Consider the following 55,623-nt stretch of genomic DNA (forward strand, 5'->3'; position numbering starts at 1 on the left):
GGTGCTGACGACGTCGCAGGAGTGGTGGCCGGCCGACTTCGGCCACTACGGGCCGCTCGTGATCCGGATGGTGTGGCATTCCGCCGGGACGTACCGCATCGACGACGGTCGCGGTGGCGCGGGCGCCGGCATGCAGCGTTTCGCGCCGCTGAACAGCTGGCCGGACAATCGCAACCTCGAGAAGGCGCGCCGGCTGCTCTGGCCGGTGAAGAAGAAGTACGGCCGCAAGATTTCCTGGGCCGACCTGATGATCTTCGCGGGCAACCGCGCCCTGGAGACGATGGGCTTCACGACCTTCGGCTTCGCCGGCGGCCGGGCGGACGTCTGGGAGCCCGACGAGGACGTCTACTGGGGTCCCGAGCACGCCTGGCTCGGCGACGAACGCCACGGCGGCGTCCGGAATCTGGAGAACCCTCTGGCCGCCGCCCAGATGGGCCTCATCTACGTCAACCCGGAGGGACCGAAAACCGTCCCGGACCCGCTCACCGCGGCCCGGGACATCCGCGAGACGTTCCGGCGCATGGGGATGAACGACGAGGAGACCGTCGCGCTGATCGCGGGCGGCCACACGTTCGGCAAGACCCACGGCGCGGCCGACCCGGACGCCCACCTCGGCCCCGAACCCGAGGGCGCCCCCCTCGAGGAGCAGGGCCTGGGCTGGAAGAGCAGCTACGGCACCGGAAAGGGCGCGGACACCATCTCCAGCGGGCTCGAGGGTACGTGGACACCCACCCCGACGAAATGGGACAACAGCTTCCTCGAAACCCTGTTCGGCTACGAGTGGGACCTGGAACTGAGCCCCGCCGGCCTGTGGCAGTGGATCCCGAGGGACGGCGGCGGGGCCGGCACCGTGCCGGACGCCCACGACCCGTCGACGACACACGCCCCGACGATTCTGACGACGGACCTCGCGCTGCGGTCGGACCCGGTCTACGAGCCGATCGCGCGGCGCTTCCTGGAGAACCCGGACCGGCTCGCGGATGCGTTCGCCCGGGTCTGGTTCAAGCTGACCCACCTCGACATGGGCCCGATCCAGCGCTACCTCGGACCACTGGTCCCCCGGGAGACGCTGCGCTGGCAGGACCCGGTCCCCGCCGTGGACCACGAACTCGTCGGGGCGGCGGACATCGCCGCGCTCAAGAGCCGGATCCTCGCCTCCGGGCTGTCGGTCTCCCAGCTCGTCTCGACCGCGTGGGCGTCGGCCTCGACGTTCCGCGTCAGCGACAAGCGGGGCGGGGCGAACGGCGCGCGCATCCGCCTCGAGCCGCAGCGGGGCTGGGAGGTCAACGCCCCCGACACGCTGGCACAGGTGCTGCGCACCCTGGAGGGGGTCCAGGAGTCCTTCAACAGCTCCCAGACCTCCCAGGCCGGGGACAAGAGGATCTCGCTGGCCGACCTCATCGTGCTCGGCGGAGCCGCCGCCGTCGAGCAGGCCGCCAAGACCGCCGGCCACGACATCCAGGTCCCCTTCGCTCCGGGACGCACGGACGCGACGCAGGAGTGGACCGATGCGGAGTCCTTCGCCCCGCTCGAACCGACCGCGGACGGGTTCCGCAACTACCGCGGCAAGGGCGGCCGGCTGCCGTCGGAGCACCTGCTGGTCGACCGCGCGAACCTGCTGAACCTGAGCGCGCCCGAGATGACCGTCCTCGTGGGTGGCCTGCGGGTACTGGGCGCCAACCACCGGCAGTCGCCGCTGGGCGTCCTCACCTCGGCGCCCGGGTCGCTCACCAACGACTTCTTCGTGAATCTGCTCGACACGGGCACGGAGTGGAAGCCGACGTCCGCGGCCGCGGAAACCTTCGAGGGACGTGACCGCGCCACCGGCGAGGTCAAGTGGACCGGCAGCCGCGTCGACCTCGTCTTCAGCTCGAACTCCGAACTGCGTGCCGTCGCGGAGGTCTACGCGAGCGACGACGCACGGGAGAAGTTCGTGCAGGACTTCGTCGCCGCGTGGAACAAGGTCATGAACCTCGATCGGTACGACCTCGCTTGATTCCTCCATCGGGGCCCGGATGCCGGGAGAGGGTGGTGACCGGTCGGCCGGTGTCGATCGGCGACGATCGGTCGGGTCTGCCGCCGGCCCCGGCGCGACGCGGTGCTGCCCGGCTCCTCCCAACGAGGGCATATCGGGGGCGAACGGTAGCTTGTGGTGGACGAACGGCATGAGCCGACCCGAGCCGATGCTCGCCCTTGTCGGTGTGATCCATCCGGCGTAGCGTGTTCTTCGACCACCAGTTCATCCCCCCTTTTTTTTCGGTGTGATTCATCTGGCGTAGCGCGCTCCGTGACTCCCCATTGCAGCCGGGCGTCGGGCGACGCAGAAAATAAAATTTCCAGGTCGGTCAGGACAATATTTTCGCCGATCGGAGGTGTTCGACCAGCTGCGACGTGCGGCCGTCAGTGCGGCCGATGCGAAGTGGACACAGAAATTCGGGATGAGGAGAGTGAAGTCCCGATGACGACTGCGCAGGAGCGATCCGATCTGCTGGACAGGATCGGGTTGAACATACAGAACAAAGCAACGCTGGGCCAAGTGCTGGGAATCGGGAGCATCGGGCAGGCCACCGAGAGGCCGGACGGCCGCATGCAGGCCACCATTCGCATCCACCCGGATGAGCTGACCTGGGATCCCTCTATTCTGGTCATGCCCCATGGAGGCGATATCGAGCTCGAGCTCATCAATGACGACCTGAACACGCACTGCGCGCTCCTGCCGAGCAACGGCGACCGGAAGTTCATCTGGTTGGTGAACCATTCGCGAGGACGGGCGACCCTCAACCTCGACGGGCCGGGCTACTACTGGTTCAGCTCGCCCACGGGCAATGACGAGGGCCGGGGGCTGACCGGGGCCATCGTCGTCCTGGGGGACGCTCCGCCGGAAGCCCGCCTCGACCGCCCCGACCAGCCTCGGCCGTAGAGAGGAGGAGGCAATGACTGTCGCATACGTGGACGCGGGTGAGGCCGTCGACCAGGGGACCCTGAACTACAAGACCCCAGGGGGAGAGGTCGCGCCGCCGGTGGTGGCCGGCGTCGACTACGAACGCATACTCAACGCCCGCGAGGAGCCCCAGAACTGGCTCACCTACTACGGCGCCTACAACGGGCAGCGGTACAGCCCGCTGGACCAGATCAACACGGAGAACGTCAAGCGCATCGGCCCCGCATGGGTCTTCCAGGCCGGCACGACCGGCCTGATCGCGGGCGCGTCGACCTACTCGTTCGAGGCCGCCCCGATCGTCGTCGACGGGGTCATGTTCCTCTCCGGCTGGGACGGCTGGGTCTGGGCCCTCAACGCGAAGACGGGTGCGGAGATCTGGCGGTACAAGCACGCGGTCCCCTTCGACGTGTCCCTGTGCTGCGGGAACGTGAACCGTGGGGTCGCCGTGGCTCAGGGGAAGGTCTTCTTCGTCACGGCGAACGCTCGTCTGATCGCTCTCGACGCCACCAACGGCAAGCGGGTCTGGGACAAGACCTACGGAGACGTCCGGGCCGGGGAGAGCGCCACGCTCGCCCCGCTGATCGTGAAGAACATGGTCATCGTCGGGAGCTCCGGCGGCGAGTTCGGCGTACGCGGCCACCTCGACGCGTTCGCCCTCGACACCGGCGAGCACCAGTGGCGCTGCTACACGGTGCCGAAGCCCGGGGAGCCCGGTGCGGAGACCTGGCCCGCCGACGGCGAGGCCTGGGCACGGGGTGGAGCGAACCCCTGGGTCACCGGCGCCTTCGACCCGGAGACGAACCTGCTGTACGTCGGCACCGGCAACCCGGCGCCCGACTTCGACGGAGCTGTCCGCGAGGGCGACAACCTCTTCACCGACAGCGTCATCGCCGTCGACGTGGACAGCGGTCAGATCCGCTGGCACTACCAGTGCACCCCGCACGACGTGTGGGACTACGACAGCATCGGCGAGTGCATCCTGTTCGAGCAGGACGGGCGCAAACTGCTCGGGCACTTCGACAAGAACGGCTACTTCTTCGTCCTCGACCGCACGAACGGTGAGAGGGTCCAGATCACCCCCTTCGTGGACCGCATCACCTGGGGGGCGATCACGAGGGACGGCCAGGTGACGGCCAAGGTATACCCGGACGCGGAGGGAGTACCGGTCCACTTCTACCCGGGCCCGGCCGGCGCCAAGGAATGGACCCACGCGGCCTACAGCCCGAAGACCGGGCTCTTCTACGTCCCGGTCCAGGACACCGGTGCCACGGCCACCCGGCGGCGCCGGGAGTTCAAGGAGAGCATTCCGTACTGGGGCGCGGGCGTTCAGGTGGACATCGAGGACATGGCGGGGTCCGTCAGCGCGTTCGACGCGAGCGGCGAGGAGAAGTGGCGCCGGCGCAACGAACTCCCGATGTGCGCCTCGGTGCTGGCCACCGGCGGCGACCTGGTGTTCGCCGGTAAACCCTCCGGGGAGTTCGTCGCGCTCGACGCCCGCACCGGGGAGACCCTGTGGCAGTTCCAGTGCGGAAGCGGCCACCACAGCAGCCCGACCACCTACATGGTCGACGGCAGGCAGTACATCGCCGTGCCGGTCGGTTGGGGCGGATGGGCCGAGGGGTTCCTCCCCGGCATGCTCGGCGCGGGGCACGGAAGCGCCCTGTTCGCCTTCGCCCTCCCGGAACCGTCGTAGCGCGTGAGCGGAGCCTGCCGCAATGCGGACAGTGAGGAGGTGAATCCATGGAGTCCCAGCTCGCTGTGTGGGAGACCCCCGAATTCGACGAGATCGGAGTCGCGGCCGAGGTGACCATGTACGTCGCTCGGTTGGAGGACGAGTGACACGGGGCGGCGCCGGACCTGGTCCGGCGCCGCCCGAGGGCTCGGCCCGGCCGCGGACGGCCGGGCCGACGACGGACCCGGATCTTCGATGAACGATGAACGGAGTACCGACGTGTTGCTACGGGTGCTGGGCTCGGCGGCGGGGGGCGGCTCCCCTCAATGGAACTGCGGCTGCCCGGTGTGCGCCGCGGTCCGCTCCGGGGCGGGCCCCGCGCGCACCCAGTCGTCGGTCGCGGTCAGCGCCGACCGCCGCCGGTGGTTCCTCGTCAACGCCTCGCCCGACGTCCGCACCCAGATCGAGGCCTTCCCCGGCCTGCACCCGCACGACGACCGGACGACGCCGCTGGAGGCGGTGCTGCTCACCGACGCCGAGCTGGACCACACGCTGGGCCTGCTCCTGCTGCGCGAGGCCCGCGCCCTGCGGCTGTACGCCACACCGGCGGTGCGCGAGACCCTGTGTGTCGGCTCGGGGATCCTGCGCACGCTCGAGCGCTACTGCCCGGTCGAGTGGCGGGCGGTGAGCCCCGGCGCGGACCTCGCCCTGGCGGACGGACTGTCCTGCCGGGCGTTCGACGTGCCCACCGTCAAACGCGACCGGTTCGGAGCCGGGGTGGACCACGGCCGCGTCGTGGGCTACCGGCTGACCGACGAGCGCAGCGGGGGGACGCTGGTGTACCTGCCGGGGGTGCAATCGCTGACGCCGGCGCTGCGCGTGGAGATCAAGGGCTGCGCATGCCTGTTGATCGACGGGACCTGCTGGCGCGACGACGAGCTCGTACGGCTCGGCCTGGCGGGCAGGACGTCCCGGGAGATGGGCCACCTGCCCATCGACGGCCCGGACGGCAGCCTGGCGCAGCTCCCGTCGCTGGGCGTGGGGCGGACGGTCTTCGTGCACATGAACAACACCAACCCGGTCCTCCTGGAGGACGCGCCCGAGCGGCGTATTTTGAAGGAGAACGGCATGGCAGTGGCCATGGACGGCCTCGAGGTCCAGGTGTAGAGCCGTGACGACGACAACCACGGGAACCGGTACCGACGCCTTCGTCGAGACGTTGCGGGCCCACTCGCGGCGGTACCACGACCAGCATCCGTTCCACGTCCGGATGAACGCCGGCCGACTGAGCCGCCGGCAGATCCGGGGCTGGGTGGCCAACCGCTTCTACTACCAGGAGAACATCCCCCGCAAGGACGCCGCGATCCTCTCCAACTGCCCCGACCTCGAGGTCCGCCGCCGCTGGATCCGACGGATCGTCGAGCACGACGGCACCGCCGCCGACGAGGGCGGCATCGAGGCGTGGCTGCGCCTCGGCGAGGCCGCCGGGCTGACCCGTGAGGAGGTCCGGGACCACCGGCACCTGGTACCCGGGGTGCGGTTCGCCGTCGACGCCTACGTGAACTTCGCCCGGACCCGCCCGTGGGTGGAGGCGGTGGCATCCTCGCTCACCGAGCTGTTCGCGCCCGACCTGATGGCGGCGCGGCTGGCCGCGTTCGAGCGGTGGTACCCGTGGATCGACCCCGAAGGCCTCGCCTACTTCCGCGCCCGCCTGGAGCAGGCCCCCCGTGACTGCGAGCACGCCCTCGAGGTGGTCACCGCGCACTGCCTCTCCGCCGAGTCCCAGGCTCGCGCCGTCGACGCGCTGTCGTTCAAGTGCGACGTCCTGTGGAGCCTGATGGACGCCATCGACCAGGCCTACCCGGAGTGACCGTCATGGACCCGACCCGTACCGGAACGACCCGGACCGGAACGACCCGGACCGGAACCGGCACCCGACCCGGCGTCGGGGTGTCCGGCTCGGACCGGCCCCGGTTGGCGCGCCATGTCCGACTGACCTTCTGCCGGACCAGGCAGCGCCAGACCCTGCAGCTCCCCGAGACGGTGGTGGTCCTGAACGGCAGCGGCGCGGACATCCTCGAGCTGTGCGACGGGCGGCACACCGTGGCCGAGATCGTGGCCGAGCTGGGCGCGCGCTACCAAACCGTCCCCGACGACGAGGTGCGGCAGTTCCTGACCCGGCTCGTCGCCCGGCGCTACGTGGAGATCGCCGATGGATAGCCCGTTCGGATTGCTCGCCGAGCTCACCTACCGCTGCCCGCTGGCCTGCCCGTACTGCTCCAACCCGCTGAACATGGCCGGCTACCAGGACGAGCTGGCCACCGACGAGTGGCGGCGGGTGCTGGCCGAGGCCGGTGACCTGGGGGTTCTGCAGTGCCACCTGTCCGGCGGGGAACCGCTGCTGCGGCGCGACCTGGTGGAGATCGTGGCGGACGCCCACGACCTGGGCCTCTACACCAACCTCATCACCAGCGCCCTCGGGCTCTCGCGTCCGAGGGCCGAGCAGCTGCGGGCCGCCGGCCTCGACCACGTGCAGATCAGCATCCAGTCCGACGAGCCGGCCGTGTCCGACCGGATCGCCGGGACCCCGTCCTTCCGACGCAAGATCGAGGCGATGGGCGTGGTCAAGGAGCTGGGCTGGCCGCTCACCGTGAACGTGGTGCTGCACCGGCTCAACATCGACCGCGTCGCCGACGTGCTCGAGCTGGCCGAGGAGGTCGGCGCCGACCGGGTGGAGCTGGCCAACACCCAGTACTACGGCTGGGCCTGGCGGAACCGTGACGCGCTGCTGCCGAGCCGGGCCCAGCTCGAGGCAGCCGAGGTCGCCGTGCGGGCCGCCCGCGAGCGGTTGCGGGACCGCATGGACATCATCTACGTCATTCCCGACTACTACAGCCGCTACCCGAAGCCCTGCATGGGCGGCTGGGCCTCCCGGCAGCTGACCGTGACGCCGAACGGCGACGTCCTGCCCTGCCCCGCCGCCCACTCCCTGCCGTTGCCGCGGGCCAGCGTGCGGGAGGACTCGCTGGAGCGGATCTGGACCGAGTCCCCGGTGATGAACGCGTTCCGGGGGACGGACTGGATGCCGGAGCCCTGCCGGAGCTGCCCCCGGCGGGAGCTGGACTTCGGCGGGTGCCGCTGTCAGGCGTTCCTGCTCACGGGGGACGCCGCCCGCACCGACCCGGTCTGTCACCTGTCGCCCGACCACGACCTGGTCACCCGGGCGGTCGAGGCCGCCAACGCCGACTCGCGGGCCGACGACCTTCCGCTGATCCCCCGCATACACCGGGCTAACCGCCGAACATCAACGGCAGCGCCACAGCGGCGATGATCAAGGTGATCCCGCTCAGCAGGTCCGAGCGGATCCGGATGAGGCGCGCCGCGGCCCGCCCGAGCCGCAGCCCGACCAGCGACATCACCGCCGTGATGGCGCCGAAGACGGCGGCCGAGAACCACGGCGAGAGCCCGAGGAGCCCCAGGCTCGCCCCGGCGAACAGGTTGTCCAGGCTCAGTGTCAACGGGATGCCGAACAGCGCCCACGGTTGGTCCAGCTCCTCCGGCTCAGGGTTCCGCAGGGCCGAGATGACGAGGTAGAGACCGTACCCGCCGAGCGCGGCCGCGCCCATCAGATCGGCGACGCCCCCGACGGCCTCCCCGATCCGGCGACCGACCAACAGCCCGACCAGGGGCATGATCGCGTCCCACAGCCCGAAGGTCAGCGCGACCTGCACCGCGCGCTTCAGACCGAAGGGGACGGTGCCGAGCGCGATCGACACCCGGAAATTGTCGAGACTGAGCACGAAACCCAGGACCAGAATTTCCCCGATCATGGCGACGTCGCTGCCCGAGAACGCCCGACGTCGACAGGAACGACTCTGCCTCGGCTAGCATTCGCCATGCTGGAAATGATATCTCAGACGGTCCGCGGAATGAACCCGGTAATCCAATTTCCGGCAGTTTCTCGACACTGCTCGCCCGACGGTGGTCCGCAGGCTTGTCAAGGCGCCTGACGAGTGCATTCTCGATGTTCCGTCCGCTGCAGCGCGGGGCTCACCACCCCACGAGGGGCCTGCTCCCGGAAACACTCCCACATCGACGGAAATCCGCCGGAGCCAGAAGTCACCCGCGGACGAGAGCCTGCGATTAACCATCTGAGGCACCGGCGCCGAGAAAAGCCCGTCCGGCGTACGAATCGACGGACGGTCGGCAAGCGGATCGAGCCTGTGCTGCGGCAGATGAAGATGAGCCTGTTCCCGGCATTCTTCACCTTGATTCCGTCGGCACTTACCGAGTAAGCCGTCCGCGCCCCCTCTTCGATTGTCGGCCCGCGGGCGTCGTCTCCTGGAGTCCCACTCGATGAGGGATGGGCCACTGTGCGCGATTCACCGGTGCTCGCCGGCCGGCTCGGGCTGCCGAACGACGAGTTCCTCCTGCCCTGGAGGTCTGTCTCAGCGCAATGGCCCGGCGGGCCGAGATCGAACGACAAGACTCAGCGGGAAGGGGACTTCGACCATGAACTGACGACCTCCGTCGTCGGCGTGGCTCCCTGGCCAGTGCCCTCCATGAGTTCTCCGTCTCCTCGGCTGCCGGAAGGGGCTGCCGACAAGGGGTGGAGGCGTCGTTGTCCGGCGTGCGACGCCGCAGCCGTTCCGCCACGACCTCTGCGTCGTCCCGCACCGAGACGGCCAGGAGGCTGAAGGGAGCCGTGGGCCGCAGTTCGACGCACACCACGGGCCTGCCGGGCCGCACCGCCACGAAGTCCTGCCCACCGGGGTGGCTCCGCGTGCCGACGCACAGCACGCCGGGAATCCAGACGCCGTGCAGGACCACTCCGCGCAGGGCCCGCCACCAGCTGGGCTCCACCGTCACCCGGCGTACGGCCGTCAGCGGCACGCGCACACCTCCGCGGCGCGCGGCGGCCTTCTCCCACCACGGCAGGCGCATCACGAGGTCGTCGCCCTGCACCAGGATCCGTGCCATGTCCCCTCTTTTCCATGCTCGCTCCGGCCGGGGTGGCGGCACGGGGGACGACACCGGCCGCGCCCGCCGTCGTCTCTCGCGGACGGCCCGCCTGATCCACTGCCGCGTCATGAGGCCTGCCGCAGACGACAGAGAGAGGCACCGGTCCTCACGGCACTACGCGTCGGGGGCACGAAGGCCGACTGCGTCATGCCGCCGGAGCGGCTCGACGCAGTGCTACCGCTGGGGGATGCCGAGTTCGCGGCCGCGGTAGAAGCCTTCCCGTTCCTCGGCTACGTACGGTGCCATGGCGGCACGCCGTTGCGCCTCCGCCTCGGAGGACCGCCACGCGTCGCAGGTCTCCCGGGAGTCCCAGAACGACACCCCGGTGATCTCCTGTCCGTCCTCGGACCAGTAGGCGTAGGCGCGGCGGAGCCCCTGCGGGGCGGGTTCCGGCCGCCACTCCTTCTCGAAGTCCTCCAGGGTGCCCGGCCGAATGCGCCGCGTCGTCACCCAGACGAAGTGCTCTTCCATCGCAGCCTCCTCCGCAACGCCGGTCGGCTCACCGAACTCCCTTCGACCACCGTAGGCCCGCGGCACGATCTCTGCCGCCTGGGACGTCGGCGCCGCCGTTCCCGGCTCGCAAGCCTGGTTGCCTGGACCGTTTCCTGTTACGGGGCCGACGGCAGACCATGGAAAGGGAAAAGGCAGTGCAGTCGGGGGCGGGAGTCGTCGGCGGTGAGGGCGATGAAGGGTTCGATCCGGCTCGGAAGTGTCCGGGGCCTGGCGCTGCGGGCGCACTGGAGCGTGCCGTTGCTCATGCTGCTCCTCGCGTACGGCCTGGCGGCCCGGACGCTGCCCGGTTACGTGCCGGGCCTGGCACCGGTGGTGTATGCGGTCGCCGGAGTGGCCGGAGCCTTGCTGCTGCTGGCGAGTCTGGTGGTGCACGAAGCCGCGCACGCGCTGACGGCTCGCAGGGCGGGGATCCCCGTACAGGACATGACACTGTGGGCGCTGGGCGGGGTCACTCGGATGGACCAGCCGACGACACCGCGGACGGCTTTCCTGGTCGCCGCCAGCGGGCCGCTCGCCAGCCTGCTGCTCGGCGGCGTCGGTATCGGCGCGGCGGCCGCGGTCGCGGCGACGCTGGGCTGGCGGATCCCGGTCGCCGTACTGGGCTGGCTCGGTGGCACGAACCTGTTGCTGGGCGTCTTCAACCTGCTGCCCGCCGCGCCCCTGGACGGAGGCCGGCTGACGCAGGCCCTGCTGTGGTGGCGTACGGGGGATCGCGAGCGGGCTCAGCGGGCGGCAGGACGCGGTGGCCAGGTCGTCGGCATGGCGCTCGCCATCCTGGGCTGGCTGGCGTTCGCCCGGGGACTGACGGCGGGATTGTGGCTGATCGTCGTCGGCCTGTTCGTGGCGGGCGCCGCGGCGGCCGAACGCCGGTGGGCCGAGCTGGTCACAGCCCTGCGGGGCGTACGGGTCGGGCAGGCGATGACCACTCCGGTGGTCACCGGCCCCGACTGGCTGACCGTGGACCGCTTCCTCTCCGAGGTGACCGCGCAGGCGGGGCACTCGGTGCTGCCGCTGCTCGACTTCGAGGGCCACCCCAGTGGCGTCGTACAACTGCGCCGACTGGCCGGCCTGCCGTTCGAGAAGCGGGCGTCGCTGCGGGTGCGCGACCTCGCGACCCCGCTGTCCCGATGCACGCTCGCCGCACCGGACGAGCTGCTGAACTCCGTCCTGGAGCGCCTCGGCACCACCGGGATCCTCCTGCCGATCCTCGTGATGGACGGCGGTCGGCTGAGCGGAATCATCACCGCACACGACATCGACCGGTTCCGCCGGAACTCGCGGCTTCCGTCGGCGCCCCCGCCGCCCCCCGGACCGCCGTGAGGACGTTCGGCTTCCGTGTCCGGAGCGATCGGGTGCCCTCGCGAGCCCCGGGTGCGGCAGACCTCCCGGGCCGTCGGAAGCGGGACATGATGGAAGTGGAGTACAGACGTGTTCCGTGAGGAGGAGTACGACATGGCCGGGTCAGGCTCTGGCGGCACCGAGGGCACGGGGGACGGCAAGTCGCGGTTCGACGACATCTACGACCGGCCGGATCCGCGCGCGTACTTCGGGCGGCTGGCCCCGCTGGAGTACGAGATCCCGCACCACGCCCAGCCGGTCTTCCGGCAGGTCGCCGCCGAACGGGCCGCGCTCGACGACGGCCGGCCGCACAGGCCGGCGGTGCTGGACGTGTGCTGCTCGTACGGGATCAACGCCGCGCTGCTCAACCACGACGTGACGCTGGCGGAGATGTACGAGCGCTACACCTCCCCCGCTTGCCGGACGTTGTCGACGGCGGAGCTGGCGGCACGGGACAAGGAGTTCTACGCCGAGCGGCGCCGACCGGACGCCGTGCCGGTCTTCGGCCTGGACGTCTCGGCACCCGCCGTGCACTACGCGCTCGAGGTGGGGCTCCTGGACGCCGCCTTCACCGACGACCTCGAACAGGGCTCGCCCGGCCCCGGGCTGGACCGCGCGCTCGCCGAGGTCGGCCTCATCACGCTGACCGGCGGCGGGAGCTACGTCACCGCCCGAACGTTCACGGCGCTGCTGGACGGTGCCCGGAGGCCGGTGTGGGTCAGCGCGTTCGTGCTGCGGACGGTGTCGTACCAACCGATCGTCCGGGCCTTGGCCGCACACGGTCTGAGCACCACCGTCGATGCCTCCCGCACCTACCCGCAGCGCCTCTTCACCGACGAGCAGGAACGGCGGTACGCGATCGCGGCGGTACGGGCGCTGGGCGGCGATCCCGCGGGGCGGGAGGAAGCCGGCCGCTTCCACACCCTGCACTACGAGTCCCGGCCCGACACACCATGACGGCCGAGCGGGAAGCCCCGCGCGAGCCGCCGGCGCCGCCCACGGGGTGAGGCGGCCGAAGAACGGGACCGGAGCCGCCCCGGAACAGGGTGCTCTCGCAGGTCAGCGACCTGGGGCGGCAGACGAGTCGGGCTGTACGCCGGGTTCTGTTCCGGCGGGTCCTCGCGGGCCCGCCGGTGACGGCCATCCATCTAGGGCCGGCGTTGCCGCCGGCCTCGTGCGGTCTACCCGCGGACTCGGGCGGGCAGCCCTCGAACGTCCGCGCAGAGCGCTTTTGACGGCGCTCCTCTTGACCTTGCTCCGGGTGGGGTTTACCTAGCCGCCTGAGTCACCTCAGGCGCTGGTGGTCTCTTACACCACCGTTTCACCCTTACCCGGCGCCTGAGCGCCGGGCGGTCTGCTTTCTGTGGCACTGTCCCGCGGGTCACCCCGGGTGGCCGTTAGCCACCACCCTGCCCTGTGGAGCCCGGACGTTCCTCGGGAAGCCCCGCAAGGGACTCCACGCGGCCGCCCGCCCGGCTCGTCTGCCGTGCCGACCATGGTACCGGGCGCGGGCGGGGCCCCGGTGCCGCGGCCGTCGCCAGGACCGAGCCGGTGAGGATCAGGGCGAAGGCGGCCAGGACCGTCGCGGTCAGGGGCTCGCCCAGGAGGAGCACCCCGGCCGTCACGGCGACCGCCGGGTTGACGTACGTGATGACGGTCGCCCGGGTCGGCCCCACCTCCTTGATCAGCTCCAGGAAGGCGACGAAGGCGATCGCCGTGCAGACGGCGCCCAGGCCCGCGAGGGCGGTCAGGGCCCCGGCCGAGGGCAGCTCGGCCGGCCGTGTGAGCACGGCGGCCGGGGCGTAGACGAGCGCCGCCAGGGTCAGGCAGACCGCGGTGAGCTGGAGGGACGGGACCTGCTTCAGATGGCGGGCGGCGATCAGCGGGGCGATGGCGTAGCCCAGCACCGTCACCAGCACCTCGGCGAGCGAACGGGCGTCGCCGCCGGTCAGGTGCGGGACGGTGAGGAAGCCGACGCCCACCAGGCCGAGCCCCAGGCCGGTGAGACGGCGTGCGCCCAGGCGCTCCGTGTCGCCGAAGAACCTGGCGAGCGCCACGCCCACGATGGGGACGCCCGCGATCAACAGGCCGGCGGTGGAGCTGGAGAGGTGGCGTTCCGCGGAGGTCAGGGTGTACCAGGGACCGATGATCTCGATGACCGCGAAGGCCAGCAGAGGGCGCCAGTGGGCGCGGACGGTCCCGGTGAGGCCTCCCTGCCGCAGGGCGAAGGGCAGCAGGAGCAGGGCGCCGAGGGCGCAGCGGGTGAAGACGACCCCGGACGGGGACACCTCCTCCACCGCCACCTTGATCATCAGGTAGGGGATGCCCCAGACCACTCCCATCAGGGAGAACAGGAACCAGCCGCGTGCAGTCATGCGGCGAGTCTCGGCCTGGTCAGCGCCCCGGGTCTTGAACGCTGTTGCGGTACGCCGCCGGGGTGACCCCGAGGACGCGGCGGAACCACCGGGTCAGGTGTGCCTGGTCCGCGAAGCCCACGAGTCCGGCCACTTCGGCGGGGCGCAGCCCGGCCTCCAGCAGGCCGCGGGCCCTGGTGACCCGGTACTGGGCGAGCCAGGCGTAGGGCGGTATCCCCATCGTCGTGCGGAAGGCGCGCAGCAGTTGGTACCGGGACAGGCCGAGGTCGGTGGCGAGGGCCGCGAGGGAGGGCGGGGCGAGCAGTTCCTCGGCGAGACGGTCGCGGACGGCCAGGGCGATGCGCCCGGCACCGGGGACCGCGCCGGTGTCCGCACGGGCGGTGGAGTGGCGGTGTGCGAGTGCGGTGAGCAGCCAGGGCAGCCTCGACTCCGCCTCCAGGGGGTCGGGGCAGGCGCTGACCTCGGTGTGCGCGCGGCGCAGGGCGCCGGCCAGTTCGGGGTCGTGGAGGACCGGCTCGCGGAAGTGCGGGAGGCCGGTGCCGCGGGTCCCGTCGGTGAGCAGGGCGGGGACGGCGTACAGGGCGCGGTAGGCGTAGCCCTCGGGGGCGGCGGGGCCGCCGGTGTGCATCTCGCCGGGTTCGAGGACGACGAGGGAGCCGGGTCCGGAGACGATGCGCCCACCGCGGTACGCGATGGCCTCCAGGCCGCCGGTGGTCACGCCGACCGTGAACTCGTCGTGGGCGTGCGGGGCGTACTCGTGCCGGTCGAAACGGGCGGTGAGCAGGTCGACGGAGGGCCCGCAGCCCCCGAGCCGCACCCTGGTCCAGCTGGCCTGCTCCCGTACGTTCGCCACCCCGCACCCCCGCCCACAGGGGATCAGAGGAAGTCTGCGGTGTCCAGGTCGAAGGTGAAGGGGGCGGGGAGGGACAGTGGCTTGTCCAGGGGGCGGATGCACTCCACTTTTCTACTTTTCCACCAACGCGAATATGGAATATGTACTTTGAGGCAACAGCCTCACCCGGGGAACGAGTCGCGGCCCTGATCGCGCTTCAAGCGGGTCTCACCCCACGCCTGGCGCACCTTCATCGCCCACCCCGGCTGAGTCGGCCACCACCGCAGCGCGCACCCCCGACCGGCGGCCCTCTTGACCCCCTCTCCTCCTTCACCCCTTCGTGCCCAGTCGGCCACAGCCGGCTCGACACGACCCCCAGGTGTGCGAAAATTGCACACATGGAGAGCGTGCAGAGCTGGGCAGAGATCGGCGGCCGTATCGCCCAGACCCGGGAGTCAGCCGGGTTGAGCCAAGGCGAGCTGGCCTCACGCATAGGGGTCGACCGCACTGCGGTGGTACGCATGGAACAGGGCGAGCGCAAGGTGTCCGCGCTCGAGCTCTTCCGGATCGCCGAAACCCTGGACGCACCACCCGCACACTTCCTCACTCAGCCACCCGCAGCACTCGTCTCCCGCCGTAAGACGCTCGACTCCCCTGCCGACGCGGCCGCGCGTGACAGCTACCGGCTGGACATCCGGCTGGAGGAACACGCACGCAACGCGGAGTGGCTGGTGAGACAGGGTTTCCTCACCCCACCCCACCTGGACGATCTGATCGGCTGCACCGAGGCCGATCCGACCACGCTGGCACGTGAAGCACGACGAGTGGCCGGCCTTCCTCGAGGGCCACTGGGGCCGATGGCCTCAGTGGCCGAACGCTTCGGTCTGTATCTGACCGTCGCCCCGGAACCCGCCGAGGGCGCTTCGCTCCTGCTGGACGCCTACGGGGCCAGCGTGATCAGCGGCCACTCAGCCCCTGGTCGCCGGCGCTGGACTGCCGCCCACGAGCTCGGGCACCATCTGCTGCGGGACGAATACCACAGCGATGCGGGGGTCTCCGCGAGCCTGGACGAGCGGGAACAGGCCATCGACGACTTCGCCGGGGAGTTCCTGCTTCCCGAGGACGAATTCGACTCCGCCTGGAAGCAAGCAGTCAGCCGGGGCATGTCCCCCCGGGAAGCCCTGATCGGTATCGCCGCCGACTACAGGATCTCCTGGTCGTCCACGGTGTCGAGGGCACGGCGGCTCGGGCTGGTGGACACGGGCGCTGCTCGCCGCCTCAAGGCCGATACGCCGGTACGCGGCGATTTCCTGGCAGTCCGTGGTGCCGAGCCCGTACCGGATCTCGAAACGGGCGCTACCGGAACGGCTTGGCGACAGGCGGTCCTGGCCGCCTGGAAGGCCGGGGCGGTGTCGGCGGCACGCACGGTCGAGTTGCTGTACGGCGCCCTGCAGGAAAGCGAGCTGCCGGAGCAGGACCTGGAGGACGTCGGGCCATGAGCATCCAAGGGGAGGGAACGAGTTCTGCCGGACAGCTCCTCGTATGGGACACGTCGCCGCTGCATCACGCGATCAAAGCCGGACGCGTGGACACCCTGTCGGACCTCGCCGCCGAATGCCGGGGATTACCCCGCCGCAATGTCACCACGGCCGCGGTCATCGAGGAACTGCGCCACTACGACCTGGACATCTCGGGCCTGGGCTGGCTCGAAGTCCAGCACGTGGACGGTCTCGCCGAGCTCACCGCGCTGGTGCGGTGGATGGAACGCGTCTCCGGGCAGAAGTCCAACCACGGTGAGGCAACCGTGCTCGCCTGGGCCGACGTGCACGGCGCGGTCGCGGTGGTCGACGACCTGGACGCGCGCAAGGCGGCGCGTGCCGGGGGCCTCACCGTGTGGGGTGTGCTCCGGGTGATCGCGGAGGGGGTGCGGGACGGCCGCGCAACGGAATACGTGGCGTCCACCCTGGTCGACGCGCTGCTCGCGTCGGGTGCACGCTACCCGTGCGGACACGGAGGTTTCCTCGAGTGGGCGAGGAAGAACGGACTGCTGTGAGCCCCTTCCACCGGTTCATCCCGGTACCACCGCACCGGAGCGCGTGCTGTCGTACGCCAGCCTGTCCCACGGCTCCGGTCCGCTGGACGGCGTCCTCGCCCGGGCCGCCGACTCCGGCTGGGGCCACCTGGAACTCCCCGCCCGCCACACCCTCGACCAGGCCCCGGAGGCGGCGGACGCCCTCGCGGCGACGACCGCCCGGCTGCTGCAACGCAGCACGCTGGTCAACGGGGAGATTCTGACCGCGTCGCGCGTTGCGATCGGCGCGGCGCGCACCGTCCGGGCGAACGCGGTCCGCTCCCGCCTCACCGCCCACGGCCTGACCGGCATCACCGTGGACACCGCCAACCGCCTCCAGGGCCGCGAGTTCGACGTCACCCTCGCCCGGCACCCGCTGTCCGGCCGCCAGGACGCCTCCGCCTTCCACCCGGAGACGGGCCGCCTGTGCGTCCTGCTCCCCCGGCACCGCTTCGCCTGCATCGTGGTGGTGCCGCGGTGACGTCCTGAAGCGACCTGTTCTTGACACCCTTCTCGACAACGATGACCTGATTCAGCTTCGCCACTCGGTCCCCCTTCGAACAGACAGGGAACATAACCCAACTGCCTTGATCCGTCCCCTCATTCATCGCTCCAGGGCGCCGGATCCCGTACGAACACAAGTAGTCGGGAACAACACTGGACAGCAGAAGGTCGGAACTCACATCCTCGGGGGCAGGCACCGCACGACACAGCCGCACGCCGTTCCCCACACCGGAAGGTGGCGCTCGTGAAGTTCAGCTACGCCATGCTCCCCGACTACCCCCTGACCGAGTCCCTGGAGTCCATCCAGCTCGCCGACGAACTCGGCTTCCATGCCTGTTACGCCGCCGACGAGACCTGGCACAAGGACCTGTGGCTCCTCTTCGCCGCGGCGGCCGGCCGCACCAGCCGGATCCGCCTCGGTCCGAGCGTCTCCCCTGTGACGCTGCGCGAGCCCACGCTGATCGCCCAGGCCCTGGCCACGCTCGACGAACTGTCCGACGGCCGCGCCGAAGGCGTCCTGTCCAGCGGCAACTTCGGCCTGCTGGCGCAGTACCGCATCGACTGGACCCGCATCAGGCCGCTGTCCCGGGTCAAGGAAGCGCTGCAGGTGATGCGCACGTTCCTCGACGAGGGCGCCATCACGCACGACGGCGAGTTCTACTCGTACGACGGCCTGTTCACGTTCGCCCGGCCCGTGCAGAGCCGACTGCCGTTGAAGCTCGGCGCGATGCGGGGGCCGAAGTCCTTCGAGGCGGCCGGCGAGTTGTCGGACGGCTGCCACCATGCCCTGAGCTACACCCGCGAGGCCTACGACTACGCCGTGCGGCACATCCGGACAGGCGCGGAGCGCGCCGGCAAGGACTGGCGTTCGCTGGACATCGGGGCCTGGGTGGTCTTCGCGACCGGCCCCGACTCGGCGGTCGCCAAGGAGGCGGCGCGCAGCATGGTCGGCATCTACGCGTCCTCCATGCCCGAAGAGCAGCTGCGCCGCAACGGTGTGGACCCGGCGGAGCTGAAGCCGGTCATCGACGCGATCGGCGCCGGCGACCTGGCCCGCGGCATCGAACTGACCACCCCGGAGATCGCCGAACGTCTCTCCGTCGCGGGCACGCCGGAGGAATGCCTGGAGAAGATCGGGCGGGACATCGCCCCCAGCGGCGTGAACCACATGGTCTGCGCGATCACCGACCGCGCCCTGGTCAAGGCGTTCACGGGCCGCGACCTCACGGAGGCGGCCGACGTGAACACTCAGCTCCGCCTCATCCACGAGCGGATCATGCCGGCGTTCGCCTGACGCGACGCCGGGCGAGCCGCCCTGCACGCACCCGCGTCGCCTCCGGCCGCCACGATAAACCTCGAGGCGTTCTGGTTGAACCTGCTTGCCGTCGCCTCCACTTAGAGGACCTAACGAAATAGAACATTTGCGCTAATCTGGAGATGTCGGTGCGGATCCGCTCCGACCGGGAGGTGTGTGCTGTCCCGCCCCAAGCCCTGGGAGATCGACGACGACCTGTGGGCCCTGATCGAGCCGCTGCTGCCAGTGGTCGAGCGCCGGCCCGACCATCCGGGCCGCAAGCGACTGGACGACCGCAAGGCCCTGCAGGGCATCCTGTTCGTGCCGGCCACCGACATCCAGTGGGAGTGGCTGCCGCAGGAACTGGGCTTCGGCTCGGGCATGACCTGCTGGCGTCGGCTGCGGGACTGGAACCAGGCCGGCGTCCGGCAGCAGTTGCAGGCCATCCTGCTGGCCAGGTTGCGCGGCGCGAACCAGCTGGACTTCTCCCGCGCCGCCATCGACGCTCCCCCTGGCTTCGCCGGGGGCGCCCCCACCCACGTGCGTGCCCTGCGGGGCGGCCCACAACCGGCCCGAGCCCGACCGCGCCCGGTCGGGCTCGAAGCACCACCTGATCACCGACGCGCGCGGCACTCCGCTCGCGGTCTCGCTCACCGGCGGCAATCGCAACGACGTCACCCAGCTCATGCCGCTGCTCCGGGCGATTCCCGCGGTCCGCGGCCACCGCGGGCGTCCCCGGTTCCGGCCTCGCCGGCTGTACGCCGACCGCGGCTACGACCACGACCGCTACCGCAGCATGGTCCGCACCCTGGGCATCACCCCGGTCATCGCCCGCCGGGGGCAATCCCACGGCTCGGGCCTGGGCGTCCACCGGTGGGTGGTCGAACGCGGCCTGTCGTGGCTGCACGGTTTCCGGCATCTGAGGATCCGTTGGGAGCGCCGGGACGACATCCACGACGGCTTCCTGCAGTTGGCGGTCTGCCTCATCCTGTACCGGCGCGTCCGAGCACTCTGTTAGGACCTCTTAGCCACGGAGACATCGTCAGTACGCGTATTACTGCGGTGCGCGTACGACCGGATGCGGGCGACCCGGCCCCGGTCCCGCCCTCACGGTGGAGGTGCGGAGCGGGCGGCGGTCCGTCACCGCACTCGGGGCGCCAAGGCTCCGATCACCCGCTCGACGTCGCCCCGCCAGGCGAACAGCGCCACCTGCGCGGGAGCAGGGTCACCGGGCGATGACGACGCGGGTGCCGCCGAAGTTCGCAACGATCTCCAGCTTGCCGCCGAGCGCCGCGACGTATGCCGCCATGGTGCCGACCTCCGTCGAGACCGCCTTACCGCGTTCGATGGCGGACACCCGCTCCTGCCGGACATGCATGCGCGCCGCAACCTCGCTCTGGGTGAGACCGAGTTCCTGGCGCACCTCGGCCAGCCGGTGGGCGCGCGCCTGCGCGACCAGCTTTTGGGCGCCCTTCCTGATCTCGTCGAGATCGTCCTCGTCGAAGATCTCGTCCCTCACCTCGTCCCAGGAGTGGAACGTGTCCATTGCTCACTCTCCTTCGCGCCGTTGTTCCAGGTAAGCCAGCCACTGCGTGGAGCGCGCCTCGGCCAGAGGAATCGACCGGCGGTACCACTCCGACCATTGGCCGGCCTTGTCGCCGGCCACCAGCAGAACGGCGCTGCGTTCCGGGTCGAAGATGAACAGGATCCGGATCTCACTGCTTCCGTTCGAGCCGGGGCGCAGTTCCTTGAGGTTGTGCAGAATCGATCCCTTGACGCGGTCGACCAGCGGCCTTCCCAGATCGGGCCCCTCATCGACCAACGCTTGGACGGCCTGTCCCACCAATCGCGCAGTGGCTCGATCAGCCTTCCTCAGTTCGTGCAGCCAATCACGTACCTCCCCGGCCATCTCAAGATGCCAAGCCATGCCACCACACCAACGCGTAGTACCTACCCATACTAGTACGCTGGCATACTGCTCGCGGCTCTGCGGGTGAATACGGGGTTGTACTTCGAAAGGGTGGCTTCGGCTCTCAGGGCCGGGCTACCGGTCGCCTGGCTCCCGTCCCACGTCCGGTGATCGCCACCGGCTCATGCTGCGACGGACCGCCGCGGGTGCCCAGTGGCCGGCTACGACGTTCCCCTCGCCAGTGCGTTCAACACGCGTTCGACGTCGTCACGCCACGCACGCAACTCCCCCTGCGTGGGGGCCAGCTCGCACCCGTGGTAGTGGCAGGCCCGGCTGAGGCCGGCCCAGGTCGCCGACCATCGGCGGGCCGTGTCGGGGGCGGCGTAGGACTCCAGGCACAGGGCCTGGGCGTGCGGCGGGCAGCGGGACAGCTGCGGTTTGCGGGTGTGCCAGTAGCTGCGCAGGGCCTCTTCGAGGGCGTGGCGCAGCAGAAGGGCGACGGCGCGCGGCCAGACGCCGGTGGTGGAGGCGGTGGCCGTGCCGAGCAACCGGTCCGCGCCCGCGAGCAGTTCCTCGGAGGTCGAGGTGGACAGTGGCGGAGGCGAGAAGGGCGCGGGGAGCCGGGGCGGGCGCGCGGACGGGACGGGTGTGGCCGGGCGGATCGTGGTCACAGGGATCGCACCGCCTTCGCGAAGTCCGCGGTGCGGCGGATGATCTCCTCCGCGTCGTCGACGGGCACGGCTTCGTGGGCGCCCTTGTTGCACCACCGGATGTGGTCGGTGGCCTGCTGGCCGTAGGCCCGGTTGAGGTCGGTCATGGTCTCGCCCACCCGGTCGGTCTCTCCGTAGAGGGCGAGGGAGGCCAGTTCGGTGAGCTTGTGGGCCTTGGCGATGCGCTGCTCGATCTCGGCGTGCGGCAGGCCCGTGCCGAGGAGCCGGCGCCGGGCCGGTTCGAGGAGGGCTGCCTCCAGGGCGGTGCGGCACAGGCCGGGCAGGACCCGGGCGACGACGTCGCCGGGCAGGTCGCGGGTCCTGGCGAGTGCCTTCGCGTCGTGCAGGGCCTGCTTGACGGGGTCGTCGACGGAGCGGACGCGTACGGCGGAGCGCTCACGGCGGTCGACGGTGAGGACGGTGGCGGGCAGCCGCAGGTACTTCAGGGCCTGCGGCAGGCGGGTGTCGTGGGTGAAGACGACGACCTGGCGGCCTCGTGCGGTCTACCCGCGGACTCGGGCGGGCAGCCCTCGAACGTCCGCGCAGGAGCACCGGGGCGCACTCTCTTGACCTTGCTCCGCGTGCGGTCGGTCCCGTGGAAGTTTCACGTCGAGCCGGTGTCCTCCAGGCGACCGGGTCCCGCTTTCACGGCTCGGTCACGGCAGGGGCGGCGGGATGCTGTTGGGCGGGAATGAGGACCGTCGGTACGGGCGCCCGCTCGGCAACCCGGAGCAGCTCCGCCGCCGACCGCCCGCGCCGCCGGTCCGACACCACAACCCCACCCGTCCACTTGCCCGTTGCCGTCCGGTACCGATATTGCAGTTCACCCACACGAGGGCAGTGGCGATCTCTTATGGCCGCGTAGGCGGGATGGCAGTGGGTGTTCCATGTCAGGTCCTCCGCGTAGGTGGCGCAGGCCGCCGGAAACAACTATGGCCGCCCCAGAATCCTGAAGGGCGGCCATAGGGGTTGCTGCGCCGGGCGCAGCCTTGTTTTGATGCTGAGCCCAGCCCATGACGCCTTCCTGTACACGCGCAACTACGGAATGCTACGAAGCTGCTCCTGGCTGGTGGTCGCCGGTCAGAGGAAGTCGGCCGTGTCCAGGTCGAAGTCGAGCGGGTCTGGGAGGGGCAGCGGCTTGCCCAAGGGGCGGGTGCACTGCTCGCGGTATTCGTCGCCTTCCGGGGTGCTGAACAGGGTGATCGAGGAGGCTTCGCGGTCGAGGAGGAGGTAGAGAGGGATGCCACCGCGGGCGTAGCAGCGACGCTTGGCTTCTCGGTCGGCCTTCGGCTTGGAGGAGGTCACCTCAAGGACCAGGGCGACTCCGTCACAGGGCATCCAGGAATCAGCTCCCCGGTAGAGCCGAAGCTCCCTCGGGGCAAAAGTGCCGTCCGGGATCACGCGGTCCTTCGGGCAGCCACCACCGCTCCGCAGCTTCAGCCCCTTGTTCCCGGAGAACTGCATCCTGGTCCGGGAACGCTCCAGCACCTGCTCCACGATCAGTCCGATGCAGTCCTCGTGATCCCCGTCCGGCGGCGGCGTCACAACGATCTCCCCCTCGATCAGCTCGGCCCGGAAGCCTTCTGGCGTGTCCAGGGCGAGGAAGCCCTCCAGCAGGACCTCTTCCCGCGTGAGCGGTTCATGGGCCATGGCAGTCATGTCACGTCCCTCCTTCGGTCGCTCGCCAGACTGGGACATCGGCTGATCACCTGTCCATGAGGTCGGGAACCGTTCCCTCGATCGTGGCACAGGAACGCGGCCCACATCAGACGCCACAGGCGTTCGCTTGACCCTGTCGCGGCGTCAACGTTTCTACTGGGGCCATGCGGATCGGAGAACTCGCCACGGCCGTCGGTGTCACCACGCGGACCGTGCGGCACTACCACCATCTGGGGCTGCTCCCGGAGCCGGAGCGGCGGGCCAACGGGTACCGGGACTACACGCTGCGGCACGCCGTCGTGCTGGCGCGGATCAGGCGGCTGACCGAGCTGGGGCTCGGGCTGGCCGAGGTGCGGGACGTGCTCGCGGACGACGCCGGGAAGGACCTCGTCGAGGTGCTGACCGAACTGGACGAGGACCTGGCCCGGCAGGAGGCCGCGGTCCGGGACCGCCGGGCGCGGCTGCGGGCCCTGCTGGAGACGGAGGGAGGGCTGACCGCCGAGGGGCCGGTCTCCCCCGAACTGGCCACGCTCTTCCGGGAGATGCCGGACGTGTCCGGCTCGCCCATGGCAGCCAAGGACCGGGAGATGCTCGCGCTGATCGAGACGACGGCGGACCCGGAGGAACGGGCGCGGTTCATGGAACTGTTCAGCGGTGTGATGGGGACTCCGGGCGGGATGGAGCGGGCGCTCGACGCGTACGCGCTGCTCGACGCGCTCGTCGACGCCGCCCCGGACGATCCCCGGGTGGACGAGGCCGCCCACGCCCTCGCCGCGTGCCTGCCGGCCGGACTGCTGCCGGACGACGTCGCCGTCGACCAGGACGACAGCTTCCTGCGGGCCTTCTACGCCGACTTCGCCCCCGCACAGGCGGAGGCGATCCGCCGGACCATGCGGATCGCCATGGAGGGCGGACGGTCATGAGAGCCGTCAGGGGCCCCGGGGTTCTCGTCCGGCACGAGCTGCGGCTGATGATCAGCCTGGTGCTGTGGCTGGCGCGGCGGACGCACGGCGTCGGGGGCGGGACGGCCTTCGGGTACGCGCGGGGGCACGGCGCGGTGATGTTCGGGTTCGCGTTCGTGTGCGTGGTCGAGACGGTGGTGATGTCCGTGCTGCTGCTCGACTGGCCGACGGTCCACGCGGTGGTGCTGTTCCTGGATGTGTACACGGTCGTCATCGTCGTGGCGCTGCACGCCGCCAACGTCGTACGCCCTCATGTGCTGGACCCGGACTCCGGGACGCTGCGGATTCGCCGCGCCATCCACGTCGACCTGCGGATACCGCTGGAGCGGATCGCCTCCGTCCGGCGTGAGCTGCGGATGAGCCACGAGCGGGCCGACGGTGAGCTGGACGTCGAGGTCGGCTCGCAGACCACGGTCACGCTGGAACTCACGGAGCCGGTCACCCAGGTCACGTTCTTCGGGCGGTCCCGGGAGGTGCGCGTCGTACGGTTCCACGCCGACGAGCCCGACGCCCTGGTCCGGGCGCTGGCGACGGGGCGGTGGGCCCCTCAGGCGTAGGGCCGGGGCACCGTACGCTGTCGGCTGAGTTCTACCGTGAGGAGCAACGCGTGCTTGTCCTGCTGCCGCCGTCCGAAGGCAAGGCCGCTTCCGGCCGCGGCGCCCCGCTGAAGCCGGAGTCCCTGTCGCTGCCGGGGCTGGCCGAGGCCCGGGAGGCCGTCCTCGCCGAACTGGTGGACCTGTGCGCCGGTGACGAGGACAAGGCGCGTGAGGTGCTGGGGCTGAGCGAGGGGCTGCGGGGCGAGGTCGCGAAGAACGTGGAGCTGCGCACCGCCGGGGCCCGGCCCGCCGGGGAGATCTACACCGGGGTGCTCTACGACGCTCTGGACCTGGCCTCGCTCGACCCGGCCGCCAAACGCAGGGCCGCCCGTTCGCTGTTGGTGTTCTCGGGGCTGTGGGGCGCGGTCCGGGTCACCGACCGGATTCCGTCCTACCGCTGCTCGATGGGCGTACGGCTGCCGGGGCTCGGGGCGCTGGGTGCGTACTGGCGTGCGCCGATGGCCTCGGTGCTGCCGGCGGCAGCCGGCGGCGGTCTGGTGCTGGACCTGCGGTCGGCCGCGTACGCGGCGGCGTGGAAGCCGAAGGGCGAGGTGGCCGCGCGTACGGCGACGGTACGGGTGCTGCACGCGCCGACCCGGAAGGTGGTCAGCCACTTCAACAAGGCGACCAAGGGACGGATCGTCCGCAGCCTGCTGACGGCCGGGACCGCGCCCGAGGACCCCGCCTCCCTGGTGGAGGCGTTGCGGGATCTCGGGTACGTGGTGGAGGCACAGGCGCCGGAGCGGGCGGGGGCGCCCTGGGCGCTGGATGTGCTGGTGGAGGAGATCCACTGACGACATCGATCATGTTGCACACAGCGCAACGCCCTTTGCGCAGGGTGCTTCAGTAGGGGCAGGATGACGCTCATGAGTTCGCCCCTGCCCTCGCCGGCCCCCTCCGCCTCCGTGCTGGATCTCGCGCCCGTCGTGCCCGTCGTCGTGGTGGAGGACGCCGCCGACGCCGTACCGCTGGCGCGGGCGCTGGTCGCCGGTGGGCTGCCCGCGATCGAGGTGACCCTGCGGACGCCCGCCGCCCTGGACGCCGTCCGCGCGATCGCCGCCGGGGTGCCGGACGCGGTGGTCGGGGCCGGCACGGTGATCACGCCGGAGCAGGTGGACGAGGTCGTCGCGGCCGGGGCCCGGTTCCTGGTCAGTCCGGGCTGGACGGACGTACTGCTGGAGTCGATGCTGGCGTCCGGGGTGCCGTTCCTGCCGGGAGTGTCGACGGTCTCGGAGGTCGTGGCGCTGCTGGAGCGCGGGGTGCGGGAGATGAAGTTCTTCCCGGCGCAGGCCGCGGGCGGCACGGCGTATCTGAAGGCGATCGCCGGGCCGCTCCCCCAGGCCCGCTTCTGTCCGACCGGCGGGATCGGCCCGGACTCCGCGCCGGACTATCTCGCGCTGCCCAACGTCGGCTGCGTGGGCGGTAGTTGGATGCTCCCGTCGGACGCCGTGGCGGCTCGCGACTGGGCCCGGATCGAACGGCTGGCCCGCGCGGCGGCGGAGCTCAGCGCAGGTGGGACGTCTCGTTGAACAGCCGGACGCTGGCGTTGCCGTCGGCGTAGTACGCCACCGCCGACAGCGAGGCCGCCGACAGTTCCATCCGGAACAGGGCCTCGGGCGGGGCGCCCAGGGCGAGGCGTACGAAGGTCTTGATCGGGGTCACATGGGTGACGAGCAGGACCGTGCGGCCCGCGTACGCGGCGGTCAGCCGGTCCCGGGCGGCCGCGACCCGGTTCGCGGTGGCCGCGAAGCTCTCCCCGCCGCCGGTGGGTTCGGCGTCCGGGGAGGACAGCCAGGCGTTCAGGTCGTCGGGGTGGCGTTCGCGCACCTCGGCGAAGGTGAGGCCCTCCCACGCGCCGAAGTCGGTCTCGCGCAGCCCGTCGTCGACGGTGACGTCGAGGCCCAGGCGGGCGGCGATGACGCCGGCGGTCTCGCGGGTGCGGGCCAGGGGCGAGGCGACGATCGCCTGGACGGTGCCGCGCCGGGCGAGGTGGGCGGCGGTCCTCTCGGCCTGCTCCCTGCCGATGTCGGAGAGGGAGGGGTCGCTGCCGCCGCTGCCGGAGAACCGTTTCTGGGGGGTCAGCGGGGTCTCGCCGTGCCGGAGGAGCACGAAGGTGGCCGGCGGGCCCATGTCGGCGGGCGCCCAGCCCGATGAGGGGGTGGACGAGGGGGTGGCGGCCGACGCCGGACCTCGGGCGGCGGCCGTCTCGGTGCCGGGGGCTGCCACGGCCTGCGCGGCCCGGACGTCGGCGGCGGCCGCGTCCGCGCCCCCGGACGGGCCGGGCCGCTCGGACGGCCCCGACGGCTCCAGCAGCTCCGGCGTCACGGGCCGTGTGCCCGGTGTGTCCAGTGCGGCGCGCGAGTCCGAAGCACTCCACGCCTCACCCCGCACCCCCGCGTCCATCGCCTCGTTGGCCAGGCGGTCCGCGTGCTTGTTCTGCTCGCGCGGGATCCACTCGTAGGTGACCCGGCCGGGCGGGAAGACCCGCACCGCCTCGGCCGCCAGCGGCTTGATGCCGGGGTGCTTGATCTTCCAGCGGCCCGACATCTGCTCGACGACGAGCTTGGAGTCCATCCGGACGTGGACCGTGGCCTCCGGGTCCAGCTCACGGGCGGCCCGCAGGCCGGCCAGCAGGCCCGAGTACTCGGCGACGTTGTTCGTGACGACGCCGAGGTACTCGGCCGCCTCCCGCAGCGTCTCCCCCGTCGCCGCGTCACTCACCACGGCCCCGTAGCCCGCGGGTCCGGGGTTGCCCCGTGACCCACCGTCGGCCTCGACGATGAACTCCCGCACCGGAGACAACCCCCTACAGCCCCGAATCGGCGGTGCGGACCAGGATGCGGCGGCAGTTCTCGCAGCGCACCACGGTGTCGGGCGCGGCCTGGCGGATCTCGTTCAGCTCGGTGATGGCGAGCTCCTGGCGGCAGCCCTGGCAGCTGCGCGCGTACAGCTTCGCCGCGCCGATGCCGCCGTGCTGCTCGCGCAGCTTCTCGTACAGCTTGAGCAGGTCCGCGGGGACGGCTCCGGCGACGACCGCGCGCTCCTTGGTGGCCGTGGCGGCCTCGCCGTCGATCTCCGCGCAGGCCGCGTCCCGGCGGCCGGTCACGTCGTCGATCCGCGACTGGACGGAGGCGACCCGCTCGGCCAGCTCGGCGACCCGCTCCTGCGCCGACTCGCGGCGCTCCATGACCTCCAGGACGATGTCCTCGAGGTCTCCCTGGCGCTTGGCGAGTGAGACGATCTCGCGCTGGAGGTTCTCCAGGTCCTTGGGCGAGGAGACGGCGCCGGAGTCGAGGCGCTGCTGGTCGCGGGCGGCGCGCTGGCGCACCTGGTCCACGTCCTGTTCGGCCTTGGTCTGCTCGCGGGCGCAGTCGCTCTCCTCGGTCTGCGCGGCCACGTGCAGGTCGCGCAGCTGGGCGAGGTCCCGGGTCAGCGACTCGATCTCGGCGTGCTCGGGGAGCGACTTCCGCTTGTGCGCGAGTTGCTGGAGGCGGACGTCGAGGTCCTGGACGTCGAGGAGTCGGATCTGGTCGGCGGACGCGGCGTTCAGTTGGGGGCTCCAGATGTATCGGAGTGGGAAGGGGCGCGCGAAGCGCTCCCCGGAGGGGTGGTGGTGGGCGACGGGTGGACGAAGGACGCCGCGTGGGCGGTCCAGGGGTCGGTGACCGTGGCGGAGACGTGGACCCGAAGGCCCCATCCGTGGCGGTCGGAGATCTCGTCGAGCTGGGCTGCGGCCAGCTCGCACCAGGGCCACTCGGTGGCCCAGTGCGCCGCGTCGAGCAGCGCGAGGGGACGGTGGGCGGCATGGTCCGCCGCGAACTCCGACGCCGGGTGGTGGCGCAGGTCCGCGGTGAGGTACGCGTCCACCTCGGCCGCCCGGACGTAGGCGAAGAGGCTGTCGCCGGAGCCGCCGCTGACGGCGACCCTGCGGACGAGCGCCTCGGGGTCGCCGGCGACGCGGATGCCCTGTGCGGTGGCGGGGAGGCGTTCGGCGGCGCGGGCGGCGAATTCGCGGACGGTCAGCGGGTGGTCCAGTTCGCAGACCCGGCCGAGCCCGCGGCGGCCCTCGGGGTCGGAGGTGTCCGGCACGAGCGGCCGTACGACGCGCAGGTCGAGCGCGCCGGCCAGGGCGTCGCTCACCCCGGGGTCGGCCGTGTCGGCGTTGGTGTGGGCGACGTGCAGCGCGATGTCGTCCTTGATGAGCCTGTGCACCACGCGGCCCTTGGCGGTGGAGGCCGCGACGGTGGTCGTCCCGCGCAGATAGAGCGGGTGGTGGGTGATCAGCAGGTCGGCGTTCAGCTTCACCGCCTCGTCGACGATCTCCAGGACGGGGTCGACCGCGAACAGGACCCGGGTGACCTCCTGGTCGGGGTCGCCCGTGACGGTGCCGACCGCGTCCCAGGACTCGGCCCGCTCGGCGGGCCACAGGGTCTCCAGCGCGGTGATGACTTCAGACAGACGGGGCACAAGCGCAAGGCTACCTGCCCCTTTGGCGCTGTAGTACCGGTGCGGGCACCTGGAACGGACCCGATGCCGGCGAGCACATAAGCCCTCGCTTCCTCAGGTGAATCGTTCCTGGAACACCCTTATGTGTGAAGCGGGGGCCGCCGGGTCCTCCGTCCGCGCGTACGAAAACTACGTTCGTCGCCGGAGGTGACCGAACGATGACGATGTGTGCGATCGAGCCTTCGACGGGCCACTCGGACACCGGGCGCGCGGACGCGGAGCACAGGTCCCGTACGGAGAACCCGGAGAACCCGGAGAACCCGGAGAACGCCGGGAACACGGACCGCACGGCCGGCGAGGGCGGTACGGAACACGGGGACGGGAGACCCGCGCCGGGCTGCGTCCTCACCGCCGACGGTTCCTACGCCGCACGCCTCGCCCCCGTCGACGGCTCCCTGGTCCCGGAGCGCTGGACCCTGGACGGCCCCGAGCCCTACGCGGTAGCGCTGCCCGGCGGCCGGCCCGAGGAACCCGGGACCGAGGTGCAGCCCCTGGGCGACGGGCGGGTCCTCGTCCACCGGTCGCCAAACGGGCCGCACGACGGGCAGCACGACGGGAGCCACACCTTCTCCCTCCTGTACCCGACCGGCCCCGGGACCGGCGAACTGTCGCTCGGCGCGATCACGTGCCCGGACGAGGGGACCCGGCTGCGGCTGCTGCCGCCCGCCCCCTGCGGGCGGCGGGCGTACGCCGTGGCCGTGGGCCCGCGGTCGACGGCCCTGTGGCTGGTGGCGGGCGGCGCCTTCGGGCCCGAGCGCCTCACCGAGATCCCGGGCCGCTGCTCGGGCGGGGTGTGGCTGGACCGCACCGGCCGGTTGCTGGCCCTGGACCGGGAGACCGGCGGGCGCACCAAGTCGGTCGTGGTGGACCTGGGCCGCGGGGGCGAGGTGTCGCCCCTGTTGCAGCTCGCCCCGGAGAGCGACGACCGGGTCCTGCTCGCCGACCCGGACAGCGGGCTGCTGCTGATCCGCTCGGACGCACCCTCACCGGGACGGGCCCGGTTGGGCTGGGGGGTCCTGGGCAGCACGCTGCCGGTGCGCTTCCCGGAGTGCCTGCGGCTGCCGGACTGCGCGGTCACGCCGTTCGCGATCCAGCCCGGCCAGGTGCTGACGCCGGAAGGCTGCTCGGTGGCGCTGCGCGTCAACAGCACGGACGACGCGGACGGCGTGCTCGGCAGCTGGGTCGGGGTGTGGCGGCCGGGGCTGCGGCAGGTGCGCCACCTCCCCGCGCCCGAGGGGTGGTTGGCCGGAACCGGGCTGTGGACGGCGGACGGGGTGCTGCGGCTGCCCTGCGCCACACCGGCGGTGCCGTGCGCGGTGGCCCTGCTGTACCCGCCGGCACCGGAGCGACAGCGGGGACGACAGCGAAAAGAGGACGCCCCGCACGCCCCGCACGCCCCGTCGGAAGCGGAGCCCCCGGCACCCGCGTCCGCGGTCGGCCCCGCGATGCGGACGACCGTCCCCGCACCCCGCCCCGTCCCCCTGCAACAGGCGCCGCTGGGACCGCTGGTAACGAAGTAGCGGCGGTTGGCGTGGTCGCCTGGATACGCACCGTGGCCCGCCGGTTAAACTCGCCCGGTTGCAGGAAGATCAGTTTTACGGGGTGAGTTCCTTCCAATGAACGATGCCAGCACGAACCAGCCGCAGACCCCCGACGGCGGGCAGATCGCCGCCGGGCAGGGCAGGCACCGCGGACCGGTTTCCCAGCAGGACTCCACAGTGGCCCCCCGGGGCCGTCACCGCAGGCCCGCCGAGGAGAACGAGCAGTCGGAGCAGGCCGCCTGACGACTCGTCAGGGATCAGTCGGACATCAGGTGGATCGGCAGTCGGCCCCGCCCGTCGCACGACGGGCGGGGCCGTTCCTGGTCCGTCGCGTTTCCTCGGCCGCGGGCCGGTTCAGTTCAGGAGTGTTCGACAGTGGTGTCGGCGAGCACGGGCGCGTCGTCCCTGTCCAGTGCGCTCACGGCCACCCGCACCTCACCGGACCCGCGCCACATGCGGATCCGCAGTGTCTCGCCCGGGTACACGACCCCGGCGAACCGGGTGTCGTAGCGGCGGACGCGGGCGACGTCCCCGCCGAGCAGTGTGTCGACGACCGCCTTGAGCGTCATGCCGTAGGTGCACAGCCCGTGCAGGATCGGCCGCTCGAACCCGCCGAGTTTCGCGAACCCGGGGTCGGCGTGCAGCGGGTTCCAGTCGCCGGAGAGGCGGTAGAGCAGCGCCTGGTCCTCCCGGGTCGTCCGCTCCACCGTCAGGTCGGGCGGCCCGACGGGGGGCTCGCGCCGCGCGGACGGACCCCGGTCGCCGCCCCAGCCGCCCGCACCGCGTACGTGGATCCGCGCCTCGTCGGTCCACAGCGGGCCGTCGGCGTCGGCGACGTCGGTGCGCATCACCAGGACGGCCGCCCCGCCCTTGTCGTACACCGCCGCGATCCTGCCGGTCGCGGTGGCGGTGCCCGCGACGGGCAGGGGACGGTGCAGGATCAGCGACTGGCCGGCGTGCAGGACACGGGCGAGGTCGACGTCGACGCCGGGCATCGACAGCCCGGCGATCACCCCGGGGGCCCCGGCGCCCGCGACGGTGGCGAAGCTCGGCAGGACGTGCAGCCCGGACTCCAGGGTGTAGCGCAGTTCGTCGGGGTCGGTGGCGGGGACGCCCGCGCCGATGCCGAGGTGGTAGAGCTGGACGTCCTTGTGCCCCCAGGTGATCTCGTCGGTCCGGGGTTCGGCGGCGAGCGCCTCGGCTGCGTCGATGGGCATGGGGTCTCCCGGTTCTGGAACGCGTTCGGGTCAAGGCGCGGGACGTGAAGCGGCACATTCCGCCCGTTCGTCCTACGCTTCGTCCGTGAACGAGATGCCCCGGGACCACCGGCCCGCCACCTCCGTCCGGGTCCTGCTCGCGGAGGACCCCGTCACGAGGTACGGGGCGCTCGCCTTCCTGCTCCGGATGGAGCCGGGCATCGAGGTCGTGGCCCAGGTGGCGGCGGGGCGATCGGTCGTGGAGACGGCACTCACCCACCGCCCCGACGTCGCCCTCCTCGACCTCGGGCCGGCCGGCCCGAGCGGCCCGAACGGTCTGGACACCGCCGCCGCACTGCGCGACCAGGTGCCCGACTGCCGGGTGCTGATCCTCACCACGGCCGGCGGGCCCGAGCCGCTGCGGCGGGCCCTGGCGGCGGGGGCCGCCGGTTTCCTCGTCAAGGACGGGTCGGTGCGGGAGCTGGCCTCCGCGATCCGCCGGGTGCTGGCCGGGGAGACGGTGATCGACCCCGCGCTCGCCGCCGTGGCGGCGGCCGACACCGCCGCCACCACCGACACCAGCGTCCCGCCGCCAGCGCTCACGGCCCACGGCTCCGCCCCGGGCCTGCCGTCATGCGTCCCGTTGGAACAGGGCCGTCCAGAGGAAGTCCTCCCCGAAGAGCGGTGAGTCCTCCGGTTCCTTCCGCATGCGGCGCAGTTCGATCCCGGTCAGGTCGGAGAAGATCCGCCGCAGCGACTCGTCCGTGTAGGCGAGCCCGCCCCGGAGGCCGCCCTGCCCCCGGTAGAACTCCGCGTCGGACAGCTCCGAGCCCATCGCGCCCGCCGCGAAGCAGGTGAGCGCGAACCGGCCGCCCGGGGCGAGGACCCGGTCGAGCAGCGCGAGGTGACTGATCCGGCGGTGCGGGGGCAGGTGATGGAAGCAGCCGGAGTCGTACACCAGGTCGTACGGTCCGGCGAGTTCCCCGCCGTCACGGGTGAGGGCGAAGGCGTCGCCGCAGTGGAACCGGACGTCGCGCGCACCCGTCTCGCGGGCCCGTTCCCGTGCCCATGCGACGGCGGCCGGGGAGAGGTCGACCGCGTCGACCTCGAAGCCGTGCGCGGCCAGGTACAGCGCGTTGCGGCCGGGGCCGCAGCCGACGTCGAGCGCCCGGCCCCCGGTGAGCAGGCCCCGCTCGACGTACGACACCAGGTTCTCGTCCGGCTTCGCCACGAAGAACGGCACCCGCCGGGAGCGGTCGGCGTAGAAGCCGTCCCACCAGTCGGCGCCCTGCCGCGTCCACCGGTCGGCCTCCGGTGCGAACAGGCCGTCCAGCAGGTCGAGTACGTCGTCCACGGTGCGTGTGCTCCGGTCCATCCGGGCCCCCTTTCCGTATGCGGCGACCGTATCCGCAGGGGGCGTGAAGTCCCAGGCCGGCGGGGCTGGTTGGGACTTCCGCGGAGGCTTCGGCGGCCCTCGGGAGGGGCCGGCGCGACCGACGCCGAGGGGCCGTTCGGGGACGGGGAGGAACATCCGTGTCGGCCCCTGCCACGGGCCGTCACGGCACCTCTCCGACCGGCCCGACGCCCCCTTTCTCCACTGTCTTTCCCCGCTGCCCTCCCTCAGGGCGCTCTCAGTGCGCTCTCAGTGCGCCGCCGTGGCTCTCCGGGGCAGCCAGAGCCACATCAGCACCATGCCGAGGGCCAGCACCACCGCCCCCGTGCGGAACGACAGGGCGTACCCCTCGGTCAGGGCCTCCGGCGTCCCGCTGCCCGCCGTGCGGGCCGCCGCGATCGTCGACAGCACCGCCAGGCCCAGCGAACCGCCCATCGTGCGCGAGGTGTTGATCAGCCCGGAGACCAGGCCGGCCTCCTCGGGGGCCGCGCCGGAGGTCGCGAGCGCGGCGAGCGGGGTCCCGGCGAGGCCCCCGCCCAGCATCATCAGGATGCCGGGGAACATGATCGACGTCAGATACGCCCCGTCCGCCGTCATGGTCGACTGCCAGGCGAAGCCGGTCATCGCGACGAAGGTGCCGAGCACGGCCACGGCGCGCGCCCCGGTCACCCGCATCAGCCGGGGCGCGACCTTGGAACCGACGACCACGGCGAGCGAACTCGGCACCAGGGCGACCCCGGCCTCCAGCGGGGTGTAGCCGAGGACGTTCTGCGCGTAGAGGATCATGAAGAACCACATGGAGAACATCGCGGCGCCGCACAGGAACATCGCCACGTTCGCCGACGCCACCGACCGCACCCGGAACAGCCCCAGCGGCATCAGCGGGGCCTTGGCCCGCGCCTCGACGAGGAGGAACAGCACGATGAGGACGAGTCCGGCGAGCAGCGGCACCAGGGTGGGCGTCGCCGTCCAGCCCTCGGCCTCGGTCTGGGAGATGCCGTAGGCGAGGGTGGCGAGGCCGGCCGTCACGAGCAGCGCGCCGGGCAGGTCGAGCCGCCGTCCGTCCCCGGCCCGGCCCTCCGCCAGCCACCAGGCGGCCCCGGCCAGCACCACCACCCCGATCGGCACGTTGATCAGCAGGACCCACCGCCACGACAGCGCGTCCGTGAGCAGCCCGCCGACGAAGCCGCCGGCCGCGCCGCCGCCCGCCCCGACGGCGGTCCAGGTCGCGATGGCGCGGGCGCGGGCGGCGCCCTCGGGGACCGCCGAGGTGACGATGGTCAGGGTGGAGGGCGCCAGGACGGCCGCCCCGAGCCCCTGCACCGCCCGCGCCAGCAGCAACTGCCAGCCGTCCTGGGCCAGTCCGCCGACCAGCGAGGCCAGCGTGAACAGGCCGAGGCCGACGAGGAACATCCGCTTGCGTCCGTAGAGGTCACCGGCGCGTCCGCCGAGCAGCATGAAACCGGCGAAGGCGATGGCGTACGCGTTCACCACCCACTGCAGGCCCTGCCCGCTGAGCCCGAGGCCGGTGCGCATCGACGGCAGCGCGACGTTGACCACGGAGATGTCGAGCACGACGAGGAACTGCCCGGCACACGCGAGCGTCACCGCCAGCCACGGAGGAGGCGCGCTGCGACGGGGTGTGCGGGTGACGGTGGTGTCCGGGACTTCGAGCATGGGCGTCATGGTCTCAAGTGGCGAGCACCCCTTGCATCGGGAATTCGCCGGGACGGGTCCTGGTCCTTCCGACCTAGGACGGCCCGGAGCCGCCCACAGCGGCGTCACGAGCCCCCGTCCCCCGCTCCCGACGGGGTACGGCACCATGGGCACCCCGAGACGCGTGCGACCGGACGCGTACGACCGAGAGGACGCCGGAACCGATGCCGACGCCGAACCCCCCGGCACCCGGGCCCGAGATCCTGGCCGCGTTCGAGGCGGCGAAGGGCTTCATGCCCGCGGACGAGGGCCTGGCCCTGTACGCGGCGGCGGCCGAGGCGGGACGGCTGGGCCTGCCCCTGCTGGAGGTCGGCACCTACTGCGGCCGGTCGACGATCCTGCTGGCCGACGCGGCCCGCGCGGCCGGCGTCACCGCGCTCACCGTGGACCACCACCGCGGCAGCGAGGAGCAGCAGCCGGGATGGGAGTACCACGACCCGGAGACGGTCGATCCCGAGCTGGGGGTGATGGACACCTTGCCGACCTTCCGCCGCACGCTCCACCGGGCGGGCCTGGAGGACCACGTGGTCGCCCTGGTCGGCCGCTCCCCGGTGATCGCGGCCCTGTGGAACTCCCCCCTCGCCCTGGTCTTCGTCGACGGCGGCCACACCGACGAACACGCCACGGCCGACTACGAGGGCTGGGCCCCGCACGTCGCCGAGGGCGGCCTGCTCGTCATCCACGACGTCTTCCCCGACCCGGTCGACGAGTTCACCGGCCAGGCCCCCTACCGCGTCCACCTCCGCGCCCTGGCCTCCGGCGCCTTCACGGAGGTCTCGGCCACGGGCTCACTGCGCGTCCTGCGCCGTACCGGGCACGGAATCTGAGGCTCGGAGGCCGTCCCGGGGGGACGATGGCGGTGCGCGGCGGCCGCTAGGGTGGCCGGGTGTCTTACACAGGTCCCGACTTCGATCCGCCTCCTCCGTCCCGCCGCTCCCGGCGCGGGCTCCTGACCGTGGCGCTGGCCGCGCTCGTTCCGGGGGCGCTGCTCGGGTGGGCCGTCTACGCGGCCGTGGGCGGGTCGGGGCACGACGGGGGCGCTGCTGCGGGGTCTTCGGGATCTGCTTCGTCGCGTGCGCCGTCCTCCGCCGGTGCCTCGCCGTCGGACGAGTCCGGCGACCCGGACGGCGGGAAGCCGAGCGACTCCGCCGCTTCCGGTTCCCCGTCCGGTTCCGCCTCCTCGTCCGCGCCCACCGGGTCCGGGCCGCTCAAGGGGAAGGTCGTCGTCGTCGACCCCGGGCACAATCCGGGCAACTTCCGGCACACCGCCGAGATCAACCGCCAGGTGGACATCGGGACGAACTCCAAGGAGTGCGACACCACCGGCACGTCCACCGACGACGGTTACGCCGAGGCGGAGTTCACCCTGGACGTCGCCCACCGGATGCGTGAACTCCTCGAGGAGCAGGGCGCCACGGTGAAGCTGACCCAGGACGCCGACCGGCCGTTCGGGCCGTGCATCGACGAGCGGGCCGAGATCGGCAACAAGGCGAAGGCGGATGCCGTCGTGTCGATCCACGCGGACGGTTCGGGCACCGGCAACCGCGGCTTCCACGTGATCCTCCCCGGCTCCGTGCACTCCGGCGCGGCGGACACCCGGGCGATCGTCGGCCCCTCCCGCGAACTCGGTGAGCGCATCGCGGGCACCTTCGTACGCGTCACCGGCAACGCGCCCTCCAATTACGTGGGCGACGGCACCGGTCTCGTCACGCGTAAGGACTTGGGCGGTCTCAATCTGTCAACGGTTCCCAAGGTGTTCATCGAGTGCGGCAACATGCGCGATAGCAAGGACGCGGCACTTCTGACCAGCGGTGCCTGGCGGCAGAAAGCGGCGCAAGGAATCTCCGAGGGAATCGTGAGTTTCCTGCGCGGGTAGAGATCAGCGCGCTGATCCAGGCGGACATCCCGATCGTACGGACGATAGTGTCGTCCCTACGACGAGGGGTCACCCCCGCGCTTCACACCGGGCCCCGAGGGCGAGGTGGTGACAGCGACGCCTCTACCGACGACGAGACGACCCAGAAGGACCTGAAGTGAACATCCGCTCCCTCACTCGAGGCGACGGCGTGGTGATCGGAGCAGCGGTAGTGCTGTTCATCGCGTCGTTCCTCGACCTCTACTCGATCGACGGCGCCCCGGACGACGTCCTTCCCAGTCTGTGGGCAAGCGGCCCGGTCGTACTCGGGGTCGTACTGGCGGGCATCATCGGCGCAGCACTCGTCGTCGTGTCCCGCGGACTGCCGCAGCCGCCGAAGGTCGTGGGGCTGGACCTCGGCCAGTTCGGCGTCGCGTTCACCGTCTTCGCGGCCTGGAGCGCGCTCGGCAACATCTTCGACCCGGCCGGTGGCGTCAACAACGTCACCAGCGGCTCCGCCACCGACGGGCCCGACGCGGGTCTCGGCCTCATCCTGGCCCTCATCGCCACGCTGATCATGGCTGCCGCCGCCGTGGCCGCCCCTCTGGTTCCGGCTCTCAAGGGCGCCCTCATGCCGGCGGCCCGTCCCGCCGCCCCGCAGCCCTACGGCGCCCAGCCGCCCGCCGGTTACGGCTACCCGGGTGCGCAGCAGGCCGGTTTCGGCGGTCAGCCGCAGCCGGGTCAGCACGGTCAGCCCGGCCAGTCGTTCGGCGGTCAGCAGCCCGACCAGCCGGCCGCGCCGCCCGCCGCCGACTTCTCGCCGTTCTGGTTCGCCGTCCCGGTGCCCCGGCCGCTGTTCCCGGAGGACGGTTCGCAGACGCCGATCGCCGAACTGGCCCCCGGTACCTGGTACCTGGCCGTCGAGCAGCGCGGCCCGGCCCTCGTCGCCCAGACGCAGGACGGCCGCCGCGGTGTGCTCCAGGACACCTCGGGCATCCAGCGCGGCTGACCCCCGCTCCGTGCCGTACGGCCCCTCGCCCCGCCGGGCGGGGGGCCGTTGTCGTACAGCTGAATTCCCGGTGGAATTCACGGCGTTGGACCGTCGTTCGGGTTTGCATCGGGATTCCGGGGCCAGACGGACGTCATGTCCCCTCGAAATCGCACGGGTTCCACCTCCGCGGGGACGGTCGTCGCGGTGATCGCGGACATCATGGCCGTCATTCTCGGACTGTGGATTCTGATGTACCTGTTGGACGCCAACCGGGCCAACGACCTGGTGCAGTTCGTCCATGACGCGGCCTCCTGGCTGGCCGGCTGGTCGCGTGACCTGTTCACCTTCGACGCCGAATGGGCACGCGTGGTCGCCGGATACGGACTGGCCGCGGTCGTCTACCTGTTCATCGGCCACGCCATCGCCAACCGCCTCCACCGGCGCTGAGGGCCTTCGGTCCCTTCCCCGGCACCTGAGCCGGTCGGGTCAGTCCAGGGCGCAGCAGTCCGGGTCGAGGCCTCGGGGCAGGCGTTCGCCGCCGAACACCGCGCAGGTGGCCTCGTGGCCGCCGAGCGCGGCGACGGCCAGCAGCAGCGAGCCGGCCGTCCAGGTGGTCAACTCGACCGGCCAGATCGCCTCGTCGTCGTAGACGTACCCCGTCCAGTACAGGCCGCTCTCCGGATCGCGCAGGTGCTGGATGGACTGGAGGATCTCCAGCGCCCAGTCGGACTCGCCCGTCGCCCACAGGGCCAGGGCGAGTTCGGCCGACTCCCCGCCGGTCACCCACGGGTTGGGGATCACACAGCGCACCCCGAGCCCGGGGACGACGAAACGGTCCCAGCCCTCCGCGATCCGGGCCTTGGCCTCGGTGTCGGTGAGGGCGCCGCCCAGTACGGGGTAATACCAGTCCATCGAGTAGCGGTTCTTGTCGAGGAACCGCTCCGGGTGGTGCCGGATCGCGTGCCGGAGCGCGCCCGCCGCCAACTCCCAGTCCGGCTGCGGCTCTTCCCGCTGCTCGGCGATGGCCAGCGCGCAGCGCAGCGCGTGGTGGACGGAGGAGCAGCCGGTGAGCAGCGCGTCGGTGGTGGCCGTGCCGTCGTCGTCGCGCCGCCAGCCGATCTGGCCGCCGGGCTGCTGCAGTTTCAGTACGTACTCCACCGCCGCGTACACGGTGGGCCACAGGCGGTCCAGGAAGGTGTCGTCGCCGGTGGAGAGGTAGTGGTGCCAGATGCCGACGGCGACGTAGGCGACGAAGTTGGTCTCCCGGCCCCGGTCGGTGACGTCGTGCGGGTCGCCGTCGGCGTACGCCGCGTACCAGGAGCCGTCCGCCAACTGGTGTCTGGCCAGCCACAGGTAGGCCCGCTCGGCGGCCTCGTGGGCGCCCGCGGCGTCCAGCGCCATCGCGGCCTCGACGTGGTCCCACGGGTCGAGGTGGTGTCCGCGGAACCACGGGATCGCCCCGTCCTCACGCTGCACGGCGAGGATGCCCGCGACGGTCGCGGCGGCCTGCTCGGCGGTGAGGACCCCGGGCAGGACGAGGTGTTCTGTCCGGGGGGTGGTCACTTGGCGCCCGCCCCGGCCTCGGCTCCGGCGTCGGCTCCGGCCTCGGTGCGCGGCAGCTGCGGTTTGGTCGCGTACGCCACGAAGCTCTTGCCGATCACGGGGTTCAGCGCCCGCTCGGCGACCCGGGTGGCCAGCGGTTTCTTCATGATGTCCCAGACCAGCAGCTTGTGGTACGCCCGCACCGGCAGCGCCTTGTCGTTGTCCACGCCGAAGGCGCACTTCAGCCACCAGTACGGCGAGTGCAGCGCGTGCGCGTGGTGGGTGCCGTAGGGGCGCAGGCCGGCCTCGCGCATCCTGGCCAGCAGCTCGTCGGCCTTGTAGATGCGGATGTGGCCGCCCTCGACCTCGTGGTAGGCGTCGGACAGGGTCCAGCACACCTTCTCGGGACCGTAGCGCGGGACGGTGACCGCGATGCGGCCGCCGGGCTTGAGCACGCGGACCATCTCGGCGAGGACGCCCTTGTCGTCGGGGATGTGCTCCATCACCTCGGAGATGATCACGACGTCGAAGGACTCGTCGGGGAAGGGCAGGGCCAGGGCGTCGCCCTCCATCGCCGTGGCGGTGGCCCCGGCGGGCGCCTCCCCGGCCTCCTTCATCGCCGCGAACCACTGGGCGACCTCGCGGATCTCCTCGCCGTTCTGGTCCAGCGCCACGACCCGCGCCCCGCGCCGGTAGCACTCGAAGGCGTGCCGGCCGGCTCCGCAACCGAGGTCCAGGACACGGTCGCCCGGGGCGAGCGGGAACCGGGAGAAGTCGACGGTCAGCACGTGGCCCTGCTTTCGCGGTGGGAGGTGACGGGTTCTTCTGCGACGAGTGTCCGGTCCGCCGCGGGACCGGCGACGACGGGGTCGGCGCCCACGGCCTCCGCAGCCCCCGCGGCCCCGGCGCGGGCCATCGCCTCGCGGTAGCGGGCCACCGTGCCCTCGGCCGCGCGGGCCCAGGTGAAGTGCCGCAGCACCCGCTCCCGGCCGGCCGCGCCGAGCCGCGCGCGCAGCTCGGGGTCGCCGAGCAGCCGGTTCAGGCCGGCGGCCAGCGCGCCCGCGTCGCCGGGCGGGACGGCCAGGCAGGTCTCGCCGTCGCGGCCGGCCACCTCCGGGATCGCGCCGCCGGTCGTGGCGAGCAGCGGCGTGCCCGTGGCCATGGCCTCGGCGGCCGGGAGCGAGAAGCCCTCGTACAGCGAGGGCACACAGGCGACCTGGGCGGAGCGCACGAGGTCGACCAGTTCCGCGTCCGAGATGCCCTTGACGAACTCGACGGCGCCCTCGAGCCCGTAGCGCTCCACGGCGTGCGCGACGGGCCCCTCGGCGGGGCGCTTGCCGACCACGACGAGGTGGGCCTCGGGCTGCTCGACGCGGACCTTCGCCAGCGCCTCGACGAGGAAGACCAGGCCCTTGAGCGGCACGTCCGCACTGGACGTGGTCACGATCCGGCCCGGCACGACGGGCACCGACGCGTCCGGCGAGAACAGGTCGGTGTCGGCACCGATGTGGACGACGTGGATCCGGTCCTGCCGTACGTCCAGGTGCTCGACGATCTCCTCGCGGGAGGTGCCGGAGACGGTGAGCACGGACGGCAGCCGGCGGGCCACCCGCTTCTGCATCCTGGTGAAGGCGTACCAGCGGCGCACCGAGGCGCGTCGCCGCCTGCTCCCGGCGGCGTCCAGCTCCAACTGCCGGTCGACGGTGATGGGGTGGTGGATCGTGGTCACCAGGGGTGCGCCGAGGTCGCCGAGCAGGCCGTAGCCGAGCGTCTGGTTGTCGTGCACGACGTCGAAGTCACCGCGCCGGGCCCGCAGATGGCGGCGGGCCCGCAGGGAGAAGGTCAGCGGTTCGGGGAAGCCTCCGGTCCACATCGTGCCGACCTCGAGCGCGTCGATCCAGTCGCGGTACTCGTCGCGGCCCGGGGTGCGGAAGGGGTCGGGCTGGCGGTAGAGGTCGAGGCTGGGCAGCTCGGTGAGGCTCAGCCCGTCGTGGCCCTCGTCGAGGACGGGGTAGGGCTGGGCGCCGATGACCTCGACCTGGTGTCCGAGGCGGGCGAGTTCGCGGGAGAGGTGGCGTACGTAGACGCCCTGTCCGCCGCAGAACGGGTTTCCCTTGTAGGTGAGGAGTGCGATGCGGAGCGGTCGCAAGCCATCGGCTGCGGAGGGACCCCGCGAGGGCCCGGCCTGACTGGCCTCAGCGGTCACCCTGGGCCCCCTTCTCCCTGCACGGTCCCGCGACTCTACGTCGGGACGTTAACCTGGAACAAGTTTCAGAGTTGATCGTTCCGAGGCTCCGAATCTACCGGCAGGTAGGGACGCCGGGAGCAGTGGATCAGGTGATTCACGCCACGACGGAATGCGTGCCATGCTGTCCGATCACCAACCGTTCCTCATCAGTGACCAGGAGCGAGTCTTGGACCCAGACCTGCTCAACTGGAGCATCCCGAACGGTTCTGGATGCACTGGTCGCCCGCGTACTCGCCGCGTCCGGTGGCACGCATCCTGTGCGTGGTCCGGAAATGCGGGGGCGGGGTCCCTCACACCCAGGGGCTTCCGGCCCGGCCTGGACGGTCCGATGCCCCTGCTCATCGCTCCGGTGAGCAGGGGGCGGTGCCGTCCGACGCCGGACCGGGTGCCCCTGGGCGCGTCGTCCGATCGCGATGCTCGCCGCATCGTGCCGGGTGGTCTTACGGTTCTTCGAGATGAGCGGTTTCTGCCAGTGCTGGGCGCCCCACTTCGAGGTGTAGGCCGGGTCCACGGCGATGACCGCGATCCCCGTGGCGTCGGCCATCGAGGTGAGCCGGGCGCGGAGCCGGCCGGTGGGCATGCCGGAGATCAGCTGCCGGAAGCCTCGGCGCCGGCCGTGCTTCTCCCGGGTCTTCTCCGCGGTGAAGTCGAGGTCTTCGACCGCGATCGCTTTCACACCGCAGGCGCGGGTCCAGTGCAGCAGCCGCGTGAGGGCGTGCCGGACCTGGGCGTCGCGGTGGCCGGCGGTGCCGGACAGGTCGCAGAAGAAGCGGCGCGGGCTCCCGGTCGGATTGCCGCAGGTGTCGAGGCGCCAGGCGGCCAGGTGGTCGGCGTTCATATCGACACCGATCACGCCGTCGGCGAGGGCGGCTTCGATGGGGATGGTCCTGGTGGGCGGGATCTGCCAGGAGGCGGTCACATACCAGCGGCCCCGGGCCGGGTCGTGGTGGATGCGGTAGGCGACGGCACGGTTCGCCGCGATGCGGTCGGCCCAGTCCGGTCCGCGGTGCGCGAACGCCACCCGGCCGGTGAGCACGTACCGGCCGTGCGGCGCGTTCGCCCACTGCCGGAGCGGGGCGGGGAGCCTGATCGACACCTCGCCGTTTGGGCCGACGCGGATCGTCTCGTTCCCAAACCTCTTGCCGGATTCGCCGTCGGCCTGGAGGAACCAGCGTTCGGCTTCCCACCGCCGGCGCCATTCGACTTCGGTGAGCTGCGTGGCTTCGAGGTGGTGACGGTTGCGGGCCAGGCGCTTGCCGCCGCGCACCACGTGGACGGTGCCGCTCTCACGGTCGGCCCGCTCCCTGGCGAGCCGGTCCTCCAGGGTGTGCAGGCGGCGGGTCTTGGCGTGCCACTCCCGCTTGGACCGGTAGCCGCCCGGCGCCCGCTTGCTGCCCTTCTCCCCGATGGGAAGGGACAGCCGGTGCCCGATGGTGCGGACCGCTGCCTCCAGGCACTGGAGGTGAGCGGCCTGACCGCGCCGGGCGAGCGCCCACTGGTCGTGCGTGGCCTTGGTGATCGACCCGGCCCAGCGGGACGACGACGCGGAGGTCAGCTCCCGCTTGCGCACCGCCCATGCCTCCGCGTCGTGCCCGAGGCCGTCGCGGCAGCGCGCCTTCAGGTCACCGGAGGCCAGCGCGCCCAGATGCGCGCCCACCCGTCGCAGCACCTCCACATCCGCAGGAGTGAGCTGCTTGAGCCGGGTCCGGACGGCCACCCCCGACGGGCCAGGCGCCACGAACGGCGCCGCGAGCTCCCGCAGACCAGCCATCCCGCACCCCCGATCAGCCCGACGACCCGCTCACCTGGTCCAACGAGCACCACCCGCAAAGGTCACACATTCGACGGGCGAACCCTTATTCCCACCCTCAAGAGGAGAGCCCCGGCCCCGAGGGTCACTGCTCACTCATGCATGCCGGAACACACTCCTGCTCGGCCAGGCCCCAGCAGCACCCCACCCTCACTGACGGTCACGGAACGGGGCCCATGCCGGCGGAAGCCAACACGAAGAAGGCGGAGAAGGCGACGATGCCAACCAAGCCGAACAAGGCCGACAAGGCGGTGATCATGGGAGCCGGCACCACTGGAACCTCCCCCACCTCACCCCTGACCGAGCGGCAGGAGGCGCGCAGGCGCCGCATCCTGGACGCGAGCGCCCGGCTGGCCGGCCGGGGCGGCTTCGACGCGGTGCAGATGCGGGAGGTCGCGGAGTCCTCACAGGTGGCGCTGGGCACGCTGTACCGCTACTTCCCGTCCAAGATCCACCTGCTGGTGGCCACGATGCAGGACCAGCTGGAGCGCATGCACCGCACCCTGCGGAAGAAGCCCCCGGCGGGCGACACGGCCGCGGAACGGGTCACCGGGACCCTGATGCTGGCCTTCCGCGCGCTCCAGCGCGAGCCGCAGCTCGCCGACGCGATGGTGCGCGCGCTGACCTTCGCGGACCGCAGCGTGAGCCCGGAGGTCGACCAGGTCTCCCGCCGGACGACGATGATCATCCTGGACGCCATGGACCTCGGGGATCCCACACCGGACCAGCTCTCGGCGGTCCGCGTCATCGAGCACACCTGGCACTCGGCCCTGATCACCTGGTTGTCGGGGCGCGCCTCGATCGCCCAGGTCAGGATTGACATCGAGACGGCGTGCCGGCTGATCGACTGGACGGATCCGGCGGCACCGCCCGCTCCTGACCACTTTCTTACGTACGGGTAGAGTGACGGCGTCGTCATCACCCGTACGGGGGGAAGCCGGTGCAATTCCGGCGCTGACCCGCAACCGTGAGCCGTCCACCGGGACGGCGAGCCGGAATGCCCCGGACGGTTCGTGACCGGCTCACGCGCCCGGCGGTCCGCCGGGGCGCGGCACCGTCGAGGATACGGAGCCGAGCCGCCGGGATGTCCCGTGCTGCCTGGCTCCCCACAGGGAGAGAGGCATCCGCCGATCATGAACGTCCGTAGCAGCGCAGCGGTCCTGGCCGCCGTCGCCGTGATCGGTGCCGCCGTACCGGCCGCCGCCGACTCGTCACCGTCCCCCTCACCGTCCCAGCAGGCCCTGCCCACCGCCCTGTACGGCGACGGTGATCCGCAGTACGACGGCGTGTGGCGGCAGTCGCTCGCCCTGCTCGCCCAGCACACGGTGGGCGTCGAGCCGCCGAAGTCGTCCGTCGACTGGCTGGCGGGGCAGCAGTGCGCCGACGGCTCGTTCGCCCCGTACCGTGCGGACACCGGCACGGCGTGCGACGCCGAGACCATGGTCGACACCAACCAGACCGCCGCCGCCGTCCAGGCCCTCGCCGCCCTCGGCGGGCACGACGCCGTCACCGGCAAGGCCGTCGACTGGCTGAAGTCCGTGCAGAACGAGGACGGCGGCTGGGGCTACACGGCGGGCGGGGCCAGCGACGCCAACTCCACCTCCGTCGTCATCGGCGCGCTCGCCGCGACGGGCGAGAAGCCGGCCGAGGTGGTCAAGGACGGCAAGTCCCCCCACGACGCCCTGCTGAAGCTGGCGCTGCCGTGCGACAGCAAGGGCGGCAAGGGCGGGGAGGACGGTGCGGGCGCGTTCGCCTTCCAGCCGGACAAGAAGGGCGAACTGGTCGCCAACACCGACGCCACGGCGGCGGGCGTGGTCGGCTCCCTCGGCGCGGGCCTGGTGGTCGAACCCGGCAAGGGCGAGTCGAAGGACGCCGGTTGCAAGAAGGCGGACACCCCCGAGCAGGCCGCCGCCAACGGCGCCGCCCACCTCACCGCCCTGCTCGCCGAGGACGGCCACCTCGTCTCCGCCTTCCCCGGCTCCGAGGACCAGCCCGACTACGGCAACACCGCCGACGCGGTGGTCGCGCTCGCCGCGCAGGGCGCCACCGAGCAGGCCGCGAAGTCCGTGGCCTGGCTGGAGGAGAACGCCGCCGACTGGGCCGCCCGGAGCGGCCCCGCCGCCTACGCCCAGCTGATCTTTGCCGCCCACGCGACCGGCACCGACCCGCGTGCCTTCGGCGGCACCGACCTGGTGAAGCAGCTCACGGCGACCGGGCCGGCCGTCGGGAAGTCCGCGCAGACGGCGGACGACGGCAAGGCCGGGCAGGACGAGAAGGACGAGACGAAGGCCGAGTCGGACTCCGGGTCCGGCCTCTGGTGGGTCGGCTCCATCGCCGGGGTGTGCCTCGTCGCCGCTGTCGGCATCGGCTTCCTGCTGCGCGGCCGGAGCAGGAAGCAGCAGTCGTGATACGCCGGGCCACCGTGCTGTTCCTGGCCCTGCTCCTGCCGCTGCTGGCGGGCACGGGCCAGGCGCAGGCCGCCGGCTACCGGTACTGGTCGTTCTGGGACCTGGACGGCGGCGCCTGGACGTACGCCACGCAGGGCCCCTCCACGGCCCGTCCCGCCGACGGCGACGTCCAGGGCTTCCGGTTCGCCGTCAGCGAGGACTCCGCCGACGCGACGCGGCCCAGGGGCGCCGCCGACTTCGCCGCGATCTGCGCCAAGACCCCGGCGAAGGACGGCGAGAAGCGGGTGGCCCTGGTCATCGACTTCGGTACGGCCGCCGACGCCCCGTCCGGCGAGACCCCGCCGGCCGGCCGCACCGCCTGCGCCCGGGTCCCCGCGGACGCCACGACGGCCGAGGCCCTGGCCTCCGTCGCCGAGCCCCTGCGCTACAACAGCAACGCCCTGCTGTGCGCGATCGCGGGCTACCCGGAGAAGGGCTGCGGGGAGCAGGTGTCGGGCGGCGGCACACCGGCGCCCGAGAAGGAGGACGGCGCGAAGTCCTCGGCGGCGTCGGCGTCTTCGGACGACGACGGCGGCCCCTCGCTCGGTCTGGTCGCCGGGATCGCCGCGGTGGCGTTGCTGGGTGCGGCGGCGGTCCTGCGGGTACGCCGTCGTGCCTAGGTCGGTAAAACCCGGCGACGCCCGGCCGCGGGGGCGCACCGGCACCGGACGTCCGGTGCCGTCGGGCGCCCCCGCCCCGCACCGCCGGCAGGGCGACGCCCTGCATCCCGGCGCCTGGTGGCTGTGGGCCCTGGCCCTCGGTGTCGCCGCCACCCGTACCACCAACCCCCTGCTGCTCGCGCTCCTCGTCACCGTCTCCGCGTATGTCGTGGCCGCCCGCCGCCCGAACGCGCCCTGGGCCCGCTCCTACGGCGCGTTCGTCAAGCTGGCGCTCGCCGTGCTCGCCATCCGCCTGCTCTTCGCGATCGTCCTCGGCTCGCCCGTACCCGGCACGCATGTACTCGTCGATCTGCCCGAAGTCCCGCTCCCCGACTGGGCGCAGGGCATCCGCCTGGGCGGCGAGGTCACGGCCGAGGCCCTCACGTTCGCCCTGTACGACGGCCTGAAACTGGCCACGCTGCTCATCTGCGTCGGCGCCGCGAACGCCCTCGCCAACCCCTCCCGTCTGCTGAAGTCCCTGCCCGGCGCCCTGTACGAGACGGGGGTGGCCGTCGTCGTGGCGCTGACGTTCGCGCCGAACCTGATCGCGGACGTCCAGCGGCTGCGCGCCGCCCGTCGGCTGCGGGGCCGTCCCGACCGGGGTGTCCGAGGGCTGCTGCAGGTCGGACTGCCGGTCCTGGAGGGCGCGTTGGAGCGTTCGGTCGCGCTCGCCGCCGCGATGGACGCCCGCGGTTACGGCCGTACCGCGCAGGTCCCGGCCGGGATCCGCCGCACCACCGCCGCCCTCACCCTCGGCGGGCTGCTCGGCGTCTGCGCCGGAACGTACGGACTGCTCACCGCCGAGGGCGCCGTCCACGGCCTGCCCTTGCTCCTGGCCGGTCTCGCCGCCGCGCTCGCGGGCCTGTGGCTGGGCGGCCGGCGTTCCCTGCGCACCCGTTACCGCCCGGACCGCTGGGACGCCCGCGCCTGGCTGGTCGCCGGCTCCGGCGCGGCGGTCGCGGCGCTGCTCGCGCTCGCCGCCGCACGCGATCCGGCGGCCCTGCACCCCGGTGTGGTGCCGCTGGTCGCGCCCGCGCTCCCCCTGTGGCCGGCGGCGGCCGTACTGATCGGCCTGCTCCCCGCCTTCGTCACCCCCGCCCCCGAGGACACCGGCAAGGAGCCGTCGTGATCCGCTTCGAGAACGTCTCCGTGACGTACGACGGTATGCCCGAACCCTCCGTACGGGGCGTCGACTTCGAGGTGCCGGAGGGTGAACTCGTCCTGCTCGCCGGTCCGTCCGGGGTCGGCAAGTCCACCGTACTGGGCGCGGTCAGCGGCCTCGTCCCGCACTTCACCGGCGGCACGCTGCGCGGCAGGGTCACGGTGGCCGGCCGCGACACCCGCACCCACAAGCCGCGCGAACTCGCCGATGTCGTGGGCACGGTGGGCCAGGACCCGCTGTCCCATTTCGTGACGGACGTCGTCGAGGACGAACTCGCTTACGGCATGGAGTCGTTGGGTCTGCCTCCGGACGTGATGCGGCGCCGCGTCGAGGAGACCCTGGATCTGCTGGGCCTGGCCGGCCTGCGCGACCGTCCCCTCTCGACGCTCTCCGGCGGCCAGCAGCAGCGGGTCGCCATCGGCTCGGTGCTCACCCCGCACCCGCGGGTGCTGGTCCTGGACGAGCCGACGTCCGCGCTGGACCCCGCGGCGGCCGAGGAGGTCCTCGCGGTCCTCCAGCGCCTGGTCCACGACCTCGGCACCACCGTCCTCATGGCCGAGCACCGGCTGGAACGCGTCATCCAGTACGCCGACCAGGTGGTGCTGCTGCCGGGGCCGGGCGAGCCCCCGCTGCTCGGCACGCCGGCCGAGGTGATGGCGGTGTCCCCGGTGTTCCCGCCGGTGGTGGCGCTGGGCCGGCTCGCGGGGTGGTCCCCGCTGCCGCTGACCGTGCGGGACGCGCGCCGTCGGGCGGCCGGTCTGCGGAAGCGGCTGGCCGACGCGGCGAAGCCGACGCGGGAGCCCGCCCGGGAGACCGTCGCGGACACGGCGCCCGTGCCCTTCGGCCGGCGCCTGTTCAAGCGCACCGAGGCGGGCGCCTCGGCTCCCGCCCCCGTGGCGGAAGTCCGCTCCCTCGCCGTCCGCCGTGACCGCGTCCAGGCCCTGCGCCACATCGACCTGACGGTCGCCCCCGGCGAGACGGTCGCCCTGATGGGCCGCAACGGCGCCGGGAAGTCGACGCTGCTCGGCGCCCTGGTCGGCCTGGTCGAACCGTCCGCCGGTTCGGTCCGCACCGGTGACGCCGTGCCCCACCGCACCCGTCCCCGCGACCTGGTCCGCCGGGTGGGACTCGTCCCGCAGGAGCCGCGCGACCTGCTGTACGCGGACACGGTCGGCGCGGAGTGCGCCGCCGCGGACCGGGACGCGGAGGCGGAGGCGGGCACCTGCCGCGCCCTGCTGTCGGAGCTGCTCCCCGGGGTCACGGACGACACGCACCCCCGTGACCTGTCCGAGGGCCAGCGCCTGACCCTCGCCCTGGCCGTCGTCCTCACCGCCCGCCCGCCCCTGCTCCTCCTCGACGAGCCGACCCGCGGCCTGGACTACGCGGCGAAGACCCGCCTGGTCGCCGTACTGCGGGGGCTGGCCGCCGAGGGCCACGCCATCGTCCTGGCCACGCACGACGTGGAACTGGCGGCGGAACTCGCCCACCGGGTGGTCCTGCTCGCCGAGGGCGAGGTCATCGCCGACGGTCCGGCGGCCGAGGTGGTCGTCGCGTCACCGTCCTTCGCCCCCCAGGTGGCGAAGGTCCTGGCCCCGCAGCAGTGGCTCACGGTTTCCCAGGTGCGGGCGGTCCTGTCATGACCCCCGCACGCACCCCGACCACCCTCACCGGCGCGCAGCGCCAGGCGCGGGCCGTCCGGCTGGGACCGCGTTCGCTCCTGGCGCTGGCCCTGGTGAGCGCGGTGGGCGTGGCCGCCTTCGGCTGGCCCTTCCTGGCCCCGCCCGCCTCCACCCTCAACGCCCACGCGCAGGACGCGCCGTGGCTCTTCGCGGGGCTGCTGGTGCTGCTGGTCGCGGTGGTGGCGGCGACGATCGCGGAGTCGGGCCTCGGCCCGAAGGCGGTCGCGATGCTGGGCGTCCTGGCGGCGACGGGCGCGGCCCTGCGCCCCATCGGCGCGGGGACGGCCGGTCTGGAACCCATGTTCTTCCTGATGGTGCTGAGCGGCCGGGTCCTCGGTCCCGGCTTCGGCTTCGTGCTCGGCTCGGTGACGATGTTCGCGTCCGCGCTGCTCACGGGCGGGGTCGGCCCGTGGCTCCCGTTCCAGATGCTGGCGATGGGCTGGTTCACGATGGGCGCGGGCCTGCTCCCGGGCCCGGACCGCCTCCGGGGCCGCGCCGAGTTGTGGATGCTCGCCGCCTACGGCTTCCTGGCGGCCTTCGCCTACGGCACGGTGATGAACATGGCGGGCTGGCCCTTCATGGCCGCCCTCGCCTCGAACATCTCCTTCGACCCGGACGCGTCGGTCCCCGCCAACCTGGCCCGCTTCGTGGCGTACTGCCTGGCCACGTCCCTCGGCTGGGACCTGGGCCGGGCCCTGCTCACCGTCGTCCTGGCCCTGGCCCTGGGCGCCCCGGTCCTCCGCGCCCTGCGCCGTGCCACCCGCCGGGCGGCTTTCGAGACGCCGGTCACTTTCGCGGGGCACCCCTGAGTAATCGCCCCGCACGCCCACGGTGACGGCGACGGCCGACCACGGTGAACCACCCCACATGACCTCGATCACGTACGAAGCGGCGTCGTAGCCCTCAGCGCACCCCGCTCCTCTCCTTCCGCCCCCTCCGAACTGCGCGCACGGCCACGGACCGCGCATCGGCGAACCGTACCGAATGCGACTGTCAATAGTAAATACGGTCATTGCGGATGAACCGCCGGAAATGCTTCTGTGGAGCAGTCGCCAGGCGCCGACGTGCCCCCACGGGCCGCGGCGCCGACGTATGCCCCGCCCCCGCACCACGTGCGGTCCGGCACCGGGCCCACGGCGACCGCCCTGCACCCGAAGAAAGGCCCCACGTGTCCGCCGTTTCCATCCTCCGCGCCGTCGCCACCCCGAAGAAGGCCCTCGCCGGTGCCGCCCTCGCCGCCGCGACCTGCGGCACGCTGATCGCCGCCACCCCCGCGCAGGCGGCCACCACGACCACGGGCTCGGCCCAGGCGACCGCGCAGCAGATGATCGGTGACTCGGCGCAGTACCAGTGCTTCTCCAACATCGTCCAGCGTGAGAGCAACTGGAACCCGACCGCCACCAACGCCTCCAGCGGCGCCTACGGCCTGGTCCAGGCCCTGCCCGCCACCAAGATGGCCTCGGCCGGTTCCGACTGGAAGACCAACCCCTCCACCCAGATCAAGTGGGGCCTCGGCTACATGAACGAGCGCTACGGCAGCCCCTGCGAGGCCTGGGACTTCTGGCAGTCCAACAACTGGTACTGACCCACCCGGCACCAGCCCCCCTGCACCACCCGCACCACCCCGCATACCGAAGGCGGCGGCCCCCTGATCCCCGGGGCCGCCGCCTTCGCCGTTCACACCGGTCCCTGACAACGCCAGGAGAGTCGGTGTGCCGAGGGCGAGACGGTGGAGGGCGGCCCGGCCGTCGGGCCGGTCAGGCGCGCTCCTTCTCCGACCGCTCCGGTCTCTCCGCCCGCTCCGGGCTCGCCGCCTGGTGCGGTACCGCCGGTGCGCCCTCGGTCACGGGCGCCGTGGCCGTGGTCGTGCGGGCGCGGGGGCCCTGGAAGAGATGGGTCAGGCCGAAGCCGGCGGCGACGACCAGGGCGCCGCCGGCCGCGTCCAGGATCCAGTGGTTGCCGGTGGCGACGATCGCGGCGGCCGTGAACAGGGGGTGCAGCAGGCCGAGTGCCTTCATCCACAGCTTCGGGGCGATGATCGCGATGACCACACCGCACCACAGGGACCAGCCGAAGTGCAGGGACGGCATCGCCGCGTACTGGTTGGTGAGGGCGGTGAGGGTGCCGTAGTCCGGCTTGGAGAAGTCCTGGACGCCGTGCACGGTGTCGATGATCCCGAGGTTCGGCATCAGGCGCGGCGGGGCCAGCGGGTAGAGCCAGAAACCGAGCAGGGCGAGCAGGGTGGCGAAGCCGAGGCCCGCGCGGGCCCAGCGGTAGTCGACCGGGCGGCGCCAGTACAGCAGCCCGAGGACCGTGAGCGGGACGAGGAAGTGGAACGACGTGTAGTAGAAGTCGAAGAAGTTCCGCAGCCAGTCGATCTCCACGACGGCGTGGTTGACCGCGTGCTCGATGTCCAGGTGGAGCACGCGCTCGAGGTCGAGGATCTGCTGGGCGTGCTCCTCCGCGCGCTCCCTGCCGCCGGTCGCCGCGAGCCGCACCTGGGAGTAGGCGGCGTAGGTGACCCGGATCAGCAGCAGCTCCAGCAGCAGGTTGGGGCGGCTCAGGGCCCGGCGCAGGAACGGCAGCAGCGGGACGTGCCGGAAGCGGGTCGGGGCGGGCGGGGCGTATCGGGTCGGGACGGGTGAGCCGAAGTACGGCGAGGTGCGCGACAGGAACGGGATCACCGTGGCGGCGGCGAGCGCGGCGAGCAGCACCACGTTGTCGCGGACGGGGTGGAGGACCGCCAGGTTCGGCAGGATCATCCGGGCGGGCAGCGTCATCACCAGGACGACGGCCACCGGCCACAGCAGCCGGTCACCGGCGCGTCTGCCGACGGTGCCGACGAGGGCGAGCAGCACCCACAGCAGCTGGTGCTGCCACGCGGTCGGGGCGACGGCTATGGCGGCGCAGCCGGTGATCGCGACCGCGAGCAGCAGCTGGCCGTCGTGGGCGTAGCGGACGGCGCGGCGCAGGCCGAGCGTCGCGACGGCCGCGCCGAGCAGCAGGAAGAGCCCGATCTCGAGGGGACCTTCCAGGCCGAGGCGGAGCAGGGCGCCGTGCAGGGACTGGTTGCCGAGGTCGTCGGCCCGGCCGCCGAGGCCCGCGCCCGCCATGTGGTGCACCCAGTAGGTGTACGAGTCCTGCGGCATCGCGGCCCAGGCGAGCGCGGTGCTCGCGGCGAAGGTGACGCCGGAGGCCGCGGCGGCCCGGCGGCGGCCGGTGAACCACAGCAGCGGGGCGAAGAGCAGCAGGGTGGGCTGGAGGGCGGCGGCGACACCGATCAGCACCCCGCCGGCCCGCTGCCCGCGGGCGACGAAGCAGCCGAGCAGGACGAGCAGGACGGGGATGACGCTGGTCTGGCCGAGCCACAGCGTGTTGCGCACGGGCAGCGACAGCATGAGCAGGCTGATCGCGACCGGCGCGGCCAGCAGCGCCGTGCGCCGACCGACCGGCTGGGGCAGGGCGCGGACGGCGACCAGGCCGAGGGCGACGACCAGCAGCAGCGTGCCGAAGGTCCAGCCCCAGCCCAGGGCCTGTTCGGCGGATCTGCTGAGCGGTTTGAGGACGAGGCCGCCGAAGGGGGTGCCGGTGAAGCGGGTCGACTCGTAGAGCGAGCCGCTGACCTGCAGCACCCCGTCGTGCCCGAACCAGGTCTCGAGGTCCGTGAGCCGTTCCCCGCGCGGGGTGGTCAGGACGGCGGCGACCTGTCGCACGACCAGGCCGGCGGCGAGCAGCCACAGTCCGAGGCGCACCGTGTGCAGACGTGTCCGGGGACCGTCGACGGTCGTGGCTCCGAACGCCTCCGCCGGTCGCCCCCTGTGTTCCGCGTTCGCCACGCCTCGTCGGCCTCCCGCCCCGTCGGTCCCACACGTCCCCCGCGTGGGGGTACCTCCGCAAACCTTATGAGGCCCGCGCCGCCCCCGGAAGGAGACGCAGGCAACCCCCGCTTCACCTGACGTCCGTCCTGCTGTGCTCCTGCCTTTGATCCGGCTTCGATCCCGGAAGACGATGGACGGCGGGGGGTCGGGTTGCCCGCGGGGACACGAGACGGACCACATGGGAGGGTCGGTGGCGTCGTGCTCATCGGCCGCACGAGTCGGCTGGACCAGCCACCGGACCGACCGGACCCCGACCGGACGGAGAAGGACGAGAGGTGTAAGGGCATGAGCGAATCGCAGCTCTGGCACGCGGTGGACGACTACTTCGCCGCCCGCCTCGCACCCGACGACGAGGCTCTGGCGGCCGCCCTGCGGGACAGCGAGGCCGCCGGGCTCCCGCCCATCGCCGTCACCCCCAACCAGGGCAAGCTGCTCCAGCTGCTCGCTCAGACGCAGGGCGCCCGGTACGTCCTGGAGATCGGCACCCTCGGCGGCTACAGCACCATCTGGCTGGCCCGCGCCCTCCCGGACGGCGGGCGGCTGATCACGCTGGAGTACGAGCCGCTCCACGCCGAGGTCGCCACCCGCAACATCGGCCGCGCGGGCCTGGACCGGCTCGTCGAGGTGCGGGTGGGCCCGGCGCTGGAGTCGCTGCCCCGGCTGGCCGACGAGAACCCGCCCCCGTTCGACCTGGTCTTCATCGACGCCGACAAGGTCAACAACCCGCACTACCTGGAGTGGGCCCTGAGGCTCACCCGCGCGGGCAGTCTGATCGTCCTCGACAACGTCGTCCGGGGCGGCCGGGTGCTCGACGCGGACAGCACCGCCCCGGACGTGCTGGGCACCCGCGCCGCCCTCGACCTGATCGGCAGCCACCCGAGGCTGGCCGGTACGGCGATCCAGACCGTCGGCGGCAAGGGCTACGACGGCTTCGCGCTGGCGCGGGTGCTGGAGTGAGCCGGTGGGCCCCCGCGGCGCCCGCCGGTCTCACACCTCGTGGTAGAAGCCCACGTTGACGCTGCGCGGGGCGGCGCGGTCCAGGATGACGACCTCGCCGTTGCCGCCCCGGGGCAGCGCGACGCTGCCGCCGTAGGCGACCGGGTGGACCTGCTCACCGACGGTCAGCCGGACCTCGGAGGACGGCTCGGGCAGCGAGCCGCGCAGCCAGCTCAGATACCAGGTGCCGTCCTGGGCGCACTGGAACTCCAGGTGGACCCTGGACACGAACAGCCAGTCGTCCGGCGTGGAGAGTCGGCACACCGACCTGTCCCGCCCCACCCGCAGCACGGCACCCGGCTCGCTCGGCGCGTCGGCCATGAGCATGCCGGCCGTGGCCCCCGATTCCTCCGCGGACACGGCGGCCATGGTGAGTTCGAGCACGTGCGCTCCTCCTGAGACGTCCTGGCGGGCCGGGGGCCGGCCCTGCGGCGGCCGGAACGGCCTGGCGCGGCGACCGAAGCGACTCGCTCGCTGCCGCCGAATGATAAAACGCCCGGTTCCACCGCGTCTGCCCGGTGGGCACAATGGCCGTATGACCGAGCGAAAGCCGCCGGGCGTCGACTTCGAGTCCTGGGTGGACAAGCAGATCCGTGACGCCGAGGCACGCGGGGAGTTCGAACGGCTGCCGGGTGCGGGCAAGCCGCTGCCCCCTGACATGGAGTCCCCGTACGACGAGTTGTGGTGGGTCAGGCGGAAGCTGGCCCGCGAGGGCCACTCCGTGCTGCCGCCGACGCTGGCCCTGCGCAAGGAGGCCGAGGACGCCCTGGCGGCGGCCTACGCGGCCCCCTCCGAACGGATCGTCCGGAAGATCATCACGGACGTCAACGCCAAGATCCGCGACATGATGTTCAAGCCCCCGCCCGGCCCCCCGCTGGGCAAGAAGCCGTACGACGTCGAGGACGTCGTACGGCAGTGGCGGGAGCGTCGGACGGGGGCGGGGGACGGGCCGCAGGGCCCGCCCGCCTGACAGCCCGCCGGTTGCTCGGAGCGGTCCCGGTCAGGCGCGCAGCAGCCGTTCCGCCAGCCCGCGGTAGTCCCGCAGGGCCAGGCGCAGCTGCTCGGTGTCGGTACCGGCCATGGTGCCGGTCACGGCGGTGTCCGGGCCCTCGCCCCCGTCCGCGCTCCGCCAGGACCGGCGCAGGGTGCGGCGCCGCTCGGTCACCGCGTCGGTGAAGCGGGCGGCGAGTTCCTGCAGCACGTGATCGGCCTGCTCCACGGAGTCCCTCGGGGCGTCCACGAACCCGGCCACGGCGTGCTGCAACTGCTCGGAGAGCTTGTGCCAGTCGTCGTGCGGGAGCAGACGGGTGCCGCCCGCCCCCTCGGGGTCGCGGTCACCGCCGTGGCGGGCGCCCTCCGCGTGGACGTCACGACGGGGGTCGTCGTGCCCGTCCTCGGGGAGGCCGTCGCGGTTCCCGGGAGCGGTCGTTCGGCTGGTCGGGCGGATGGTCGTGGTGGGGGGCGCCTCGCCCGTCGGTGCGTCGCCGGGGCGCCGGGTCGTGTCGGTCATCTCGCTCAGCTCTCCTTCGCCTGTCGCCGGTGGAGCAACGACGGCATGTGGGGGGAGCGGCCGTGTGCGGCCGTCTTCCCGCGGGTGCCGTGCGGG

At 72.2% G+C, this 55,623-nt stretch carries 55 protein-coding genes, 1 other RNA gene, 3 pseudogenes and 1 riboswitch (2 of these 60 running past the window's edge); of the genes and pseudogenes, 35 read left to right on the forward strand and 24 right to left on the reverse strand.

Annotated elements, in window-relative coordinates; all coding sequences use genetic code 11:
- From katG to pqqE, 8 genes are all read left to right on the forward strand, one after another.
- Positions 1–1,996: the 3' portion of a catalase/peroxidase HPI gene (gene katG, locus AB0I73_RS09395; protein WP_363035556.1), read on the forward strand. It extends 158 nt beyond the left edge of the window; 1,996 of the gene's 2,154 nt are visible here — the last part of the coding sequence; the start codon falls outside the window, past its left edge; the stop codon is at positions 1,994–1,996.
- 462 nt (positions 1,997–2,458) lie between these two features.
- Positions 2,459–2,920 (forward strand): MSMEG_3727 family PQQ-associated protein, encoded by a 462-nt coding sequence (locus AB0I73_RS09400; RefSeq protein WP_363035417.1) that lies wholly within the window; start codon positions 2,459–2,461, stop codon positions 2,918–2,920.
- 13 nt (positions 2,921–2,933) lie between these two features.
- The gene (locus tag AB0I73_RS09405) at positions 2,934–4,634 is read left to right on the forward strand and encodes a PQQ-dependent dehydrogenase, methanol/ethanol family (protein ID WP_363035419.1); all 1,701 of its coding nucleotides are present in this window, start codon (positions 2,934–2,936) and stop codon (positions 4,632–4,634) included.
- A gap of 47 nt (positions 4,635–4,681) precedes the next feature.
- Complete coding sequence (gene pqqA, locus AB0I73_RS09410) at positions 4,682–4,780, forward strand: pyrroloquinoline quinone precursor peptide PqqA (protein ID WP_109382866.1); 99 nt, start codon at positions 4,682–4,684, stop codon at positions 4,778–4,780.
- A gap of 88 nt (positions 4,781–4,868) precedes the next feature.
- Positions 4,869–5,780, forward strand: coding sequence for a pyrroloquinoline quinone biosynthesis protein PqqB (gene pqqB / locus AB0I73_RS09415; RefSeq protein ID WP_363035421.1), 912 nt, complete (start codon positions 4,869–4,871; stop codon positions 5,778–5,780).
- Between the two features lie 4 nt (positions 5,781–5,784).
- Positions 5,785–6,483, forward strand: coding sequence for a pyrroloquinoline-quinone synthase PqqC (pqqC, locus tag AB0I73_RS09420; RefSeq protein WP_363035423.1), 699 nt, complete (start codon positions 5,785–5,787; stop codon positions 6,481–6,483).
- A 5-nt stretch (positions 6,484–6,488) separates the two neighbouring features.
- A complete protein-coding gene (gene pqqD / locus AB0I73_RS09425) occupies positions 6,489–6,833 on the forward strand; it encodes a pyrroloquinoline quinone biosynthesis peptide chaperone PqqD (RefSeq protein WP_363035425.1) in 345 nt (114 codons plus the stop codon).
- A complete protein-coding gene (gene pqqE / locus AB0I73_RS09430) occupies positions 6,826–7,944 on the forward strand; it encodes a pyrroloquinoline quinone biosynthesis protein PqqE (protein WP_363035427.1) in 1,119 nt (372 codons plus the stop codon). Before pqqD ends, pqqE begins: the two co-directional genes overlap by 8 nt.
- Here the strand turns inward: pqqE and AB0I73_RS09435 are convergent.
- Both AB0I73_RS09435 and AB0I73_RS09440 read right to left on the reverse strand, forming a co-directional pair.
- Positions 7,904–8,443, reverse strand: coding sequence for a manganese efflux pump (locus tag AB0I73_RS09435; RefSeq protein WP_363035429.1), 540 nt, complete (start codon positions 8,441–8,443; stop codon positions 7,904–7,906). The genes pqqE and AB0I73_RS09435 overlap by 41 nt on opposite strands.
- A gap of 1,366 nt (positions 8,444–9,809) precedes the next feature.
- Positions 9,810–10,106 carry a hypothetical protein gene (locus AB0I73_RS09440; protein WP_109382861.1) on the reverse strand — a complete coding sequence of 99 codons (297 nt, stop codon included), beginning with the start codon at positions 10,104–10,106 and terminating at the stop codon, positions 9,810–9,812.
- Between the two features lie 213 nt (positions 10,107–10,319).
- Between AB0I73_RS09440 and AB0I73_RS09445 the strand changes: the two genes are divergently transcribed.
- Together AB0I73_RS09445 and AB0I73_RS09450 are read left to right on the forward strand one after the other, a co-directional pair.
- Entirely contained in the window at positions 10,320–11,468 is a 1,149-nt protein-coding gene (locus tag AB0I73_RS09445; protein ID WP_363035431.1) for a site-2 protease family protein, read from the forward strand.
- Between the two features lie 132 nt (positions 11,469–11,600).
- Positions 11,601–12,443, forward strand: coding sequence for a hypothetical protein (locus AB0I73_RS09450; protein ID WP_363035433.1), 843 nt, complete (start codon positions 11,601–11,603; stop codon positions 12,441–12,443).
- 119 nt (positions 12,444–12,562) lie between these two features.
- Here the strand turns inward: AB0I73_RS09450 and rnpB are convergent.
- The 3 genes and pseudogenes from rnpB to AB0I73_RS09465 form a co-directional block, all read right to left on the reverse strand.
- An RNA gene (gene rnpB, locus AB0I73_RS09455) (RNase P RNA component class A) lies at positions 12,563–12,966 on the reverse strand.
- 115 nt (positions 12,967–13,081) lie between these two features.
- Positions 13,082–13,861: pseudogene (locus tag AB0I73_RS09460) on the reverse strand (DMT family transporter); the annotation flags it as partial.
- A 19-nt stretch (positions 13,862–13,880) separates the two neighbouring features.
- Entirely contained in the window at positions 13,881–14,714 is an 834-nt protein-coding gene (locus AB0I73_RS09465) for an AraC family transcriptional regulator (RefSeq protein ID WP_363035435.1), read from the reverse strand.
- Positions 14,715–15,091: 377 nt separating this feature from the next.
- Here AB0I73_RS09465 and AB0I73_RS09470 point away from each other — a divergent pair, with 377 nt between their 5' ends.
- From AB0I73_RS09470 to AB0I73_RS09490, 5 genes and pseudogenes are all read left to right on the forward strand, one after another.
- Positions 15,092–16,192 (forward strand): XRE family transcriptional regulator, encoded by a 1,101-nt coding sequence (locus AB0I73_RS09470; RefSeq protein WP_363035437.1) that lies wholly within the window; start codon positions 15,092–15,094, stop codon positions 16,190–16,192.
- Positions 16,189–16,746, forward strand: coding sequence for a hypothetical protein (locus AB0I73_RS09475; RefSeq protein WP_363035439.1), 558 nt, complete (start codon positions 16,189–16,191; stop codon positions 16,744–16,746). Before AB0I73_RS09470 ends, AB0I73_RS09475 begins: the two co-directional genes overlap by 4 nt.
- Before the next feature lie 2 nt (positions 16,747–16,748).
- Positions 16,749–17,233, forward strand: a pseudogene (locus tag AB0I73_RS09480) (helicase); the annotation flags it as partial.
- Positions 17,234–17,512: 279 nt separating this feature from the next.
- Positions 17,513–18,562 carry an LLM class flavin-dependent oxidoreductase gene (locus AB0I73_RS09485; protein WP_363035441.1) on the forward strand — a complete coding sequence of 350 codons (1,050 nt, stop codon included), beginning with the start codon at positions 17,513–17,515 and terminating at the stop codon, positions 18,560–18,562.
- Positions 18,563–18,742: 180 nt separating this feature from the next.
- Positions 18,743–19,580 (forward strand): annotated as a pseudogene (locus tag AB0I73_RS09490) (IS5 family transposase).
- Between the two features lie 207 nt (positions 19,581–19,787).
- Here AB0I73_RS09490 and AB0I73_RS09495 read toward each other — a convergent pair.
- From AB0I73_RS09495 to AB0I73_RS09515, 5 genes are all read right to left on the reverse strand, one after another.
- A complete protein-coding gene (locus tag AB0I73_RS09495) occupies positions 19,788–20,108 on the reverse strand; it encodes an XRE family transcriptional regulator (RefSeq protein ID WP_363035443.1) in 321 nt (106 codons plus the stop codon).
- Positions 20,109–20,111: 3 nt separating this feature from the next.
- Positions 20,112–20,471 (reverse strand): type II toxin-antitoxin system RelE/ParE family toxin, encoded by a 360-nt coding sequence (locus tag AB0I73_RS09500; RefSeq protein ID WP_363035445.1) that lies wholly within the window; start codon positions 20,469–20,471, stop codon positions 20,112–20,114.
- 221 nt (positions 20,472–20,692) lie between these two features.
- Positions 20,693–21,142, reverse strand: coding sequence for a hypothetical protein (locus tag AB0I73_RS09505; protein WP_363035447.1), 450 nt, complete (start codon positions 21,140–21,142; stop codon positions 20,693–20,695).
- On the reverse strand, positions 21,139–21,300 hold the full coding sequence (locus AB0I73_RS09510; RefSeq protein WP_363035449.1) for a hypothetical protein: 162 nt from the start codon (positions 21,298–21,300) through the stop codon (positions 21,139–21,141). Before AB0I73_RS09510 ends, AB0I73_RS09505 begins: the two co-directional genes overlap by 4 nt.
- A 961-nt stretch (positions 21,301–22,261) precedes the next feature.
- Positions 22,262–22,840, reverse strand: a complete 579-nt coding sequence (locus AB0I73_RS09515) for a Uma2 family endonuclease (protein ID WP_363035451.1) — start codon at positions 22,838–22,840, stop codon at positions 22,262–22,264.
- A gap of 164 nt (positions 22,841–23,004) precedes the next feature.
- On the opposite strand from AB0I73_RS09515, the gene AB0I73_RS09520 reads away from it, so the two are divergent.
- The 4 genes from AB0I73_RS09520 to eda all read left to right on the forward strand — a co-directional run bounded on the left by AB0I73_RS09520 (position 23,005) and on the right by eda (position 25,927).
- On the forward strand, positions 23,005–23,763 hold the full coding sequence (locus AB0I73_RS09520; protein WP_363035453.1) for a MerR family transcriptional regulator: 759 nt from the start codon (positions 23,005–23,007) through the stop codon (positions 23,761–23,763).
- Complete coding sequence (locus tag AB0I73_RS09525) at positions 23,760–24,359, forward strand: hypothetical protein (protein WP_363035455.1); 600 nt, start codon at positions 23,760–23,762, stop codon at positions 24,357–24,359. Before AB0I73_RS09520 ends, AB0I73_RS09525 begins: the two co-directional genes overlap by 4 nt.
- Positions 24,360–24,409: 50 nt before the next feature.
- On the forward strand, positions 24,410–25,192 hold the full coding sequence (gene yaaA / locus AB0I73_RS09530; protein ID WP_363035457.1) for a peroxide stress protein YaaA: 783 nt from the start codon (positions 24,410–24,412) through the stop codon (positions 25,190–25,192).
- A gap of 72 nt (positions 25,193–25,264) precedes the next feature.
- Positions 25,265–25,927: a bifunctional 4-hydroxy-2-oxoglutarate aldolase/2-dehydro-3-deoxy-phosphogluconate aldolase gene (gene eda, locus AB0I73_RS09535; RefSeq protein ID WP_363035459.1), complete on the forward strand. Its 663-nt coding sequence runs from the start codon at positions 25,265–25,267 to the stop codon at positions 25,925–25,927.
- Here eda and AB0I73_RS09540 read toward each other — a convergent pair.
- The 3 genes from AB0I73_RS09540 to AB0I73_RS09550 are packed head-to-tail and all read right to left on the reverse strand — an operon-like array spanning position 25,902 to position 28,865.
- Entirely contained in the window at positions 25,902–27,191 is a 1,290-nt protein-coding gene (locus AB0I73_RS09540; RefSeq protein ID WP_363035461.1) for a bifunctional RNase H/acid phosphatase, read from the reverse strand. The two genes, eda and AB0I73_RS09540, sit on opposite strands and share 26 nt — an antisense overlap.
- A 13-nt stretch (positions 27,192–27,204) precedes the next feature.
- Positions 27,205–27,948 carry a C4-type zinc ribbon domain-containing protein gene (locus AB0I73_RS09545; RefSeq protein WP_363035559.1) on the reverse strand — a complete coding sequence of 248 codons (744 nt, stop codon included), beginning with the start codon at positions 27,946–27,948 and terminating at the stop codon, positions 27,205–27,207.
- A complete protein-coding gene (locus AB0I73_RS09550) occupies positions 27,945–28,865 on the reverse strand; it encodes a Nif3-like dinuclear metal center hexameric protein (RefSeq protein ID WP_363035463.1) in 921 nt (306 codons plus the stop codon). The genes AB0I73_RS09545 and AB0I73_RS09550 overlap by 4 nt, the downstream gene beginning before the upstream one ends.
- Positions 28,866–29,062: 197 nt before the next feature.
- Between AB0I73_RS09550 and AB0I73_RS09555 the strand changes: the two genes are divergently transcribed.
- Entirely contained in the window at positions 29,063–30,424 is a 1,362-nt protein-coding gene (locus tag AB0I73_RS09555; RefSeq protein WP_363035465.1) for a hypothetical protein, read from the forward strand.
- Between the two features lie 96 nt (positions 30,425–30,520).
- On the forward strand, positions 30,521–30,688 hold the full coding sequence (locus AB0I73_RS09560) for a hypothetical protein (protein ID WP_363035467.1): 168 nt from the start codon (positions 30,521–30,523) through the stop codon (positions 30,686–30,688).
- A gap of 116 nt (positions 30,689–30,804) precedes the next feature.
- Here AB0I73_RS09560 and AB0I73_RS09565 read toward each other — a convergent pair whose 3' ends face one another.
- Positions 30,805–31,662 (reverse strand): MaoC/PaaZ C-terminal domain-containing protein, encoded by an 858-nt coding sequence (locus tag AB0I73_RS09565; RefSeq protein ID WP_363035469.1) that lies wholly within the window; start codon positions 31,660–31,662, stop codon positions 30,805–30,807.
- A 94-nt stretch (positions 31,663–31,756) separates the two neighbouring features.
- Between AB0I73_RS09565 and AB0I73_RS09570 the strand changes: the two genes are divergently transcribed.
- The gene (locus AB0I73_RS09570) at positions 31,757–32,329 is read left to right on the forward strand and encodes a response regulator (protein ID WP_363035561.1); all 573 of its coding nucleotides are present in this window, start codon (positions 31,757–31,759) and stop codon (positions 32,327–32,329) included.
- On the opposite strand, the gene AB0I73_RS09575 is transcribed toward AB0I73_RS09570, so the two are convergent.
- Both AB0I73_RS09575 and AB0I73_RS09580 read right to left on the reverse strand, forming a co-directional pair.
- Entirely contained in the window at positions 32,273–33,016 is a 744-nt protein-coding gene (locus tag AB0I73_RS09575; protein ID WP_363035471.1) for a class I SAM-dependent methyltransferase, read from the reverse strand. The two genes, AB0I73_RS09570 and AB0I73_RS09575, sit on opposite strands and share 57 nt — an antisense overlap.
- Positions 33,017–33,283: 267 nt before the next feature.
- Entirely contained in the window at positions 33,284–34,720 is a 1,437-nt protein-coding gene (locus AB0I73_RS09580; RefSeq protein ID WP_363035473.1) for an MFS transporter, read from the reverse strand.
- A 194-nt stretch (positions 34,721–34,914) separates the two neighbouring features.
- On the opposite strand from AB0I73_RS09580, the gene AB0I73_RS09585 reads away from it, so the two are divergent.
- From AB0I73_RS09585 to AB0I73_RS09600, 4 genes are all read left to right on the forward strand, one after another.
- A complete protein-coding gene (locus AB0I73_RS09585; protein WP_363035474.1) occupies positions 34,915–35,577 on the forward strand; it encodes a class I SAM-dependent methyltransferase in 663 nt (220 codons plus the stop codon).
- A 59-nt stretch (positions 35,578–35,636) separates the two neighbouring features.
- Positions 35,637–36,626 (forward strand): N-acetylmuramoyl-L-alanine amidase, encoded by a 990-nt coding sequence (locus AB0I73_RS09590; protein ID WP_363035476.1) that lies wholly within the window; start codon positions 35,637–35,639, stop codon positions 36,624–36,626.
- A 157-nt stretch (positions 36,627–36,783) separates the two neighbouring features.
- Positions 36,784–37,614, forward strand: a complete 831-nt coding sequence (locus AB0I73_RS09595) for a hypothetical protein (RefSeq protein WP_363035478.1) — start codon at positions 36,784–36,786, stop codon at positions 37,612–37,614.
- Positions 37,615–37,749: 135 nt separating this feature from the next.
- Positions 37,750–38,043, forward strand: a complete 294-nt coding sequence (locus AB0I73_RS09600; protein ID WP_109382496.1) for a hypothetical protein — start codon at positions 37,750–37,752, stop codon at positions 38,041–38,043.
- Between the two features lie 39 nt (positions 38,044–38,082).
- On the opposite strand, the gene AB0I73_RS09605 is transcribed toward AB0I73_RS09600, so the two are convergent.
- From AB0I73_RS09605 to AB0I73_RS09620, 4 genes are all read right to left on the reverse strand, one after another.
- Positions 38,083–39,159, reverse strand: a complete 1,077-nt coding sequence (locus AB0I73_RS09605) for a prenyltransferase (RefSeq protein ID WP_363035481.1) — start codon at positions 39,157–39,159, stop codon at positions 38,083–38,085.
- Positions 39,156–39,926 (reverse strand): class I SAM-dependent methyltransferase, encoded by a 771-nt coding sequence (locus AB0I73_RS09610; protein WP_363035483.1) that lies wholly within the window; start codon positions 39,924–39,926, stop codon positions 39,156–39,158. Before AB0I73_RS09610 ends, AB0I73_RS09605 begins: the two co-directional genes overlap by 4 nt.
- Entirely contained in the window at positions 39,920–41,344 is a 1,425-nt protein-coding gene (locus AB0I73_RS09615; protein WP_363035485.1) for a glycosyltransferase family 4 protein, read from the reverse strand. Before AB0I73_RS09615 ends, AB0I73_RS09610 begins: the two co-directional genes overlap by 7 nt.
- 136 nt (positions 41,345–41,480) lie before the next feature.
- Positions 41,481–43,157 carry an IS200/IS605 family accessory protein TnpB-related protein gene (locus tag AB0I73_RS09620; protein WP_363035487.1) on the reverse strand — a complete coding sequence of 559 codons (1,677 nt, stop codon included), beginning with the start codon at positions 43,155–43,157 and terminating at the stop codon, positions 41,481–41,483.
- A 296-nt stretch (positions 43,158–43,453) separates the two neighbouring features.
- Here AB0I73_RS09620 and AB0I73_RS09625 point away from each other — a divergent pair, with 296 nt between their 5' ends.
- From AB0I73_RS09625 to AB0I73_RS09655, 7 genes are all read left to right on the forward strand, one after another.
- The gene (locus tag AB0I73_RS09625) at positions 43,454–44,098 is read left to right on the forward strand and encodes a TetR family transcriptional regulator (RefSeq protein ID WP_363035563.1); all 645 of its coding nucleotides are present in this window, start codon (positions 43,454–43,456) and stop codon (positions 44,096–44,098) included.
- Positions 44,099–44,126: 28 nt separating this feature from the next.
- A riboswitch (cobalamin riboswitch) is annotated at positions 44,127–44,199 on the forward strand.
- Between the two features lie 130 nt (positions 44,200–44,329).
- Positions 44,330–45,604 (forward strand): prenyltransferase/squalene oxidase repeat-containing protein, encoded by a 1,275-nt coding sequence (locus AB0I73_RS09630; protein WP_363035489.1) that lies wholly within the window; start codon positions 44,330–44,332, stop codon positions 45,602–45,604.
- Entirely contained in the window at positions 45,601–46,263 is a 663-nt protein-coding gene (locus AB0I73_RS09635; protein ID WP_363035491.1) for an SCO2322 family protein, read from the forward strand. The genes AB0I73_RS09630 and AB0I73_RS09635 overlap by 4 nt, the downstream gene beginning before the upstream one ends.
- 55 nt (positions 46,264–46,318) lie before the next feature.
- Complete coding sequence (locus tag AB0I73_RS09640) at positions 46,319–47,431, forward strand: energy-coupling factor transporter transmembrane component T (protein WP_363035565.1); 1,113 nt, start codon at positions 46,319–46,321, stop codon at positions 47,429–47,431.
- Positions 47,428–49,104, forward strand: a complete 1,677-nt coding sequence (locus AB0I73_RS09645) for an ATP-binding cassette domain-containing protein (RefSeq protein ID WP_363035493.1) — start codon at positions 47,428–47,430, stop codon at positions 49,102–49,104. Before AB0I73_RS09640 ends, AB0I73_RS09645 begins: the two co-directional genes overlap by 4 nt.
- A complete protein-coding gene (locus AB0I73_RS09650) occupies positions 49,101–49,952 on the forward strand; it encodes an ECF transporter S component (RefSeq protein ID WP_363035495.1) in 852 nt (283 codons plus the stop codon). Before AB0I73_RS09645 ends, AB0I73_RS09650 begins: the two co-directional genes overlap by 4 nt.
- Positions 49,953–50,311: 359 nt before the next feature.
- Entirely contained in the window at positions 50,312–50,728 is a 417-nt protein-coding gene (locus tag AB0I73_RS09655) for a transglycosylase SLT domain-containing protein (protein WP_109382504.1), read from the forward strand.
- Between the two features lie 172 nt (positions 50,729–50,900).
- Here the strand turns inward: AB0I73_RS09655 and AB0I73_RS09660 are convergent, their stop codons facing one another.
- Positions 50,901–52,979, reverse strand: coding sequence for a bifunctional glycosyltransferase 87/phosphatase PAP2 family protein (locus AB0I73_RS09660; RefSeq protein WP_363035498.1), 2,079 nt, complete (start codon positions 52,977–52,979; stop codon positions 50,901–50,903).
- 327 nt (positions 52,980–53,306) lie between these two features.
- Between AB0I73_RS09660 and AB0I73_RS09665 the strand changes: the two genes are divergently transcribed.
- Positions 53,307–53,978: an O-methyltransferase gene (locus AB0I73_RS09665; RefSeq protein ID WP_363035500.1), complete on the forward strand. Its 672-nt coding sequence runs from the start codon at positions 53,307–53,309 to the stop codon at positions 53,976–53,978.
- A 30-nt stretch (positions 53,979–54,008) separates the two neighbouring features.
- Here AB0I73_RS09665 and AB0I73_RS09670 read toward each other — a convergent pair whose 3' ends face one another.
- Complete coding sequence (locus AB0I73_RS09670; protein ID WP_109382505.1) at positions 54,009–54,401, reverse strand: FHA domain-containing protein; 393 nt, start codon at positions 54,399–54,401, stop codon at positions 54,009–54,011.
- Between the two features lie 151 nt (positions 54,402–54,552).
- Here AB0I73_RS09670 and AB0I73_RS09675 point away from each other — a divergent pair, with 151 nt between their 5' ends.
- On the forward strand, positions 54,553–54,987 hold the full coding sequence (locus tag AB0I73_RS09675; protein ID WP_109382506.1) for a DUF1992 domain-containing protein: 435 nt from the start codon (positions 54,553–54,555) through the stop codon (positions 54,985–54,987).
- Between the two features lie 30 nt (positions 54,988–55,017).
- Here AB0I73_RS09675 and AB0I73_RS09680 read toward each other — a convergent pair whose 3' ends face one another.
- Both AB0I73_RS09680 and AB0I73_RS09685 read right to left on the reverse strand, forming a co-directional pair.
- Positions 55,018–55,527 carry a hypothetical protein gene (locus AB0I73_RS09680; protein ID WP_363035503.1) on the reverse strand — a complete coding sequence of 170 codons (510 nt, stop codon included), beginning with the start codon at positions 55,525–55,527 and terminating at the stop codon, positions 55,018–55,020.
- A 5-nt stretch (positions 55,528–55,532) separates the two neighbouring features.
- Positions 55,533–55,623 carry the final stretch of a hypothetical protein gene (locus tag AB0I73_RS09685; RefSeq protein WP_363035505.1) on the reverse strand. The gene runs 605 nt beyond the window's last position, so the window shows 91 of its 696 coding nt (coding positions 606–696); its start codon lies off the right edge, out of view; the stop codon is at positions 55,533–55,535.

The organism is Streptomyces sp. NPDC050388, from assembly GCF_040655635.1.
In the GTDB taxonomy this organism is placed as follows: Bacteria; Actinomycetota; Actinomycetes; order Streptomycetales; family Streptomycetaceae; genus Streptomyces.

Bases quoted from the DNA above. Each gene is read 5' to 3' on its own strand.
- AB0I73_RS09400 (WP_363035417.1), top strand. From the start codon at position 2,459: ATGACGACTGCGCAGGAGCGATCCGATCTGCTGGACAGGATCGGGTTG.
- AB0I73_RS09405 (WP_363035419.1), top strand. From the start codon at position 2,934: ATGACTGTCGCATACGTGGACGCGGGTGAGGCCGTCGACCAGGGGACC.
- pqqA (WP_109382866.1), top strand. From the start codon at position 4,682: ATGGAGTCCCAGCTCGCTGTGTGGGAGACCCCCGAATTCGACGAGATC.
- pqqB (WP_363035421.1), top strand. From the start codon at position 4,869: ATGAACGATGAACGGAGTACCGACGTGTTGCTACGGGTGCTGGGCTCG.
- pqqD (WP_363035425.1), top strand. From the start codon at position 6,489: ATGGACCCGACCCGTACCGGAACGACCCGGACCGGAACGACCCGGACC.
- pqqE (WP_363035427.1), top strand. From the start codon at position 6,826: ATGGATAGCCCGTTCGGATTGCTCGCCGAGCTCACCTACCGCTGCCCG.
- AB0I73_RS09435 (WP_363035429.1), bottom strand. From the start codon at position 8,443: ATGATCGGGGAAATTCTGGTCCTGGGTTTCGTGCTCAGTCTCGACAAT.
- AB0I73_RS09440 (WP_109382861.1), bottom strand. From the start codon at position 10,106: ATGGAAGAGCACTTCGTCTGGGTGACGACGCGGCGCATTCGGCCGGGC.
- AB0I73_RS09445 (WP_363035431.1), top strand. From the start codon at position 10,320: ATGAAGGGTTCGATCCGGCTCGGAAGTGTCCGGGGCCTGGCGCTGCGG.
- AB0I73_RS09450 (WP_363035433.1), top strand. From the start codon at position 11,601: ATGGCCGGGTCAGGCTCTGGCGGCACCGAGGGCACGGGGGACGGCAAG.
- AB0I73_RS09470 (WP_363035437.1), top strand. From the start codon at position 15,092: ATGGAGAGCGTGCAGAGCTGGGCAGAGATCGGCGGCCGTATCGCCCAG.
- AB0I73_RS09475 (WP_363035439.1), top strand. From the start codon at position 16,189: ATGAGCATCCAAGGGGAGGGAACGAGTTCTGCCGGACAGCTCCTCGTA.
- AB0I73_RS09495 (WP_363035443.1), bottom strand. From the start codon at position 20,108: ATGGACACGTTCCACTCCTGGGACGAGGTGAGGGACGAGATCTTCGAC.
- AB0I73_RS09500 (WP_363035445.1), bottom strand. From the start codon at position 20,471: ATGGCCGGGGAGGTACGTGATTGGCTGCACGAACTGAGGAAGGCTGAT.
- AB0I73_RS09515 (WP_363035451.1), bottom strand. From the start codon at position 22,840: ATGACTGCCATGGCCCATGAACCGCTCACGCGGGAAGAGGTCCTGCTG.
- AB0I73_RS09520 (WP_363035453.1), top strand. From the start codon at position 23,005: ATGCGGATCGGAGAACTCGCCACGGCCGTCGGTGTCACCACGCGGACC.
- AB0I73_RS09525 (WP_363035455.1), top strand. From the start codon at position 23,760: ATGAGAGCCGTCAGGGGCCCCGGGGTTCTCGTCCGGCACGAGCTGCGG.
- eda (WP_363035459.1), top strand. From the start codon at position 25,265: ATGAGTTCGCCCCTGCCCTCGCCGGCCCCCTCCGCCTCCGTGCTGGAT.
- AB0I73_RS09555 (WP_363035465.1), top strand. From the start codon at position 29,063: ATGACGATGTGTGCGATCGAGCCTTCGACGGGCCACTCGGACACCGGG.
- AB0I73_RS09560 (WP_363035467.1), top strand. From the start codon at position 30,521: ATGAACGATGCCAGCACGAACCAGCCGCAGACCCCCGACGGCGGGCAG.
- AB0I73_RS09565 (WP_363035469.1), bottom strand. From the start codon at position 31,662: ATGCCCATCGACGCAGCCGAGGCGCTCGCCGCCGAACCCCGGACCGAC.
- AB0I73_RS09570 (WP_363035561.1), top strand. From the start codon at position 31,757: ATGCCCCGGGACCACCGGCCCGCCACCTCCGTCCGGGTCCTGCTCGCG.
- AB0I73_RS09575 (WP_363035471.1), bottom strand. From the start codon at position 33,016: ATGGACCGGAGCACACGCACCGTGGACGACGTACTCGACCTGCTGGAC.
- AB0I73_RS09580 (WP_363035473.1), bottom strand. From the start codon at position 34,720: ATGACGCCCATGCTCGAAGTCCCGGACACCACCGTCACCCGCACACCC.
- AB0I73_RS09585 (WP_363035474.1), top strand. From the start codon at position 34,915: ATGCCGACGCCGAACCCCCCGGCACCCGGGCCCGAGATCCTGGCCGCG.
- AB0I73_RS09600 (WP_109382496.1), top strand. From the start codon at position 37,750: ATGTCCCCTCGAAATCGCACGGGTTCCACCTCCGCGGGGACGGTCGTC.
- AB0I73_RS09620 (WP_363035487.1), bottom strand. From the start codon at position 43,157: ATGGCTGGTCTGCGGGAGCTCGCGGCGCCGTTCGTGGCGCCTGGCCCG.
- AB0I73_RS09625 (WP_363035563.1), top strand. From the start codon at position 43,454: ATGGGAGCCGGCACCACTGGAACCTCCCCCACCTCACCCCTGACCGAG.
- AB0I73_RS09630 (WP_363035489.1), top strand. From the start codon at position 44,330: ATGAACGTCCGTAGCAGCGCAGCGGTCCTGGCCGCCGTCGCCGTGATC.
- AB0I73_RS09650 (WP_363035495.1), top strand. From the start codon at position 49,101: ATGACCCCCGCACGCACCCCGACCACCCTCACCGGCGCGCAGCGCCAG.
- AB0I73_RS09665 (WP_363035500.1), top strand. From the start codon at position 53,307: ATGAGCGAATCGCAGCTCTGGCACGCGGTGGACGACTACTTCGCCGCC.
- AB0I73_RS09675 (WP_109382506.1), top strand. From the start codon at position 54,553: ATGACCGAGCGAAAGCCGCCGGGCGTCGACTTCGAGTCCTGGGTGGAC.
- AB0I73_RS09680 (WP_363035503.1), bottom strand. From the start codon at position 55,527: ATGACCGACACGACCCGGCGCCCCGGCGACGCACCGACGGGCGAGGCG.